This is a genomic window from Streptomyces sp. NPDC058534 (assembly GCF_042717365.1).
In the GTDB taxonomy this organism is placed as follows: domain Bacteria; phylum Actinomycetota; class Actinomycetes; order Streptomycetales; family Streptomycetaceae; genus Streptomyces.
Genome location: NZ_JBHXNW010000002.1, coordinates 127,212 through 174,477, shown reverse-complemented (window position 1 = coordinate 174,477; position 47,266 = coordinate 127,212). Strand labels below are relative to the sequence as shown.

At 73.2% G+C, this 47,266-nt stretch carries 40 protein-coding genes and 1 pseudogene (1 of these 41 running past the window's edge); 23 read left to right on the top strand and 18 right to left on the bottom strand.

The genetic code is table 11. From position 1 onward, the window contains the following. Positions 1–50: 50 nt before the first annotated feature. The gene (locus tag ACFWR9_RS01790; RefSeq protein ID WP_383833892.1) at positions 51–1,058 is read right to left on the bottom strand and encodes a multicopper oxidase domain-containing protein; all 1,008 of its coding nucleotides are present in this window, start codon (positions 1,056–1,058) and stop codon (positions 51–53) included. 199 nt (positions 1,059–1,257) lie between these two features. On the opposite strand from ACFWR9_RS01790, the gene ACFWR9_RS01785 reads away from it, so the two are divergent. After that, positions 1,258–3,735 (top strand): ThuA domain-containing protein, encoded by a 2,478-nt coding sequence (locus tag ACFWR9_RS01785; RefSeq protein ID WP_383833889.1) that lies wholly within the window; start codon positions 1,258–1,260, stop codon positions 3,733–3,735. A 14-nt stretch (positions 3,736–3,749) separates the two neighbouring features. Beyond that, positions 3,750–5,936, top strand: coding sequence for an OmpL47-type beta-barrel domain-containing protein (locus ACFWR9_RS01780; protein WP_383833886.1), 2,187 nt, complete (start codon positions 3,750–3,752; stop codon positions 5,934–5,936). Here the strand turns inward: ACFWR9_RS01780 and ligD are convergent. Continuing rightward, a complete protein-coding gene (gene ligD, locus ACFWR9_RS01775; protein ID WP_383833883.1) occupies positions 5,923–6,963 on the bottom strand; it encodes a non-homologous end-joining DNA ligase in 1,041 nt (346 codons plus the stop codon). The genes ACFWR9_RS01780 and ligD overlap by 14 nt on opposite strands. A gap of 74 nt (positions 6,964–7,037) precedes the next feature. Between ligD and ACFWR9_RS01770 the strand changes: the two genes are divergently transcribed. Further along, positions 7,038–8,105 (top strand): ATP-dependent DNA ligase, encoded by a 1,068-nt coding sequence (locus tag ACFWR9_RS01770; protein WP_383833880.1) that lies wholly within the window; start codon positions 7,038–7,040, stop codon positions 8,103–8,105. A gap of 34 nt (positions 8,106–8,139) precedes the next feature. Here ACFWR9_RS01770 and ACFWR9_RS01765 read toward each other — a convergent pair whose 3' ends face one another. Further along, positions 8,140–9,330 (bottom strand): zinc-dependent alcohol dehydrogenase, encoded by a 1,191-nt coding sequence (locus ACFWR9_RS01765; RefSeq protein WP_383833877.1) that lies wholly within the window; start codon positions 9,328–9,330, stop codon positions 8,140–8,142. Positions 9,331–9,530: 200 nt separating this feature from the next. On the opposite strand from ACFWR9_RS01765, the gene ACFWR9_RS01760 reads away from it, so the two are divergent. Further along, complete coding sequence (locus ACFWR9_RS01760; protein WP_383834002.1) at positions 9,531–10,538, top strand: DUF3048 domain-containing protein; 1,008 nt, start codon at positions 9,531–9,533, stop codon at positions 10,536–10,538. Positions 10,539–10,553: 15 nt separating this feature from the next. On the opposite strand, the gene ACFWR9_RS01755 is transcribed toward ACFWR9_RS01760, so the two are convergent. Then, the gene (locus ACFWR9_RS01755) at positions 10,554–11,015 is read right to left on the bottom strand and encodes a MarR family winged helix-turn-helix transcriptional regulator (RefSeq protein ID WP_383833874.1); all 462 of its coding nucleotides are present in this window, start codon (positions 11,013–11,015) and stop codon (positions 10,554–10,556) included. Between the two features lie 193 nt (positions 11,016–11,208). Between ACFWR9_RS01755 and ACFWR9_RS01750 the strand changes: the two genes are divergently transcribed. The 7 genes from ACFWR9_RS01750 (at position 11,209) to pcaD (ending at position 17,868) form a co-directional block, all read left to right on the top strand. After that, entirely contained in the window at positions 11,209–11,964 is a 756-nt protein-coding gene (locus tag ACFWR9_RS01750) for a CoA transferase subunit A (RefSeq protein ID WP_383833871.1), read from the top strand. Then, positions 11,964–12,608: a CoA transferase subunit B gene (locus ACFWR9_RS01745; RefSeq protein ID WP_383833868.1), complete on the top strand. Its 645-nt coding sequence runs from the start codon at positions 11,964–11,966 to the stop codon at positions 12,606–12,608. The genes ACFWR9_RS01750 and ACFWR9_RS01745 overlap by 1 nt, the downstream gene beginning before the upstream one ends. Next, entirely contained in the window at positions 12,605–13,807 is a 1,203-nt protein-coding gene (locus ACFWR9_RS01740; RefSeq protein WP_383833867.1) for a thiolase family protein, read from the top strand. Before ACFWR9_RS01745 ends, ACFWR9_RS01740 begins: the two co-directional genes overlap by 4 nt. Positions 13,808–14,022: 215 nt before the next feature. Continuing rightward, the gene (gene pcaH, locus ACFWR9_RS01735; protein ID WP_383833864.1) at positions 14,023–14,796 is read left to right on the top strand and encodes a protocatechuate 3,4-dioxygenase subunit beta; all 774 of its coding nucleotides are present in this window, start codon (positions 14,023–14,025) and stop codon (positions 14,794–14,796) included. A 5-nt stretch (positions 14,797–14,801) separates the two neighbouring features. After that, positions 14,802–15,407 (top strand): protocatechuate 3,4-dioxygenase subunit alpha, encoded by a 606-nt coding sequence (gene pcaG / locus ACFWR9_RS01730; protein WP_383833861.1) that lies wholly within the window; start codon positions 14,802–14,804, stop codon positions 15,405–15,407. After that, positions 15,404–16,750, top strand: coding sequence for a 3-carboxy-cis,cis-muconate cycloisomerase (gene pcaB, locus ACFWR9_RS01725; RefSeq protein WP_383833857.1), 1,347 nt, complete (start codon positions 15,404–15,406; stop codon positions 16,748–16,750). Before pcaG ends, pcaB begins: the two co-directional genes overlap by 4 nt. Before the next feature lie 2 nt (positions 16,751–16,752). Continuing rightward, positions 16,753–17,868, top strand: coding sequence for a 3-oxoadipate enol-lactonase (gene pcaD / locus ACFWR9_RS01720; protein WP_383833999.1), 1,116 nt, complete (start codon positions 16,753–16,755; stop codon positions 17,866–17,868). A gap of 22 nt (positions 17,869–17,890) precedes the next feature. Here pcaD and ACFWR9_RS01715 read toward each other — a convergent pair whose 3' ends face one another. Further along, positions 17,891–20,569, bottom strand: coding sequence for an ATP-binding protein (locus ACFWR9_RS01715; RefSeq protein WP_383833854.1), 2,679 nt, complete (start codon positions 20,567–20,569; stop codon positions 17,891–17,893). A gap of 277 nt (positions 20,570–20,846) precedes the next feature. Here ACFWR9_RS01715 and ACFWR9_RS01710 point away from each other — a divergent pair, with 277 nt between their 5' ends. Then, positions 20,847–21,863, top strand: a complete 1,017-nt coding sequence (locus ACFWR9_RS01710; RefSeq protein WP_383833851.1) for a DUF2510 domain-containing protein — start codon at positions 20,847–20,849, stop codon at positions 21,861–21,863. A gap of 162 nt (positions 21,864–22,025) precedes the next feature. Here the strand turns inward: ACFWR9_RS01710 and ACFWR9_RS01705 are convergent, their stop codons facing one another. After that, entirely contained in the window at positions 22,026–22,637 is a 612-nt protein-coding gene (locus tag ACFWR9_RS01705) for a TetR/AcrR family transcriptional regulator (RefSeq protein WP_383833848.1), read from the bottom strand. Between the two features lie 182 nt (positions 22,638–22,819). Here ACFWR9_RS01705 and ACFWR9_RS01700 point away from each other — a divergent pair, with 182 nt between their 5' ends. Further along, on the top strand, positions 22,820–23,353 hold the full coding sequence (locus tag ACFWR9_RS01700; RefSeq protein WP_383833846.1) for a phosphatase PAP2 family protein: 534 nt from the start codon (positions 22,820–22,822) through the stop codon (positions 23,351–23,353). Continuing rightward, positions 23,350–24,276 carry a hypothetical protein gene (locus ACFWR9_RS01695; protein WP_383833843.1) on the top strand — a complete coding sequence of 309 codons (927 nt, stop codon included), beginning with the start codon at positions 23,350–23,352 and terminating at the stop codon, positions 24,274–24,276. The genes ACFWR9_RS01700 and ACFWR9_RS01695 overlap by 4 nt, the downstream gene beginning before the upstream one ends. A 12-nt stretch (positions 24,277–24,288) precedes the next feature. Here ACFWR9_RS01695 and ACFWR9_RS01690 read toward each other — a convergent pair whose 3' ends face one another. Next, the gene (locus tag ACFWR9_RS01690; RefSeq protein WP_383833840.1) at positions 24,289–26,343 is read right to left on the bottom strand and encodes a phosphocholine-specific phospholipase C; all 2,055 of its coding nucleotides are present in this window, start codon (positions 26,341–26,343) and stop codon (positions 24,289–24,291) included. Positions 26,344–26,515: 172 nt separating this feature from the next. Between ACFWR9_RS01690 and ACFWR9_RS01685 the strand changes: the two genes are divergently transcribed. Continuing rightward, positions 26,516–27,811 carry an MFS transporter gene (locus ACFWR9_RS01685; RefSeq protein ID WP_383833837.1) on the top strand — a complete coding sequence of 432 codons (1,296 nt, stop codon included), beginning with the start codon at positions 26,516–26,518 and terminating at the stop codon, positions 27,809–27,811. A 35-nt stretch (positions 27,812–27,846) separates the two neighbouring features. On the opposite strand, the pseudogene ACFWR9_RS01680 reads toward ACFWR9_RS01685, so the two are convergent. After that, positions 27,847–28,422 (bottom strand): annotated as a pseudogene (locus ACFWR9_RS01680) (DNA-binding protein); the annotation flags it as partial. Positions 28,423–29,074: 652 nt separating this feature from the next. On the opposite strand from ACFWR9_RS01680, the gene ACFWR9_RS01675 reads away from it, so the two are divergent. Next, positions 29,075–29,680, top strand: a complete 606-nt coding sequence (locus tag ACFWR9_RS01675; RefSeq protein ID WP_383833834.1) for a LuxR C-terminal-related transcriptional regulator — start codon at positions 29,075–29,077, stop codon at positions 29,678–29,680. A gap of 46 nt (positions 29,681–29,726) precedes the next feature. Here the strand turns inward: ACFWR9_RS01675 and ACFWR9_RS01670 are convergent, their stop codons facing one another. From ACFWR9_RS01670 to lanKC, 4 genes are all read right to left on the bottom strand, one after another. Then, a complete protein-coding gene (locus ACFWR9_RS01670) occupies positions 29,727–31,562 on the bottom strand; it encodes an ATP-binding cassette domain-containing protein (RefSeq protein WP_383833831.1) in 1,836 nt (611 codons plus the stop codon). Further along, positions 31,559–33,370 (bottom strand): ABC transporter ATP-binding protein, encoded by a 1,812-nt coding sequence (locus tag ACFWR9_RS01665; RefSeq protein WP_383833828.1) that lies wholly within the window; start codon positions 33,368–33,370, stop codon positions 31,559–31,561. Before ACFWR9_RS01665 ends, ACFWR9_RS01670 begins: the two co-directional genes overlap by 4 nt. Before the next feature lie 168 nt (positions 33,371–33,538). After that, a complete protein-coding gene (locus ACFWR9_RS01660; RefSeq protein WP_161328993.1) occupies positions 33,539–33,670 on the bottom strand; it encodes a SapB/AmfS family lanthipeptide in 132 nt (43 codons plus the stop codon). A 35-nt stretch (positions 33,671–33,705) separates the two neighbouring features. Continuing rightward, on the bottom strand, positions 33,706–36,315 hold the full coding sequence (lanKC, locus tag ACFWR9_RS01655) for a class III lanthionine synthetase LanKC (protein WP_383833824.1): 2,610 nt from the start codon (positions 36,313–36,315) through the stop codon (positions 33,706–33,708). Positions 36,316–36,538: 223 nt separating this feature from the next. Between lanKC and ACFWR9_RS01650 the strand changes: the two genes are divergently transcribed. From ACFWR9_RS01650 to ACFWR9_RS01640, 3 genes are read left to right on the top strand one after another with little or no spacing between them, the layout of a single operon-like run. Further along, positions 36,539–37,609, top strand: a complete 1,071-nt coding sequence (locus ACFWR9_RS01650; RefSeq protein ID WP_383833821.1) for a Rieske 2Fe-2S domain-containing protein — start codon at positions 36,539–36,541, stop codon at positions 37,607–37,609. Then, the gene (locus ACFWR9_RS01645; protein ID WP_383833818.1) at positions 37,606–37,776 is read left to right on the top strand and encodes a hypothetical protein; all 171 of its coding nucleotides are present in this window, start codon (positions 37,606–37,608) and stop codon (positions 37,774–37,776) included. The genes ACFWR9_RS01650 and ACFWR9_RS01645 overlap by 4 nt, the downstream gene beginning before the upstream one ends. Then, entirely contained in the window at positions 37,773–38,711 is a 939-nt protein-coding gene (locus ACFWR9_RS01640; protein WP_383833815.1) for a PDR/VanB family oxidoreductase, read from the top strand. Before ACFWR9_RS01645 ends, ACFWR9_RS01640 begins: the two co-directional genes overlap by 4 nt. Here the strand turns inward: ACFWR9_RS01640 and ACFWR9_RS01635 are convergent. Next, positions 38,662–39,480, bottom strand: coding sequence for an IclR family transcriptional regulator C-terminal domain-containing protein (locus ACFWR9_RS01635; protein WP_383833812.1), 819 nt, complete (start codon positions 39,478–39,480; stop codon positions 38,662–38,664). The genes ACFWR9_RS01640 and ACFWR9_RS01635 overlap by 50 nt on opposite strands. Before the next feature lie 247 nt (positions 39,481–39,727). On the opposite strand from ACFWR9_RS01635, the gene ACFWR9_RS01630 reads away from it, so the two are divergent. Genes ACFWR9_RS01630 through ACFWR9_RS01615 form a run of 4 tightly spaced genes read left to right on the top strand, consistent with a single transcriptional unit; the run spans position 39,728 to position 43,072 of the window. Next, positions 39,728–40,699 carry an ABC transporter substrate-binding protein gene (locus tag ACFWR9_RS01630; RefSeq protein ID WP_383833809.1) on the top strand — a complete coding sequence of 324 codons (972 nt, stop codon included), beginning with the start codon at positions 39,728–39,730 and terminating at the stop codon, positions 40,697–40,699. After that, positions 40,696–41,469: an ABC transporter permease gene (locus tag ACFWR9_RS01625; protein WP_383833806.1), complete on the top strand. Its 774-nt coding sequence runs from the start codon at positions 40,696–40,698 to the stop codon at positions 41,467–41,469. Before ACFWR9_RS01630 ends, ACFWR9_RS01625 begins: the two co-directional genes overlap by 4 nt. Continuing rightward, a complete protein-coding gene (locus ACFWR9_RS01620) occupies positions 41,466–42,245 on the top strand; it encodes an ABC transporter permease (RefSeq protein ID WP_383833803.1) in 780 nt (259 codons plus the stop codon). Before ACFWR9_RS01625 ends, ACFWR9_RS01620 begins: the two co-directional genes overlap by 4 nt. 20 nt (positions 42,246–42,265) lie before the next feature. Then, a complete protein-coding gene (locus tag ACFWR9_RS01615) occupies positions 42,266–43,072 on the top strand; it encodes an ABC transporter ATP-binding protein (RefSeq protein WP_383833801.1) in 807 nt (268 codons plus the stop codon). Here the strand turns inward: ACFWR9_RS01615 and ACFWR9_RS01610 are convergent. The 5 genes in view from ACFWR9_RS01610 to ACFWR9_RS01590 are tightly spaced (at most 25 nt apart) and all read right to left on the bottom strand, a layout consistent with a single transcriptional unit that may run on beyond the window. Further along, a complete protein-coding gene (locus tag ACFWR9_RS01610) occupies positions 43,066–43,740 on the bottom strand; it encodes a GntR family transcriptional regulator (RefSeq protein WP_383833798.1) in 675 nt (224 codons plus the stop codon). The genes ACFWR9_RS01615 and ACFWR9_RS01610 overlap by 7 nt on opposite strands. Continuing rightward, on the bottom strand, positions 43,737–44,738 hold the full coding sequence (locus ACFWR9_RS01605; protein ID WP_383833795.1) for a proline racemase family protein: 1,002 nt from the start codon (positions 44,736–44,738) through the stop codon (positions 43,737–43,739). Before ACFWR9_RS01605 ends, ACFWR9_RS01610 begins: the two co-directional genes overlap by 4 nt. Positions 44,739–44,763: 25 nt before the next feature. Further along, the gene (locus ACFWR9_RS01600; RefSeq protein WP_383833792.1) at positions 44,764–45,654 is read right to left on the bottom strand and encodes a dihydrodipicolinate synthase family protein; all 891 of its coding nucleotides are present in this window, start codon (positions 45,652–45,654) and stop codon (positions 44,764–44,766) included. Then, positions 45,651–47,096 (bottom strand): NAD(P)/FAD-dependent oxidoreductase, encoded by a 1,446-nt coding sequence (locus ACFWR9_RS01595; protein ID WP_383833789.1) that lies wholly within the window; start codon positions 47,094–47,096, stop codon positions 45,651–45,653. The genes ACFWR9_RS01600 and ACFWR9_RS01595 overlap by 4 nt, the downstream gene beginning before the upstream one ends. Next, positions 47,086–47,266, bottom strand: the 3' portion of a protein-coding gene (locus ACFWR9_RS01590) for a (2Fe-2S)-binding protein (RefSeq protein ID WP_383833786.1). It continues 119 nt past the right edge of the window; 181 of the gene's 300 nt are visible here — the last part of the coding sequence; the start codon falls outside the window, past its right edge; it ends in the stop codon at positions 47,086–47,088. The genes ACFWR9_RS01595 and ACFWR9_RS01590 overlap by 11 nt, the downstream gene beginning before the upstream one ends.

Here is a 47,266-nt window from a genome sequence, read left to right as displayed (position 1 = left end):
ACAGGGATAGCCGCAGCCGCCGGACGGGAAGCGGGCGCTCGGGGCGGCCCTCAGTGCTGGTGCTCGGGCGCCTCCGCGGTCTGCTCACCGCCCCCCTGGGCGTGCTCGTTCGGTTCGTACCCCGGGATCGTGCCGTCGGTCTTCTTCACCAGCAACAGCCCCACCATCCCCATGTCGGAGTGGCTCTGCACGTGGCAGTGGTACATCCACGCGCCGGCGCCCACCCCCTCCCCCGCGATGATCTGGAAGCCGAAGGAGTCCGCCGGACCGGTGATCTTGTTGTCGATGACCTGGCTGGGGTCGTCGGGGCCGGTGAGCATGCCGGTGCGGTTGTCGGCCCAGCGGTGACCGTGCATGTGGAAGGTGTGGTAGTACTCGCCGTGCGTGATCATGACAATCTCGACGCGATCGCCCACGGTGGCCTCGAAGTTGGGACCGGTGTGGGGCTTCTGGTTGTTGATGAGCATGTCGTTGAAGACGATGGTGTGCGTGGCGTCCGGCAGCACGTCGCCCTTGCGGCGCACGATCACGGGCCCGTAGAGGCCGTTGCGGATGCCGCCCGTGCCGTGCTCGGTGCCGACCACGTGGTCGTGGTAGTGCCAGTAGCCCGCGCTGCCCGAGCGCCAGGTGCCGTCCGCGCGGCGGCCCGGTTTGTGGGTGCGCCAGGTGTAGGTGCGGGTGCCGCCGGGCTCGACGTCGCTCTTGTTCATCGCCGTGCCGTCGCTGGAGATCTCGTAGTCCAGACCGTGCACGTGGAGGCTGGCCCGCACGTCCATGGTGTTGGTGAACTCGATGTGCAGCGTGTCGCCCTCGTTGAGCTCGATCAGCGGTCCGGGGACGGACGCCTTGCCCTTCTCGAAGCCGTAGCCCATCTGACCGTCCGCCAGTTTCTCGGCGTACATCTTGATGTGTCTCACCTCGCCCCCGGCCGGCGCCGTCTTCGCGGTCACGCCCTTGGCCTCACCGGCGGCGCCCGCGGTCTCCGGAGCGATGGACAACGATGTCGCGACGGCCGCGCCGCCCAGCAGTACCCGTCGGTTGAAGCCTCGCCTGTCCATGCCGAACTCCCCACGCTGATACGGAATTTGCGGAGCCGTAGTACTGATTGGCTGTGATGAGCCTGTGGGACCGTACCGGTTGCCGCCGCGTTTATCCACACTCAGGACAAAGTTCGTTGGATCCCGGTCATACCTATTGGCGAACCACGCAAAGAGGTCTAGCTTCCTTGGCGCTGCTGCCGTGACCGAGGAGGTGCCCATGCCCTTGAGAGGGTTGAGCGCGAGAAGAAGAGGATGGGCGGCGTTCGCCACCGCCGGCTTCGTCGCCGCGGGACTGCTGTCTGGCCCGACCGCCAGCGCACGTCCGGCGCCGGATCCGTCCCTGACAACGATGTCGATCAAGTCGCCCCCGGGCGGCTCCAACGTACGTGTGCTGGTGTTCTACGGTTCCGCCGCGGCCGGTGACGAATCGCCGGTCGTGAACGCCGGGATCGCGGCCATCGAGCGGATCGGGCTGTCCGGCCCGCAGAAGGAGCGCTTCCAGGTCCAGGCCACGGACAACGCCGACGTCTTCACCAACGAGAAGAAGCTCGGCCGTTTCAACGCGATCGTGTTCCTGACCGGGGGCGGCGACGTCCTCGATCCGGCGCAGGAGGCGGGCCTGGAGGCGTACATGGAGGCCGGCGGCGGGTTCGTCGGCATCCACGACGCGGCCCGCGCGGAGCCGTACTCGGACTGGTTCACCGGTCTGGTCGGCGCCCGTCCGGCGGCCTCCAGCCCCACCAAGGTCCAGCGGGCCACCGTCGAGGTCGGCGACCGGCGTCATCCGGCCGCCAAGGACCTGCCGACGGAGTGGAAGCGGCCCGACGAGTGGCTCAACTGGCAGCAGAACCCGTCCGGTGACGTGCACACCGTCGCCCGGGTGCGCGAGTCGACGTACGCGCCCGGGGAGAGCGCCAACGGCTGGGACCACCCGGTCAGCTGGTGCCGCGACTACGACGGCGGCCGGTCCTTCTACACCGGCATGGGCGGCACGGTGTCGTCGTACGACGAGACGGAGTTCCGCTCGCACCTGCGCGGCGCCCTGCTGTGGACGTCGCGGCTGGCGCAGGCCGACTGCAAGGCCACCATCACCGGCAACTACGAGGCCGAGCGGCTGACCCAGCCCAACCAGCCGGGCCAGAACGACCAGATCGGCGAACCGCACGGCCTGGTCACCGCGCCCGATGGGCGGGTGTTCTACATCGGCCGCGGCGGCGCCGACTCCTCCCAGCCCGTGGTCACCGACTGGAACGACCCGAACATCGGCAAGGGCAAGGGCGAGATCCACGTCTGGGACCCGAAGACCAAGAAGGTCACCCTCGCCGGTGCCCTGACCATCTTCGGCAACAAGGGCGGCGGCGACGAGCTGATCAAGGTCGAGGAGGGCCTGCTCGGCATCGAGCTGGACCCGGAGTTCACCGAGAACGGCTGGGTCTACCTGCACTACACGCCGCACTCCGAGATCAACCGCGAGACCCACATGGCCGAGCGGCGCGTCTCGCGCTTCACCCTCGACCAGGCGACCAACAAGCTGGACCTGGGCAGCGAGAAGGTGCTGCTGAAGTGGCCGGTGCAGATCCACAGCTGCTGCCACGCGGGCGGCGGGCTGGCCTGGGACTCCAAGGGGAACCTGTACATCGCCACCGGTGACAACAACTCCAGTGGTTTCAGCGGCGGTTACTCCGGCAACAACCCGGAGCCCAACTTCAAGGGCGTGTCCTTCGCCGACGCGCGCCGCACCGCCGGCAACACCAACAACCTGAACGGCAAGATCCTGCGCATCCACCCGGAGCCGGACGGGACCTACACGCTCCCCGAGGGCAACCTCTTCACCGGCGAGGAGACCGCCGAGGGCGGTGGCAAGACGCGCGGCGAGATCTATGTGATGGGCGTCCGCAACCCGGCGCGCATCTCCGTCGACAAGGCGACCGACACCCTCTACGCCGGGTGGGTCGGACCGGACGCGGGCGCTCCCTCGCCGACGTGGGGCCCCGCGAAGTACGACACGTTCGCCGCGATCACCGAGGCGGGCAACCGGGGCTGGCCGTACTGCATGGGCAACAAGCAGCCGTACCGGGACCGGAACCTGCCGGACCCGTCGAAGCCGCTGGGCTGGTACGACTGCGACGCCCCGAAGAACGAGTCGCCGAACAACGACGGCCTGGTCAACCTGCCGCCGGTGACCGGCAACAACATCTGGTACTCGCCGCAGGGCGGTGGCCCCGACTTCCCGCGCGACGAGAACGGGATCCCGTCGTACGACCAGGACGAGGCCACCTACAAGCTGCCCTGGCTCAAGGGCGGCGGCCAGGCCGCGATGAACGGCCCGGTCTACCGCTACGACGCGGACAGCACCAGCGAGACCAAGTGGCCCGCGTACTGGGACGGCAAGTGGTTCGTCGGTGACTTCTACGACTCCGACCAGCCGCGCAACGCGGTGCTGATGGACCCGAAGACCCAGGGCGACGGCGGTCTGCCGGTGCACTCGGAGTCCCTGAAGAAGATCGTGCCGGTCGGCAGCGACGGCATCAAGAACCTGATGGGCTGGAAGTTCGGCCCGGACGGCGCGCTGTACGTCCTCGACTACGGCCGCGGCTTCTTCACCTCGGACGCCAAGTCGGCCCTGTGGCGGGTCACCTACGAGGGCGGCGGCCCGACGCCGGCCGCCGGACAACTGGCCAGGGGGACCGAGTGATACGCCAACGAAGAATGTGGGCCGCGCTGCTGGCCGGCCTGCTGATGATGCTCGGACTGCAGACGGCGTCCGCCCAGGACGGGCGGCCCGCGCCGCGCGCCGAGGCGGCCGACCAGGTGCTGACCTGGACCGCCGGCGACGACATCACCAAGTACACGTCCGCGCCGGAGACGGCGGTGGCCGGACCGGCCACGATCGTCTTCGAGAACAGTGAGGCGACCGGCAACACCACCGGTATGCCGCACACGCTGACGTTCGTCACCAGCGACCCGGAGTACAACAGCGACGTCCAGCTGAACATCCTCGCCAACCCGGGCGACGCCCAGGGCGGCAAGTACACCGCCGAGGTCACCCTGACCCCGGGCAAGTACAAGTACCACTGCACGATCCCCGGGCACGGCCAGATGACGGGCGTGCTCACCGTGACCGAGGGCGGCGGTGGCGACGACACCACCGCGCCCGCGACCTCGGCCGAGGTGGGCGGCACGCAGAACGCCGACGGGCAGTACGTCGGTTCGGCGAGCGTGACCGTCGCCGCCACCGACGAGGGCGGCTCCGGCGTCGACCGGGTCGAGTACGCGATCGGTGCCGACGGCGCCTGGCAGCCGTACACCACGCCGGTCGTCGTCGACCAGGTGGGCGACCACAAGGTGCGCTACCGGGCGTTCGACAAGGCGGGCAACGCGGCCGCCGAGAAGAGCGTCGACTTCACCGTGGTCGCCCCCGACACCGACGACACGGCCCCGCCGGAGACCTCGGCGACGGTCAGCGGCGAGAAGAACCCCGACGGCGCCTACATCGACATGGCGACGGTGACCGTCACCGCCTCCGACACCGGTTCCGGCGTCAACACCATCGAGTACGCCGTCGGCGACGGCGCCTGGCAGGCGTACACCGCGCCCGTCATGGTGCACGAGGTCGGCGAGCACACGGTCCGCTACCGGGCCACCGACAAGGCGGGCAACGTCGCCGCGGAGAAGAGCGTCGCCTTCACCGTGGTCGCCGCTCCCCCGCAGGACACCACGCCGCCGGTGACCGGCGCGACGGTGGACGGCACCAAGGACTCCGACGGCGCGTACGTCGGCAGCGCGAAGGTGACCGTCAACGCCACGGACGAGGGCGGCTCCGGCGTGGCCGGTGTGGAGTACTCGCTGGACGCCGGGCCCTACCTGGCGTACACCGACCCCGTGGTCGTCGACCGCGTCGGCCGGCACACCGTGGCGTACCGGGCGAGCGACAAGGCCGGCAACACCTCCGAGCCGGTGACCGTGAGCTTCACGGTGGTGGCGGGCCAGGTTCCGGGGCCGCCCTGCCCGGAGTTCGACGAGCGCCAGACGGTGATCGTCGGCACGGTGGACACCGGTGTGCCGAACCGGGTCACCAACAACCGGTGCCGGATCAACGAGATGATCGAGGACGAGAAGGAGTGGACGTCCCAGCAGCTCTTCCTCAAGCACGTGCGTGAGGTGCTGGACACGCTCCGGGACGAGGGGGTCGTCGACAACCGGGAGTTCAAGGCGATCAACAAGGCCGCCCGCCAGTCCGGGATCGGCAAGCCCGGCCAGACCGAGGGCTACCGCACCATCCTCGACGGCACCCAGGCGTCCTTCGCCAAGTGGCAGCAGGTGGGCGGCGGTTCGTTCGGGCTGAACGCGGACGGATCGATCACCTCCAGCACCACCACGCCCGGCATGGGCATGCTGTGGTTCCCCGAGCGCAAGTACGGCGACTTCTCGCTGAAGCTCCAGTGGCGGGACGACGCGGCGGGGACCGCCAACACCAACGGCGGCGTGTTCGTACGCTTCCCGCAGGTCCACGACCACCCGGAGGAGTCCCGGCCGGAGTGGGTCGCCATCAAGTACGGCCACGAGGTGCAGGTCTTCGACGGCCCGACCGGCGACATGTACAAGACCGGCTCGCTCTACGGCTTCGACCGGGTGGGTCTGGCCGGCGCGGGGGTGACGGAGAAGGGCACCTGGAACGACTACGAGATCCGCGTGGTCGACCAGCACTACTCCGTCTTCCGCAACGGCGTGCTGATCAACGAGTTCGACAACATCGGCGGCCAGGACTTCACCCCGCCGCGCTCGGACGACCCGGGCACGGACGGGCGGCGGTTCGCCTCCGGTTACGTCGGACTCCAGGTGCACGGCACGACGGACGTCGTCTCGTACCGGGACGTCCGGATCAAGGAGTTGTAGGCCCGTCCGGGCCAGGATCCTGCTTCCTGGCCCGGCTCGGCTGCACCCGGCTGGGCTCCCCCGGCATCTTCGGATACTCGGGCGGGTACGGCAGGTCGCCGAGCCCGTGGTCGTGCTCGTCCTTCGTCGCCAGTTCCAGCAGGGCGTCGAGGGAGTACCGCTGATCGTCCATGCCCGCGTGCACGTCGCCGAGTTCGGCGAAGCGCGCGGGCATGGTCGTGATGTCGAAGTCCTGCGGGTGCGCGACGCCCACCTCGTCCCAGTTCAGCGGCGCGGAGACCGGGGCGCCCGGGCGGGGGCGCACGGAGTAGGCGGAGGCGATGGTGCGGTCGCGGGCGGTCTGGTTGTAGTCGATGAAGATGCGCTCGCCGCGCTCCTCCTTCCACCACTTGATGGTCACCCGGTCCGGCATCCGCCGTTCCATCTCGCGGCCGACGGCGATGGCGGCGCGCCGCACCTGGGTGAAGGTCCAGCGCGGCTCGATCGGCACGAAGACGTGAATGCCGCGTCCGCCCGAGGTCTTGGGCCAGCCGCGCAGTCCGCCGAACTCCTCCAGTACCGTGCGCAGTTCGTGGGCGGCGCGGGCCGCGTCGTCGTAGTCGGTGCCGGGCTGCGGGTCGAGGTCGATGCGCAGTTCGTCGGGGTGGTCGACGTCGGCGCGCCGCACCGGCCAGGGGTGGAAGGTGAGGGTGCCGTACTGGGCGGCCCACAGGACCGCCGCCTCCTCGGTGGGGCACATCTCGTCGGCGCTGCGCCCGCTGGGGAAGGTGATGTGCGCGGTCGGGATCCAGTCGGGCATGCCCTTGGGTGCGCGCTTCTGGTAGAACCACTCGCCGCCGACCCCGTCCGGGTAGCGCTGGAGGGTGGTGGGGCGGTCGCGCAGGGCGCGCAGGATGCCGGGGGCCACCGCCTGGTAGTACCGGGCCACGTCGAGCTTGGTGTAGCCGCGCTCCGGGAAGAAGACCTTCCCCGGGCTGGACAGCCGCACGGTCCGACCACCCGCCTCCAGTTCCACCGCTTCCGCCATGCGAGCCACGGTAGGCGCACGGCCTTGGCTTCGCATATCAGGCGGGGACGACACCGCGCTCATACAGTCGGACCATGCGCCTTCCCGTCATGCCCCCCGTGAAGCCGATGCTCGCCAAGTCCGTGGCGAAGATTCCGCCGGGGATGCACTACGAGGCCAAGTGGGACGGGTTTCGGGCGATCGTGTTCCGGGACGGGGACGAGGTGGATCTGGGGAGTCGTACCGGTAAGCCGTTGACCAGGTACTTTCCGGAGCTGGTGGCGGCGGTGCGGGAGCGGTTGCCGGAGCGGTGTGTGGTGGACGGGGAGATCGTGATCGCGCGGGAGGGGCATCTGGACTTCGACGCGCTGACCGAGCGGATCCATCCGGCGGACTCCCGGGTGCGGATGCTGGCCGAGAGGACGCCGGCCTCGCTGGTCGCCTTCGACCTGCTGGCCCTGGACGACGAGTCGCTGCTCGACGTGGGGCTGGCCGACCGGCGGGCGCTGCTGGTGCGGGCGCTGTCCGGGGTGACGCCGCCCGTGCACGTGGCACCGGCGACGGACGACATCGAGGTGGCCCGGCAGTGGTTCGAGCGGTACGAGGGGGCGGGGCTCGACGGGGTCGTGGCCAAGCCGCTCGACCTGCGCTACCGGCAGGACGAGCGGGCCATGTACAAGATCAAGCACGAGCGGACGGCGGATGCGGTCGTCGCCGGGTACCGCCTGCACAAGAGCGGCCCCGTGGTCGGCTCGCTGCTGCTCGGCCTGTACGACGACCGGGGCGTCCTCCAGCACGTGGGGGTGAGCGCCGCCTTCACCATGAAGCGCCGCGCCGAGTTGGTGGAGGAGCTGGAGCCGCTGCGCATGGACGACGCTGGGGGCCATCCGTGGGCCGCCTGGGCGGAGGAGTCGGCGCACGAGGGGGCGCGGCTGCCGGGCGCCCCGAGCCGCTGGTCCGGCAAGAAGGACCTGTCCTGGGTGCCGCTCAGGCCGGAGCGGGTCGTCGAGGTGGCGTACGACCACATGGAGAACGGGGCGCGCTTCCGGCACACGGCCCGCTTCCGCCGCTGGCGCCCGGACCGGACGCCGGAGAGCTGCACCTACGCCCAGCTGGAGGAGCCGGTCCGCTACGACCTCGCGGAGATCCTCGGCGGACCGTGAGGGCTCCTCCCGGGACGCCCCGGGGCCCGGGCGCTCACGGCTTCATGAGCACCTTGACCGCGCCGTCCTGCTTCTTCTGGAACATCTCGTACGCGTGCGGCGCGTCCGCCAGCGGCACCCGGTGGGTGGCGAAGTCGTCGACGCCGAGCGGGTCCTCGTCGGTCAGGTGGGGGACGATCTCGTCGCTCCAGCGGCGTACGTTGGCCTGCCCCATGCGCAGCTGGATCTGCTTGTCGAACATGGTCAGCATCGGCATCGGGTCGGCCATGCCCCCGTACACGCCCGAGAGCGAGATGGTGCCGCCGCGGCGGACCAGGTCGATCGCGGTGTACAGGGCGGCGAGCCGGTCGACGCTGAACCGCTCCGCGAGCGGGCCGCCGATGGACCGGGGCATCAGCGCCGCGGTCTGCTGGACCAGCTTGGCCACGGCCCCGCCGTGCGCCTCGGTGCCGACCGCGTCGATCACGGCGTCGGGACCGCGGCCCCCGGTCTCCTGGTGCATCGCGGCGACCAGTTCCTTCTCGCTGTCGAAGGCACGCAGGTCGAAGGTCTCCACGCCCCGTTCGCGGGCGCGCCGCAACCGCTCCGGCACCAGGTCCACGCCGAACACCCGGCCGGCCCCCCTGAGCAGGGCGATCCGGCAGGCCATGTCGCCGATCGGGCCGAGGCCGAGCACGGCGATGCTGCCGCCCTTGGGTATGTCGGCGTAGGCGACCGCCTGCCAGGCGGTGGGCAGCACGTCGGAGAGGTAGACGAAGCGGTCGTCGGCCGGGCCCTCGGGCACCTTGATCGGGCCGAACTGGGCCTGTGGTACGCGCAGGTACTCGGCCTGGCCGCCGGGCACCGCGCCGTACAGCCGGGTGTAGCCGAACAGCGGGGCGCCCATGCCCTCGCCGGTGACCTGGGTGGTCTCGCACTGGGTCGGCAGGCCGCTGCCGCACATGTAGCAGTGCCCGCACGCGATCTGGAACGGCACCACGACCCGGTCGCCCGGCTTCAGGCCGGTCACCTCGGACCCGACCTCCTCGACGATGCCCATCGGCTCGTGGCCGAGGATGTCGCCCGGCGTCATGAACGGTGTGAGCACTTCGTAGAGGTGCAGGTCGGAGCCGCACAGCCCCGAGGAGGTGACACGGATGACCGCGTCGGTCGGTTCCTCGATCCGCGGGTCGGGCACCTCCTCCACCCGTACGTCCCGCTTGCCCTGCCATGTCACTGCCTTCATCGCCCGCGCTCCCTCCGTGGCCGTGCGCGTCGGTCCTGCGTGGCGGCCGGGTACCCGGGGCCCGCGCCGCTGAACCGGCCCCGGGTTTCGGCCGAACAGCGGATTGTCTGCCTCGCTCCGTGTGCCCTGTCAGATTCGATCAGGTATGGCACTAAATGCTGCAAGAGGCGCACAATCAATGACACGGGATGGGCGGACGGATGGTCGGGATGCAACGAGGGACGCACGAGCGCGGCTCGCAAGGAACACGCGGTGCACGCGGTGCGCGCGGTGCCGCGCTGGTGACCGTGGCAGCGGCCGTCGCCCTGGCCGCGGGCTGCACCGGGGGGTCGGGCAGCAAGGACGACGGACGGGCGCCGGAGCCGGAGCGGTCGCACGCCTCGGCACCGGCCGCCGGCCCGGTGCTCGCCGTGAAGGTCGACAACGCGCCCGAGGCCCGGCCGCAGACGGGCCTGGAGGCCGCGGACGTCGTCTACGCGGAGCCGGTGGAGGGCGGGCTGAGCCGCCTGATGGCGCTCTACGCGACCGAGCTGCCCGAGGAGGTGGGGCCGGTGCGCAGCGCCCGGGAGTCCGACCTGGAACTGCTGCGCCAGTTCGACCGGCCGACGCTGGCGTTCTCCGGCGCCCAGAGCAAGCTGCTGCCGCTCATCGAGAAGGCTCCGCTGCGCGCGGCCACGCCGGGCGAGGCCCCGGACGCCTACGTCCGCGACGACGACCGTCAGGCCCCGCACAACCTCTACCTGCGGCCCGGCGAGCTGCCGGCCGAGCCCGCGGGTGCCGGGGCGCTCACCACGGGCTTCACCTTCGGCGAGGCTCCCGAGGGCGGCCGGGCGGAGTCCTCCCGCACGGTGCGTTACCCCTCGACGAGCTTCACCTTCACCTGGTCCGGAAGCGAGGACCGGTGGCTGGTCTCCCTGGACGGCTCACCGGCCCGCACGGCCGACGGCGAACGCCTTGCGCCGGCCACGGTCGTCGTGCAGCACGTGACGGTGCGCGAGTCCGCCTTCCGCGACTTCCGCGGCAGCAACTCCCCCTACGTCGAGTCGGTGGGCTCGGGCCGTGCGGAGGTGCTGCGCGACGGCAGGGCGTACGACGCCACGTGGAAGCGCGGCACGGCAGCGGACGGCACGAGCTTCACCAACGGCGACGGCGCCGCGCTGAACTTCGCCGAGGGCCAGGTGTGGGTGATCTTCGCGGGCGGCTCCTGAGCCGTCGGCCCCGAGTCAGCCCGGCACCCCGGACGACTCCGGGTTGCGCAGCCCCTCGGCGGCGTCCGCGACCCGGCGGACCAGGTCGAAGAACGTGGTCCGCTCGTCGGCCGAGAGCGGGGCGAGGAACACCTGGTTCATGCGGGCGACCCGCACGCTCAGCCTGCGGTGGACGCGCAGCCCCTCGTCGGTCAGCCGGAGCAGGAAGCGGCGGCCGTCCTGCTGGTCCCGGACCTTGTCGAGCAGCCCGCGGCGGCCCAGCCGGCTGATCACCTCGGCGATGGTGGACCGGTCCAGGCCCACCCGCTCCCCCACCGTGCGCTGGTCCAGGCCGGGCTCGGCGACGAGGGCGTTCAGGACGGCGAACTGCGGTGAGGTGGTCTCCTCGGAGACCATCGTGTTCCACAGCAGGTAGTGCGCCTGCTGCAGCCGCCGGGCCAGGTGTCCGGGATGGGTGGTCAGATCGACCGCTGCCATGCGCTCTCCCGTAGTCACTTCGTAGGTGCACTGACGATACATCGGCCCGCCGCGAACCGCCTGACACCACGGCAAGCGATCTAACTCGCACTTTGCAGGGCCTTGACGCCTCGGCCGGTCGATGGCAGCGTGTCGAGCATCTCGCTGAAATACTCAGTGCCCTGATTAATTGGCGCGGAGATGGGGCTTCTCGATGGACAAGGTGGTGGCCACGGCCGGTGCGGCGGTGGCCGACGTACCCGACGGCGCGTCGCTCGCGGTGGGCGGCTTCGGGCTGAGCGGTGTGCCGAACATACTGATCCAGGCGCTGCACGAGCGCGGCACCGGCGGCCTGTCGGTGGTCTCCAACAACTGCGGGGCGATGGAGTCCGGGCTGGCGGTGCTGCTGGCCGCCGGCCGGATCGCCCGCGTGACGGGGTCCTACATCGGCGCCAACAAGGAGTTCGCGCGCCAGTACCTCGGCGGGGAGCTGGAGGTGGAGATGATCCCGCAGGGCACGCTGGCCGAGCGGCTGCGGGCCGGCGGGGCCGGGATCCCCGCGTTCTACACCCCGGCCGGCGTCGGCACCCAGGTGGCCGACGGCGGTCTGCCCTGGCGCTACGACGGCAACGGCGGGGTCGCGCTGGCCTCCCCGCCCAAGGAGGTCCGCGAGTTCGACGGGACCGAGTACGTACTGGAGCGCGGCATCCGTACCGACTTCGCGCTGGTACGTGCGGCCAGGGGCGACCGGCACGGGAACCTGGTGTTCGCCAAGTCGTCCCGGAACTTCAACCCGCTGGCCGCGATGGCCGGGCGGGTGACGATCGCGGAGGTGGAGGAGCTGGTGGAGCCCGGCGGGATCGACCCGGACGAAGTGCATCTGCCCGGCATCTTCGTGCAGCGCGTGGTGGCGCTGACGGCGGAGCAGGCGGCGGAGAAGAAGATCGAGCGGCGGACGGTGAGTTCCTGATGGCCTGGACGCGTGAGGAGATGGCCGCGCGGGCGGCGCGGGAACTGAAGGACGGCCAGTACGTCAACCTCGGCATCGGCCTGCCGACGCTGATCCCCAACCACCTCCCCGAGGGCGTCGAGGTCACCCTGGAGTCGGAGAACGGCATCCTCGGCACCGGCCGGTACCCGACCGAGTCCGAGGTGGACCCCGATCTGATCAACGCGGGCAAGGAGACGGTGACGGTGCTGCCGGGTGCCGCGTTCTTCGACTCCGCGCTGTCCTTCGGCATGATCCGGGGCGGGCACATCGACGTCGCCGTGCTGGGGGCGATGCAGGTGTCGGCGGGCGGGGACCTGGCCAACTGGGCCGTCCCGGGCAAGATGATCACCGGGATCGGCGGGGCGATGGACCTGGTCCACGGGGCCCGCACAGTGATCGTGGTGATGACGCACACCGCCAAGGACGGCTCACCCAAGATCCTCCAGGAGTGCGTGCTGCCCCTCACCGGGAAGGCGTGCGTGGACCGGATCATCACCGACCTCGGCGTCCTCGACGTCACGGCCGACGGCCTGGTCCTGGTCGAGACCGCGCCGGGCGTGAGCGTCGACGAGATCACCGCCAGGACCGATGCCGAGCTCGTCGTCGCGGAGGAAGCGAAGTGAAGGACGTCTACGTCGTCGACGCGGTCCGCACCCCGTTCGGCAAGTACAACGGCGGCCTGGCGGGCGTACGCCCGGACGACCTGGCCGCGCACGCGATCCGCGAACTCCTCGCCCGCACCCCCGCCCTGGACCCGTCCCGGATCGAGGACGTCTACGTCGGCAACGCCAACGGCGCCGGTGAGGAGAACCGCAACGTCGCCCGGATGGCCGCCCTCCTGGCCGGCCTGCCCACCACCGTCCCCGGTGTCACCGTGAACCGGCTGTGCGCCTCCGGGCTCGAAGCCGTGATCCAGGCCGCCCGCGCCATCGCCGTCGGCGACGCCTCGATCGCCCTCGCGGGCGGGGTGGAGTCGATGACCCGGGCGCCGTACGTCCTGCCCAAGTCGGAGCGGCCCTTCCCGGCCGGGCACACCGAGCTGTACTCGACCACCCTGGGCTGGCGCATGGTCAACCCGCGGATGGACCCGCAGTGGACCATCCCGCTCGGCGAGTCGGCCGAACTGATCGCCGACAAGCACGGGATCACGCGCGAGCGGCAGGACGAGTACGCGCTCGCCTCCCACCACAAGGCCGCCCGCGCCCAGGCGGACGGCCTGTTCGACGCCGAACTCGCGCCCGTCCCGGTGCCGCAGCGCAAGGGCGACCCCGTGGACTTCGCCGCCGACGAGTGCGTACGCCCGACCGCTTCACTGGAGGCGATGGCGAAGCTCAAGCCGTCGTTCCGGAGGACCGACGGCACGGTCACGGCCGGCAACGCCTCGCCGCTCAACGACGGCGCCGCGGCGCTCCTGCTGGTCGACGAGGAGGGCCTGAAGGTCACCGGCCGCGAACCGCTCGCCCGGATCTCCGCGACCGGCGTCTCGGCGACCGACCCGCAGTACTTCGGTCTCGCCCCCGTCGAAGCCGTGCACCGCGCCCTCGCCAAGGCCGGGCGGACCTTCGCCGACCTGGACGTCCTCGAACTCAACGAGGCCTTCGCCGCCCAGGTACTCGGCTGTGTCGCCGAGTGGCCGGAGTTCGACCCCGCGATCCTCAACCCCCAGGGCGGAGCCATCGCGCTGGGCCACCCGCTGGGCGCCTCCGGTGCCCGCCTCGCCGGGACCGTCGCCCACCAGCTGGCCCGCAAGGGGCGCGGCACCGGCGTCGCCACCCTCTGCATAGGCGTCGGCCAGGGCCTGGCCCTCGTCCTCGACCGCTAGGGGCTGTCGTTTGGATCATGCCGCAGACGCGGGGTCTGGCACGCACATCTGCCGCGTTGTCGTCGGTTGCCAGGGCTCCGCCCTGTCGCCCTCCTCCGCCTTGCAGCTGCACGCACCAGACCCCGCTCACCGGCGCTGATCAGTAACGTCACTTACCTGCGACCTGATCCAAACAACAGCCCCTAGCCAAGCCCCTGTCACCCACGGGAACCCCCATGACTCTCACCCAGCACGACATCGACGCGGAGATCGCGGCGGAGCACGCCGCGTACGAGAAGCGGGTCGCCGACGGCGCGCCCGTCGAGCACCACCCGCGCCGCGACTACGCCCCGTACCGCTCCTCGGTGCTGCGCCACCCGAAGCAGCCGCCGATCGCCATCGACGTCCGCCAGGACCCGGAGCTGGTGGAGCTGTCCTCCCCCGCCTTCGGGGAGCGGGACCTCACCGGGATCGACAACGACCTGACCCGGCAGCACACCGGGGAGCCGGTCGGCGAGCGCATCACCGTCTCCGGCCGGCTGCTCGACCGGGACGGCAGGCCCGTGCGCGGCCAGCTCGTCGAGATCTGGCAGGCGAACTCGGCGGGGCGGTACGCGCACCAGCGCGAGCAGCACGACGCGCCGCTGGACCCGAACTTCACCGGCGTGGGCCGCACGCTCTCCGACGACGACGGCTGCTACCGCTTCACCACCGTGCAGCCGGGCCCCTACCCGTGGCGCAACCACGTCAACGCCTGGCGTCCGGCGCACATCCATTTCTCGGTGTTCGGGTCGGCGTTCACGCAGCGGCTGGTGACGCAGATGTACTTCCCGAGCGACCCGCTGTTCCCGTACGACCCGATCCTGCAGTCCGTGACGGACGACGCCGCCCGGCAGCGGCTCGTCGCGACGTACGACCACAGCCTGTCCGTGCCCGAGTTCTCGCTCGGCTACCACTGGGACATCGTGCTCGACGGCCCGAACGCCACCTGGATCGAAGAAGGACGCTGACCCCCATGACGAAGATCGACACCAGCGAGCCCGGGCAGGTCCTGCCCACGCCGTCGCACACGGTCGGCCCGTTCTACGGGTACGCGCTGCCCTTCCCCGGCGGCGAGGACGTCGCGCCGGCCGGACATCCCGACACGGTCACCGTGCACGGGTACGTGTACGACGGGGAGGGCGCCCCGCTGCCGGACGCGCTCGTGGAGCTGTGGGGTCCTGACACCGAGGGCAGGACGCCGACCGCCGACGGCTCCATGCGGCGCGATCCCGCCTCCGGCGGCTTCCTCGGCCGCAACGGCGTGGAGTTCACCGGCTTCGGCCGGATCCAGACCGACGCGAACGGCCACTGGTACGCGCGGACACTGCGGCCCGGGGCACGCGGGCGGAACGCGCCCTACGTCAGCGTGTGCGTCTTCGCGCGCGGACTGCTCGTGCACCTGTACACCCGGATCTACCTGCCGGACGACGAGGCGCTGCTCGCCGCCGACCCGCTGCTGGCCCGGGTGCCGGCGGAGCGCCGCGACACGCTGGTCGCGGCGGACGAGGGCCGTGGGACGTACCGTTTCGACATCCGCCTTCAGGGCGAGGGCGAGACGGTCTTCCTGGAGTTCCAGTGACATCACCCGCGGATCCCGGCGACGCCGGCACGAGCCTGCTCGCCCCCGGGTGGGCGGGCTCGCCGGCCGCGTCGGCGACCGGCGACCGCGCGTATCTGCGGGCCCTGCTGGACGCGGAGTCGGCCCTGACCCGCGCCCAGGCCGCGCTGGGACTCGCGCCGGCAGGGGCGGCGGCCGCGGTGACGGAGGCCGCCGATGATCCGGCCCGGTTCGACGTGCGGTCGCTGGCCGAACGCGCCCGGAGCGGCGGAAACCCGGTCATCCCGCTGGTGGCCGACCTGACGGAGGCGGTCGGTGAGGAGTACGGGCCGTACGTGCACCGGGGGGCGACCAGCCAGGACATCATGGACACGGCGACGATGCTGGTCGCCGCCCACACCCTGGACCTGCTGCTCCCCGATCTCACGCGTACGGAACGGGCGCTGGCCCTGCTGGCCGCCGAGCACCGGGACACGGCGATGCCGGGCCGCACGCTCACCCAGCACGCCGTGCCGACGACCTTCGGGCTGAAGGCGGCCGGATGGCGCGCGCTGGTCCTTGACGCGCGGGACCGCGTCGCCGCCGTACGGGACACCCTGCCCGCTCAACTCGGGGGCGCGGCGGGCACCTTGGCCGCCTTCGGGGCGTACGGCGCGCCGGACCCCACCGCCCTGCCCGCGGCGTACGCCCGCGAACTGGGGCTGCGGGCACCCCTGTTGCCCTGGCACACGCTGCGCACCCCGGTCGCCGACCTGGCCGGCGCCCTCGCCTTCGTCGCCGGGGCGCTCGGGAAGATCGCCGCCGACGTGCTGACACTCTCCCGGACCGAGATCGGCGAGGTCGCCGAGGGCGGCGGCGGCGGTTCCTCGGCGATGCCGCACAAGGCCAACCCCGTACGGTCCACGCTGATCGCGGCGGCGGCCCGGCGCGCGCCGCAGCTCGCGGCGGTGCTGTACGGCTCGCTGACCGCCGAGGACGAGCGTCCGGCGGGCGCCTGGCACGCCGAGTGGGAGCCGCTGCGCGACCTGCTGCGGCTGGCCGGCGGCGCGGCCCGTGACGCCGCCGAGCTGACCGAGGGGCTCCGGGTGCGGCCGGACGTGATGAGGGCGCACCTCGGCGACACCCACGGGCTGATCGTGTCCGAGCGGCTCGCCGCCGAACTGACGCCGGTGCTCGGGCGGTCCCGCGCCAGGGCGCTGCTCACCGAACTGGCGGCGCGCACGTACGCCGAGGACCGGACCCTGCGTGAACTGCTCGCCGAGATGCCGGAGTTGCGGGGCCTGGACCTCGACGCGCTCACCGACCCCGCCCGTTACACCGGCTCCGCGGGAGCCCTGACCGACCGTGCTCTGGAGCGACGTTGACCATGCTCGACCACCTGACCGAAGGCCCTTCCTCCGCTCCCCCGTTGCTGCTCGGACCGTCGCTGGGCACCTCCTACGCCCTGTGGGACGCGGTGGCGCCCGAGCTGTCCACCGGGCACCGGGTGATCCGCTGGGACCTGCCCGGGCACGGCGGTTCGGCGGCGGCCCTCATCGGACCGGGCGCCACCGTCGGTGACCTCGCCGGGCTGGTGCTGGCCCTCGCCGACTCGCTCGGGGTGGAACGGTTCGCCTACGCCGGGGTGTCGCTGGGCGGGGCGGTGGGCCTGCACCTGGCCGTGCACCATCCGGAGCGGGTGTCGTCCCTGGCGGTCGTCTGCTCGTCGGCGCACTTCAACGGCGCGAAGCCGTGGGAGGAGCGGGCCGCGCAGGTGCGCGCGGAGGGGCTGGCGCGGCTCGCGGACGGCGCGGACGCGCGGTGGTTCACCCCCGGGTTCACCGTGCCGCGGCTGGTCCGGGACCACCGGGACGCCGACCCGGGTGCCTACGCCGCCTGCTGCGACGCGCTGGCCGCCTTCGACCTGCGGGACCGGCTCGGTGACATCACCGCGCCCACGCTGCTGATCGCCGGCCGTGAGGACCCGGCCACGCCGCCCGCGCATCTACGGGAGATCGCCGACGCGGTGCCGGGCGCGACGCTGACGGAGATCCCGGGCGCCTCGCACCTGGCGCCTGCCGAGCGTCCGGAGGCGGTGCTGACCGCCCTGCGGGCGCATCTCGACGGTGACGCCCGGCGGGGCATGGCGGTACGGCGCGAGGTGCTGGGCGACGCGCACGTGGACCGGGCGCAGTCCCGCCAGTCCCCGTTCACCGCCCGCTTCCAGGACTTCATCTCGCGCTACGCGTGGGGCGAGATCTGGACCGACGGGACACTGTCGCGCCGTGAGCGCAGCATGGTCACGCTCACCGCGCTGATCGCGCACGGCCACTACGAGGAGCTGGGCATGCATGTGCGGGCGGCGCGGCGCAACGGGCTGACGCCGGACGAGATCGGTGCGGTGCTGCTCCAGACGGCGGTGTACTGCGGGGTACCGGCGGCGAACTCGGCGTTCGCGACGGCCCAGCGGGTGCTGGCCGAGGAGGACGGCACCCCGGGGTGAGGCCCCCCGGGTGGGGCGGGCGTCAGCCCGCGTGTACCACCGCCAGTGCCTCGCGGGCCCGTGCCACCAGCCCGTCGGCGCCGCACGAGTCGGCCAGCGCCAGGCCCCGGTTCAGCTCGGCCGCCGAGCGGGCCGCGATGCCGTACTCCACGCGGGCGGCGGCGTGTTCGTACTGGCAGGGTGAGGCCTCCAGGTAGGTGACGGCCTGGGCGGCGAGCCGGACCGCGCGCTGGCCGGTCTCCAGCGCGGCGGCGCAGCGGAGGGCCTCTCCTATGGCGGTGTCCGTGCCGAAGCGCTCGGCCTGGCGGCGGGCGTCGGTGGCCAGCCGGGCGGCGCGGCCGGGGTCCTCGGTGGCGAGGGCGCGGGCCAGTTCGGTCGCCCAGGGCACCACCACCGGGTTGTGCCGGCCGCGGGCGGCGGCGGCCTTCTCGGCGGCCTCCAGCTCGTTGACGCCCTCCTCGGTGCGGCCGGTCGCCAGCAGCAGCCGGCCGCGCACGGAGCGGGGGTCGGGCAGCACGATCGTCGACGGGTAGGGCGGGGCGAAGCCGTACTGGTCGGCGAGGGTCCGGGCCTCGGCGACATGGCCGCGGGCCAGCAGGGTGTCGATCAGGTTGCAGATCGCCGACCAGTACAACGGCAGTCCGCGGCCGACGCGTTCGGCGATGCGCAGTGATTCGCGCAGCGACTTCTCGGCCTCCTTGAGGCGGCCCCGCCTGCGGTGCCCGAGGCCGACGTAGGCGTGCGCGAGGGAGAGGTGGCCGCCGCTCCAGCCGGCCGTCTCGTAGGCGCGCAGGGCCTCGGTGAACAGTGCCTCGGCGCGGTCGAGCCAGTCGGCGTAGGCGTAGGAGCTGGCCAGCATCATGGGCAGTTCCAGGCCCCACTCGGTGTCGGTCCAGCCGAGCCCGGGTGCGAGGCGGCCGTTGACCAGGGCCCGGTCGCACAGTTCGACGACCTCCTCGGCGCTCTCGCCGTGCGTCATGGCGTCGAAGCCGCGCAGGATGAGCAGGGCGCGCTCGGCGTTGTCGCGGCCGGTGCAGGTGGCGGCGAGTTCGGCGAGGCGCGCGGAGCGGCGGGGCGAGGACGTCTCACCCGCGTGGATGCCCTCCCACATGTACTGGACGGCCTGGAGCCGCAGCCGCGCGGACGGGTCCGGGTTGCGGGCGGCCTCCGCCTCGACGGTGCGGACGGCCTCCTCCAGCTGGTCGTTGTGGAGCAGGGCCTGGGAGAGCCGGAAGACGGCGTCGACGCGCTGCTCGCCGTCCAGGCCGGGCATGGCGAGCGCGGTCCGCAGGTGGCCGATGGTGGTGGCGGGCGCGGTGAGGAGGGTGGCGCAGCCCAGCTCGAAGAGGACACGCGCGTGGGCGTCGGGCAACGGCGGTTCCTGCAGCGCGCGTTCCAGGCAGCGGCGGGCCGCGTCCGGGGCTCCGACGGCAAGGTGTTCCCGGGCGGCTTCGCGCAGCTGCTCGACGACCTCCTGGTCGTCGTCGGGATACACCTGGAGCAGGTGGCGGGAGGCGGCCGCGGCGCCGAGGCCGGAGTCGGTGACCAGTTGGGCCGCTATGCCGTGCATCGCCGTGCGCAGCGCGTCGGGGATGGAGTTGTAGACGGCGGTGGCGATCAGCGGATGGACGAACTCCAGGCCGCCGCCGCCCGGTTGGCCGGGCACGGGGTCGGTCGCGGCGAGGATGCGGGCGTCGCACAGCAGCTCGGCGCAGCGGGCCGCGTCGGCGCGGTCGAGGGTGGCGAGGCGGGCCACCATGTCGACGGTGATGCCGCCGCCGAGGATCGCGGCGGCCCAGGCGAACCGGGTGGAGTCGACGCCGAGTTGTTCCAGGCGGGCGACGAGTCCGCCGCCCCGGGCGGAGCGGTTCAGGGCGCGCAGTTCGGCGGCCTCCGCCTCGACCGGCCGCACTTCGCTGTCCTGGACCTTGGCGAGGAGTTCGACGGTCTCGTAGGGGTTGCCGCCGGTGACGGCCCACACCTCGCGGCAGAACGCGGCGTCGGCGTGTGCTCCCAGCGTGGCGCGGGTCAGTCCGGCCGTCGCGTCGGGGGTGAGGGCGTTCAGCGGGGCGAGGGGCCGGCCCACGGCGGCGGCCTCGTCGAGGTGGCGGGCGCTGTCGCCGCTCACGTCGCCGGGGCGGCGGGCGAGGACGATCAGGACGGAGGTCTCGTCGAGCCGGCCGGCGAGCGCGGCGAGCCAGCGCAGGGTCTCCTGGTCGGCCCAGTGGGCGTCGTCGATCAGCAGCACCAGCGGCCACTCCCGGCGGGCGAGGCGGCGCACGGCGGCGACCAGGCCGTCGCACACGCCCTGCGGGTCGGCCTGCCGCTCACCGGGGTCCGCTATGCCGAGGGCGGGGCCGGCGATGTCGTACCAGTCGCCGAGGTACTCGCGGGCCTCCTCGGGAAGCATCGACACCAGCGCGGGCTGGAGGAGTTGGCGTACGACGTTGAAGGGGACGGGCCGCAGGGTCTCGCCGCCGCGTGCCGACCAGACGGTGCAGCCGAGCGCCTCGGCGATGCGGCGGGTCTCGGCGAGCAGCGCGCTCTTGCCCACCCCGGCCTCGCCGCGTGCCTCCAGCAGCAGGCCGGGGGACGAGCGGTCGGCGTAGAGGGTGTCGACCGCCCGCGTGATGGTGGCGACTTCCTCGTCGCGCTCCCAGAGGGAGGCCGAGGCGGCGACCGCCCGCCGTACCTCCGTCATCCCGCTACCTCCCCAAGTCGCCCGAACGGCGTACGAGCACTGAGCCTAGCCCTCCGGCCGGGCACGTGGTGCGTGGTCCGGCGAGCAGTTGCCGTGACGGGTGACATGCGGTAAAGCCCGGACGACGCGCCGGGCCCGTCAGCTGCGGTGGTGCCGGGCGGGCGGCGTCAACTCGTCGCTGCCGCGGGGCGGTGGCGGGTCGGCGGACGGGCCGGCCGCGGGAATCGCGGCCGGGGTCTCTCATCCGGCTTTCACCGACGCCTCATACGGTGGGCACATGACGCAGGTGACTCCTCCCGGGTGGTACCCGGACCCCGGACAGAAGCAGGACGGTCCCGCCACCGAACGCTGGTGGGACGGCAAGGCGTGGACGGACCAGGTCCGCCCCGCCGGGCAGGACGCCGCGTGGGCCCCTCCCGCGCAGCCGCCGGCGCCGGGTGCGGCGCCGGGGCAGTACCCCGTGCACCAGGGTTATCCGGGCATGCCCGTGCAGCCGCCCTCCGCGCGGCGACGCCGATTGCGTACCGGCATAGCCGTCGCGGCGGCGGTGGCGGTGCTGGCCGGCATCGGTGTCGGCGTGTACGCGCTGGCCGGTGACGGCTCGGACGGCGACAGCGCGGGATCCTCACAGCAGGAGCGGCGCGACCCCGGCGGCGAGGACGACCCCTTCGGCGACTCGCGCGGGGACGACGGCGGAGGTGACGGCGGGGGCGGCGAGTCGCCCGCGCCGGACTCGCCGGGCGAGTCGGAGCCGCCGACGATCGACAGCGGGTCGGTGCCGGACCGGCTGAGCGGGATCAGCCTGCCCATCCCGGACGGCTGGTCCGGGCAACAGGCGGAGGTCGGCGCGTCGGTCATGTCCGACGACAGCTACAAGTGCCCCGGCGACACCTCCAAGACCTGCACCAAGGGCGGCGCCTACTCGGCCCCGGCGATGGTGCTGCGCACCAAGGGCGACACCGCGGAGGAGGTCGCGAAGGCCGACATCGAGGCGAACGCCGAGGAGTCCTACGGCGGCAAGTCCTACGGCGGGATCACCTCGCACAAGGAACTGGCGTCCAAGGCGGTCACGGTCGCCGGGCAGAAGGGCTACCTGGTCCGCTGGCAGGCGGTCACCGCCAAGGGCGCCGACGGGTACGTCCAGTCGCTCGCCCTCCCCTCGCCCGCCGCACCCGAGCGCATCGTCGTGGTCCGCTTCGGCGTCGACGTCGGGGAGAAGCAGGCCGTGCTCGACGAGATCACCAAGGGCATCGAGGCGGGCGCCGCCGGGGGCGGCAACGGGCAGGACGTCTGACCGGACCCGACCGGACCCGGCGCCGGACGTCGGTCGGCCGGGCGGGGCGCCCCTCCGCTCAGAGGGCGCCCCGGCCCGGCCGGGGGTGCGCGCCGCCCCCGTCCCCACGGTGCGGCGCGGGCAGACCGCCGTCCAGTCATCCCGAGGACGGCGGCCTGGGTCTCAGGGGAGGCCGAGTGCCGGGAGCACGACGGCCTCCACGAACCGGACGAGGTACTCCGCGTCGGCGTACTCGCCCTCGACGACGGGCCGCATCCGCAGCACGCCGAACATCTGCGCCGGCACGTACTCCAGGGCCGGATGGTCCGCGTCGACCTCGCCGCGCTCGACCCCGCGCCGCAGGATCTCCCGCAGCGCGGCGATCTCCGGCTCCACCAGCGCCTCGCGCAGCGCGCGCTGGAGCTCCGGGTCCTGCATGACCGCGTGCCCGAGCGCCTGGAGGAGGGTGTCCTTGCCGGACCACTCCCCCGCGATGCGGGCCGCCTGGCGCAGGTCCTCGGCGAGCGACCCGCTGTCGATGCCGGCGAAGCGCACCCGCCGGTGCGAGCGCAGCGCGGCGGCCACGAACTGGGGCTTGGTCTTCCACTGCCGGTAGAGCGTGGACTTGCTGCACCTGGTGCTGGCGGCGATGCCCTCCATGGTGACGGCGTCGTACCCGCAGGCCCGGATCTGTTCGAGCACGGCGTCGAAGAACTCCTGCTCACGCTCGGGCGTGATCTTGGAGCGGCGCGAGGCGCCGACCGGTTCCGGTCGGTCCGCGGCCTGCGACGTCATGATCCCTGCTCCTCGTCCGGTGTGCCTCAAGTGTGTGTCGAGCGTCTATCGATACGCAAGTGTACCGGTACCCGAGCGTATCGGTACACTGTCGTATCGGAACGAGGTCGTATCGATGAGAACCGTCGTACGGCCCCGTACCCGTGAGCCACACGCACCACCGTCAGCGAAGGGGCCGGGGGATGAACGCCCGCAGCGAGCCCGCGGAAGCGGAGCCTCCACAGGCGGGGCCGGGCACGTCCGCGCGCCCGCCGCTCGTCCGTGAGCTGCTGCTCGTGACCGGGGGGCTCTACCTGCGACGGCCGGCGCACTACGTGTGGGCGCGCCGGGTGCCGGCCGCCGGGATGGTCGACACGGCCCGGGTGTACGGCCCCTCGGTGTACGGGCCGCCCGCCACGGACGAGCTGTCGAACCAGTTCGCGGCGATGCCGTCCCTGCACTTCGGCTGGGCGCTGATGGTGGCGGTCGGCCTGGTCGTCGCGACCCGGTCCCGGCTGCGGTGGCTGTGGCTGCTGCATCCGCTGCTGACCCTGCTGGTGATCGTGGGCACCGCGAACCACTACTGGCCGGATGTGGTCGCGGCCACGGCCCTGCTCGGCCTGGCGCTCGCGGTGCTTCGCCCGCCGCACCGGCCGCGGTGCTCCCTGCCGCTGCGCCGACCGCAGCCGCGGCGCCGGTCGGCGGCCGGGCACGAGCTGGTCGGGGCGGTCCGGTGAACGCCGCTCTCGTCGCCGTCCTGCTGTCCCTGGTCTCCGCGTGCGCCTACGCCGCCGCGGCCGTCGCCCAGGAACGGCTGGCCTCGCGCGGAGTCGGCGCGGGGGCGCTCCGGCTGCTGGCGTCCGGTGCCTGGTGGTGGTCGGTCGCGCTCAACGCGTCGGCCGCCCTGCTGCACGTGGTGGCCCTGCGGTACGGCCCCCTCACCGTGGTGCAGCCGCTCGGGGCGCTCACCCTGGTCGCGGCGGTGCCCCTCGGGGCGCGGCTGGCGGGCCGGCGGGTGAGCGCGGTCGAGTGGCGGGGCACCGGGCTGACGCTGCTGGGGCTGGGCGCGCTGCTGCTCACCGCGTCCGGGCCCGCGCCCGACGACTCCCTGAGCGGGTCCGAGGCGCTGGCGGTGTCCGGCGCGACGGCCGCGCTGATCGGCGTGCTGGCGTGGCCCGGCGCCCGGCCCGGGCTGCGGCACGCGACGGCGTCCGGCATCGCCTCCGGGGTGGCCTCGGCGCTCACCCAGACGGTCACGGTGGCCGTCGCGGAGCGCTCGGACCCGCTGCTCAGCGCGCAGGTGATCGGGGTGGCGGTGCTGGTGGCGGGCTTCGCGGCGGGCGGCCTGCTGCTGTCGCAGACGGCGTACCGGGGCGGTCTGGGCGCCCCGCTCGCCGTGGTGACGCTGGCCAATCCGGTGGCCGCCGCGGTCATCGGGCTCTCGCTGCTCGGGGAGCGGCTGCGGGGCGGCCCGGGCGGCGTACTGCTCGCACTGACCGGTGCGGCGCTGGCCGCCTGGGGCGTGGTCCAGCTGAGCCGGGCGACGCCGGTACAGCCCGACGACGCCCATGCCGTGCCCCCCGCGCCGGCCCCGGAGCCGGACGGGCTGAAGACGCTGGTGCCCCGGCAGCCGGGACCGGGGCACCTCACCCGGCTCTGAGACCGGCCCGGGTCAGTCGGTGACGAGCGCCGGGTCGCTCACCCCGGGGCGCCCGTTCTCCACGTGGCCGGCGAAGCGGCGTAGGAACGCCGGGTCGGACTCGGAGGTGACGGTCAGGTCGTACCAGCGGCGGCTCCCCGCCAGGTCGACGGTGTGGCGCACGGTGGTGCCGGGACGCACGGTGAGGGTCTTGCTCCGGCCGCCGTAGGCGTTCTCGACCCGGAGGCGGACCACTCCGGTGCCGCTGTTGGTGAGGGTCAGCCGGACGTCGTCGCCGGTGTGCCGGGCGGTGACCTCGGGTCCGGCGGCCTTGTTGGTGCCCTTGAAGGCGCGCAGGAAGCCGTTGGGGCCGTGCACGGTCAGGTCGTACGAGCCCTTCGAGTACGCCGAGTTCCAGGTGTCCGCGATGCTCTTGCCGGCCTCGGTGGTGTACGTCCAGGGGCCGTCGGTGCGGTTGCCGGCGGTGATGAGGAAGGCGGCACCGGACGCCGCGCCGGAGGCGAAGGTGAGCGTGAACTTCCCGGCCGCGGCGTCCACGGCGCCGTCCACGTGCGGGGCGTAGCGCAGCGGGCGGGTGGGGCGCCGGCCGCGCTCCTGCCGGGGCATGTCCGGGTCCGCGGGCGGCGTCGGACGGTAGTCGGGGTGGCGTTCGCGGTCCGGCGGCTCGTAGGCATCGGTGTCCGGCAGGGCGGCCGGACGGCTGTCCTTGCGGGAGAAGTCGAAGGCGCTGGTCAGGTCGCCGCAGATGGCGCGCCGCCACGGCGAGATCTGGGGCTCGCGCACGCCGAAGCGGCGTTCCATGAACCGGATGACCGAGGTGTGGTCGAAGGTCTCGGAGCAGACGTATCCGCCCTTGCTCCAGGGCGAGACGACCAGCATGGGCACGCGCGGGCCGAGCCCGTAGAAGCCCTCGCGGTGACTGGCGCTGCCCTTGAAGACGTCGAGGGAGACGCCGACGGTGGACAGGCCCTGCGCGGCGGACTTCGGCGGCAGCGGCGGCACGAGGTGGTCGAAGAAGCCGTCGTTCTCGTCGTAGGTGATGAACAGGGCGGTCTTCGCCCACACCGCCGGGTTGGCGGTGAGCGCGTCCAGGACCTGGGAGATGTACCAGGCACCGTAGTTCGACGGCCAGTTGGAGTGCTCGGAGAAGGCCTCGGGAGCGGCGATCCAGGAGATCTTCGGCAGCCGGTCCGCCGTGACATCGGCGCGGAGCCGGTCGAAGTACCCCTCGCCGCTCTTCGCGTCGGTGCCGGTGCGCGCCTTGTCGTACAGGGGGTCGCCGGGCTTGGCGTTGCGGTACTTGTTGAAGTACAGCAGCGAGTTGTCGCCGTAGTTGCCGCGGTAGGCGTCGTCGATCCAGCCCCAGTGGCCGGCCGCGTCCAGGCCGTCGCCGATGTCCTGGTAGATCTTCCAGGAGACCCCGGCCGCCTCAAGCCGCTCGGGGTACGTGGTCCAGTCGTAGCCCAGTTCGTCGTTGCCGAGGACCGGGCCGCCGCCCTTGCCGTCGTTGCCCGTGTGGCCCGACCACAGGTAGTAGCGGTTGGGGTCGGTGGAGCCGATGAAGGAGCAGTGGTAGGCGTCGCAGACGGTGAAGGTGTCGGCGAGCGCGTAGTGGAAGGGGATGTCCTCGCGGGTCAGGTACGCCATGGTCGTGGTGCCCTTGGCGGGCAGCCACCGGTCGTACTTCGCGTCGTGGTAGGCGTCCTGGCCGTCGGACCAGCCGTGCGGGAGCCCTTCGAGGAACTGCATGCCCAGGTCGTCGGCCTCCGGGCGGAACGGCAGCACCTCCTTGCCGTCGCTGCCCGGCTGATGCCACACCGACCTGCCGCTGTCCAGCGTCACCGGGTGCGGGTCGCCGAAGCCGCGGACACCGCGCAGCTTGCCGAAGTAGTGGTCGAACGAACGGTTCTCCTGCATCAGGACGACGATGTGTTCGACGTCCTCGATCGTCCCCGAGCGGTGGTTGGCCGGGAGCGCGGCGGCCCGCTCGATGCTCGCGGACAGCGCACTGAACGCGGAGGTAGCGCCCGCGAGTTGGAGGAACCTGCGGCGGTTGACGTCTGGCATGGGGGTGGGAGACCTCTCGCCTTGGGGGGTTCAACCGGCCGGGACGGTGCCGGATGATGACGGATTGCGCGCGAAAGGAGTGTTCCAGGGGCAGTAAACGTCAGGGAAGGGTCCGGTGGCGCCGGTGTGAAAGTCGTCGGTACGCGAGGTGTGCCGGGCCGGTCACCCGGGGATGGTCGCGATCATGACAGGCATGCACACGGAAGCACCCCCGGCCCGAAGGCCCGTCCGCCAGCTCCTCGCCGCCTCGGTGGGCAACGCCGTGGAGTGGTACGACTGGTACGCGTACACCTTCCTGGCCACCTACATCGCCGACCAGGTCTTCCCCGAGAGCGCGGACAACTCACTGGTGCCGCTGCTGTCGACGTTCGCGGTGTTCGCCGTGGGCTTCTTCATGCGGCCCGTGGGCGGGCTGCTGATGGGCGCGATCGCGGACCGGCGCGGCCGGCGCGCCGCGCTGACGGTCACCATCCTGCTGATGGGCGGCAGCAGCCTGCTGGTCGGCCTGACCCCGACCTACGCGGCGGCCGGTGTGCTGGCCCCGGTGGTGCTGGTGGTCGCACGGCTGCTCCAGGGGCTGTCGGTGGGCGGCGAGTTCGCGGCCTCGACGACCTTCCTGGTGGAGTCGGCGGGGCCGGGACGGCGCGGCCTGTTCTCCAGTTTCCAGTACGTCTCGACGACGGCCGGGCAGCTCGTCGCCTCCGGTGTCGCGACGGTGCTGGTGAACACGCTGAGCGAGGAGCGGATGAACGGCTGGGGCTGGCGCGTCCCCTTCGTCCTCGGGGCGGTGCTCAGTCTGGTCGGCTTCTGGATCCGGCAGGGCGCGCAGGAGACCCGCAGCGAGGAGCAGCGGAAGGGCACGCGTCCGGGCCTGTTCGAGGCGCTGCGGCGGCACCCGCGCGAGTCGCTGCTGATCTGCGGCATCACGGCGGGCGGCACCATCGCCTACTACACCTGGACGTCGTACCTGCCGACCTACGCCGAACTCAACACGGGCCTCGCCAAGTCGGACGCGCTGCTCGCGGGCACCATCTCGCTGGCCTTCTTCGCGCTGCTCCAGCCGCTCGGCGGCATGCTCTCCGACCGCTTCGGGCGCCGCCCGCTGCTGCTCTTCTTCGGCGTGGGGTTCGCCCTGCTGAGTGTGCCGCTGCTGCACTCCCTGCGGGACTCCTTCGCCGTCCTGCTGCTCGTGCAGTGCGCGGGCATGATCCTGCTGACCGGCTTCACCTCCATCAGCGCCGCGGTCAACGCCGAGATCTTCCCGCCCCGGGTGCGGGCGGCCGGCATCGGTTTCCCGTACTCGCTCACGGTCGCCCTGTTCGGCGGCACGGCACCCTACGTGGGCACGCTCTTCAAGGACCTGGGCCATTCCGGGCTGTTCCCCTGGTACGTCGCCGTCCTGTGCCTGCTGTCCTCGCTGGTGTACCTGCGGCTGCCGGAGACGGCGCACAAAGAGCTGGAGCGCTGACGCCGGTGGACGGCAGCGCCCCGCCACGGCGGAACTCAGCGCCAACGTGTGCGCGGTCGCGGCACCTCCGGTTCCTCCGGCCGCGGGCCCTGCCGGCCACGACCCGCCGCCACGCCTCGCGGTACACGTCGGCCACGGGCCGGGCGGGGACGACGACGCCCAGGACGGGCGACTCGCCGTCAAGCAGGTCGGTACAGCGGCAGCTTCCACCGCTCCAGCGGGAGGTGCGGGTTCGCGAGCCGGGTCCACCCGCCGGGGAGGAACAGCGAGCGTCCGGCCTTGGAGCGGCTGCCCTCCAGTACGAGGTCGGTGGCCGCGAGTTCGGCGCGGGCGGCCCGCAGCCGGGCGGTGCCGCCGCGCCGGACGCCCCAGCCGGTCCACCGCGCGGTGGTGCGGTCGGTGGGGTCCGGCATGGCGAGCAGCATCAGGTAGAGGACGGCGGCGTCCTCGCCGACGCCGTGCCGTGCGGCCACCTCGACGACCAGGCCGGGGACGGACCGGGCCGGGTCCTGCGGCCACCAGAGGCCGTCCGGGTCGCGTTCGCCGGCCACCGGGTTCCCGGGGTCGGCGAGCAGCTCGGCGAACGGGCCGTCGTGGACCAGACGCAGGGCAGCCCGTCCCGGCCGTCGGGCTGGTCCCCGGGCGCCTCCGCGACGGCCGCCGCGAGCAGGGCCGCCGCGGTGCCTTCGTCGACCTGGCGCAGTGCCGCGGGGCCTCTCCGCTGCCGGGAACACGGCACAGCGCGTCCGGCGACCCGAATCGGGGCGCCCCGCTGTGACGTTGGCGAAAGACCAGGGGCACCCACCGACAGTCCCCCGCGCCCACCGTCGGGCCGAGCGGTCAAGGGAAGACGTCCGGGCGGGGCGGTGGATTTCGCGCCAAATTGGGCGACGACGGTTTCCGGCCGATTCCGACTCTAGCGAACGCCCGTTCGATTCGGTCGTTTTCGCGGACAGGGCGGCCCCGTGGGGGCGGTGTGCCACCGTGGCCAGGATGCCAGGGCCGGCGGCGTGCGCACGGCGGCGGACCGCCGGACTCTTTACGGAGTGCGGCCGGGTGCGGATTGGTGTGTTCTCCGCCTTGTTCGCCCAGGCGGACGCCGCCGTTCCGCCCCTGACAGGGCGCCGACAACGGCGAATTGACTCGGGTGTGGTTCGCACGTGCGTACGCCCCGTGTTCCACCCGCACAGATCAGGGCAGATGGCCTCGTGGCGCGGGGACGCGTGGCTATCGGCCGTTCGAACGAGACGGCCGCGACAAGGGGTGGGGGAGATGGTTCGTACGGTCGTGGTGCACGACGAGGAACTGCTGCGGTCGGCGCTGGCACAACTGCTGAGATCCGACGACGCGCTGGAGGTCTCGGCCCTGTGTCCCGACACCGAGACACCGGACGCCGAGGCGTTACCGGCCGACGTGTGTGTCGTGGACGGCGAGTGCCTCCAGGGACCGGACGAGGTGCGGGGGAAGCGCCTGCGGGGCCGGTACGGAGACCGGCTCGTCGTCCTGGCGACCGCCAAGCGGCCGGGGGTGCTGCGCCGGGCGTTCGAAGGGGGTGCTCTCGGGCTGGTGGACAAGAACGCCCCGGCCCATCGGCTGATCACGGCGGTGCACACGGTCGCCAAGGGGGACCGCTTCCTGGACGAGACCCTCACCGTGGCGCTGCTGCAGGGCGCGGAGATGCCGCTGACCACCCGCGAACTGGGCGTGCTGTCCCTGGCCTCCCAGGGGGCGCCGATCGCCGAGATCGCCGCGCGGCTGCACCTGTCGCGGGGAACGGTCCGCAACTACATGGCCACGGCGATCCGGAAGGTGGGCGCCCGCAACCGGGTCGACGCGATACGCATCGTCCAGAGCGCCGGCTGGACGTGACGCTGCCGCACGGTCCGGTGACCGCGGCCCGCACGGACGTCGGCGGTCACGGCCGCCGCAGCGGCTCTCCACGCCAGTGGCCCGTCAGGTCGCGGTAGAGCGGCGAACGGTCCAGCACCTCCTCGTGCGTGCCGCACACCGCCGCCACGCCGTCCAGCACCAGCACCCGGTCGGCCCGGACCGCCGACGACAGACGGTGCGCCACCACCACCAGCGTGCCCGGCCGCCGGGCCAGGGCCTCCTCCGCGCGGGCCTCCGCGGCCGGGTCGAGATGGCAGGTGGCCTCGTCGAGCAGCAGCAGGGGGGAGGGTGACAGGTACGCGCGGGCCAGCGCGACGAGTTGCCGCTCCGCGTGGGTCAGTTCGGCGGGCCGCACCGGACCGTCGAGCCCGCCCAGGCGCTCGACCAGCGGCCGCAGCCCGAGTTCCCGGACGGCGGCGTCCAGCTCCGCCCGGCCCGCGTCCGGGCGGAAGTACGCGAGATTGTCGCCGACGGTGCCGGTGAAGACGTACGCCTCCTGCGGGACCAGCGCGCGCAGGGCGGCGAGTTCGGCGGCGGCGCGCCCGGTCACCGCCTGCCCGGCCACCCGGACCTGGCCGCCGCTCGGCGCGAGTGTCCCCGCGACGAGGCGGGTGAGGGTCGACTTGCCGATGCCGCTCGGTCCGACGACGGCGAGGTGTTCGCCCTGGGCGACGCGCAGGTCGAGCGAGTCGAGCACCGGCTCCGCGCGGACGCCGTAGGACAGGGTGACGGACCGCAGTTCCACCGCCGGGGCCGGCCGACGGGGTGCCGGGCGTCCGCCGAGGGCCGGTGGGCGGGGGTCGGTGCCGGCGGCGGACGGAGGCGTGGCCTCCGCCTCCGCCCCCGGCGTGGGGCCGAGGATCCGGTCGAGGACGACCAGCAGGCGCGCTCCCGCCGCGCCCAGGGCGGTCATCAGCGTGTGCAGGGCGGGCAGCAGGGACTGGACGAGGTAGGTGAACGCGCCCAGCAGCGCCCCGGCCGTCACGCCCCGCCCACGCAGCCAGGGCACCGCCACCAGCAGCGCCAGTACGGGCAGGTTGCCCGCGACGCCGAGCGCCGTCGTGCGCACCGCCGCCCAGCGAGCCAGGGTCCGGGCCGTCGCGGCGGCGTCGGCGACCAGTTCCGCGCCGCGCTGTTCCGTCTCGGGCCCGGTCCCGCAGGCGGTGAGGTCCCGCAGGGCGGCACGTGACCGGGTCGCGTGGTCGCCGAGCGCCTCGTCGGCGGCCAGGGCGCGGCGTTGGGCCGCCGCCATGGGCCGCAGCGTGGCCAGGAACAGCGCGAGACCGACCGCCAGTGGCGGCAGGACCACCAGGAGCAGCGCCGGATGCAGGGACAGCAGGCCGATCAGGGCTCCCGCGGCGGTGAAGACGAACGAGCGCAGGGTGAGGACGAGACCGGCGAAGCTGTCCCGGGCGATCTCGACCTGGTTGGTCAGCCGGGACACGGCCGCCCGGTCCGTTCCGCCGGGCCCGCCGAGGGCCGCCAGGGCCATGGACCGGTCGACCGCACGCCGCACCAGACCGTCCCGCAGCGGCTCCGTCAACCCGGCGAGCTGCGCGAACACTCCTCGCACGACCGGAGCGCCGGACAGTACGGCGACCAGGGCGACCGCGAGCCACAGCAGCCCCCGGCGCGTTTCACCGGCGAGAAAGCCCTCGTCGACGGCGTGGGCGACCGCGAAACCCACCAGGAACGCCTGCGCCGACTCCACCAGCGACCAGAGCCCGAGCCGCGCCAGCACGCCCTTGCGCCGGGCGAGGAAGCGGCGCGCCGGCGGCAGGACACGGCGCAGGGCGCCCGACCCGTCGTCGGCCGGTGCGTGCGTGCGGCGGTCCCCCGCGGATGCGGATCCGGACGTCACGGCCGTGCCTCCTCGGGCTCGGGCTCGGGCTCGGACGCGGGCTCGCGCTCGGGTCGGCGTACGGGCCCCACGCGCGGCTCCGCGGCCGTGGTGCCGGCGGCGCCGAAGACCGCCCGGTAGTCCTCCGTCCGCCACAGGTCGTGGTGCGTCCCGACGGCCCGCACGCCCCCCTCCTCCAGCCAGAGCACCAGATCCGCCCGGGCCGCCACCGACGGGCGGTGCGCGATCACGAGCCTGGTCCCGGGCCGCACCGAGCGGCGCAGTGCGAGGTTCACCTCGTGCTCCGTGGCGGTGTCCAGACTCGACGTCGCGTCGTCCATCACCAGGAGCCGCCCGGCCTGTGCGAACGCCCGTGCCAGGCCCAGACGTTGGTGCTCACCACCGGAGAGCGGCGCCCCCGCCAGCGGCGTGTCGTAACCGTGCGGCAACCGGCGTACGAAGCCGTCGGCACCCGCCGCCCGGGCCGCTTGCCGTACCTGTCCGGGGGACGGCTGCCGCGCCCCGGAGGCGACCGCTTCGGCGACCGTGCCGTCGCCCAGTGCCGGGCGTTCGAAGGCGAAGGCCACCTCGGTGCGCAACGCCTCGCGCGTCAGCCGGTCGAGGGGGACACCGTCCAGCAGCACCTGTCCCTCGTCGGGATCGATCAGCCGCCCCGCCACGGCCGCCAGAACGGTCTTGCCCGCCCCGCTGCGGCCGACCACCGCGACCGTGCTGCCGCCCGGCACCCGCACGTGGTCGGCGCGCAGCACCTCTCTGCCGTCGCGCACCACGCGCACACCGCGCAGTTCGAGTTCGCCCGTGCCGGTCGGGGGCAGGCGCCCCGTCCCGTGGGACAGCGCGGGCAGCCGTTCCAGCTCGAGGGTCCGCTTGCGTGCCTCGCGGCCCCGCACGATCGCGCCCAGGAGTGACGCGGCGCCGCCGACGCCGGCCGTGAGCTGTGCGTACCGGCCGGCGGCGAGCAGCTCCCCCACGCTCAGGTCCCCGGCGGCCAGGCGCAGTCCGCCGACCCCCGTGGCGACCAGGGTCAGCAGCGGCACCAGGACACCGCTCCTGCCCAGCGCCCGTCCGTGCAGGGCCCACATGTGCCGGCCCTGGGCGGCGAGTTCCGCCAACGGCGCCAGCACCCGGGCGCGTTCCCGGTCACCGGTCCCCGCGGCGCCGATCGTCGCCGTGCCCTCCAGGGCCTCCAGCAGTCCCGACGCGATCCTGGACTGGGTGCGCTGGTAGGCGGCCACCGAGGCGCCGGTGTCGCGGGCGAAGGTCCGCAGCACCAGTGCCAGGGCGGGCAGACCGGCGCACACGCACGCGGCCACCCACACGTCGACGAAGGCCAGCGCCACGAGGGCGCCCAGCGGGGTGACCAGCGAGGCCGCCAGGGCCGCCCGGGCCGCCGGGGCGCCGCCCGCGTCGGCGGCGTTGAGGGTCAGGCGGGTTCCGACGTCCCCCGGCGGATACGGCCGGACGCGGTCCGGTACGGCGCCCAGCAGACCGGTGAGGGCCCGGGAGCGGACGGACGCCGTCCATGCGGCGTTGCAGCCTCCGGTGAACAGCGCGGTCAGGCTGTCGAGGAGCAGTTCGCCCAGGAGCAGCCCGGCGCTCAGCGCGAGCCAGGGGCCGGCGTCGCCGTAGCCGTCGCGCAGCATCAAGTCGAGTGTGTGGCCGAGGACGACCGGCTGGGCCACCGCCGTCAGGGCCGCCGCGACCGAGCACAGCAGCACCAGTACCTCCGGCGTGCGCCCGGGATCCGCGGCGTCGCTCCCGTCCCGCGCCTCGGGCGCCCGCCGCGCCCGGGACCTGCTCGTTCGCACCAGCCACGACCTTCCGTCCGTCCCACCGTCCCGGGACACCGGTCGCGCACCCCGGGGGCCGTACCGCCTTGAGGTGCGCGGGCAGGCGTCGGCGCCCCGGGAGAGAACCCGGGGCGCCAGTGCCGGGCGACACGGCTCACCATGCCGCCGCGGCGGTCAACTCCGGCGTCAGTTACAGGTCGTGACGCTCAGGCTGCTGTCGCCGCAGAGCAGCAGGCTCGCGCGGCTGCCGCCGGTCTCGACGTCGCCCATGGCCTCTTCCTTGGGGGTCTCCATCGACTGCAGGTCAAACAGGTTCATGACATTTCCCTTCGTACGGCAACGGGTGTGCTTTTTCACGACCCCTGGTGGGGCCGAGTCGGAGGGCCGCTGCTCGTGCGCGGCGGCGGCAGGAACGGCAGGCCGATGGGCGCGTCGCCGAGGACGGAGGCGACGGCCAGCAGGCATCCGGCCGTTCCGGTGGAGAGGTCCATGGACAGCCGCATCATCTGCTCACCCGGGAAGGCGAGCCGGTCGCGGTAGGACATGGCGTGCCAGGACAGCGCGTCGAGCTGGCGCCGGAGGGCCTCGGGGCCGGTGCCGGGTGCCGTGGCCGTGGTGCGGCCGAGGTGGAGCACCATTCCGGCAACGCCCCGGTAGAGGCCCGGCTGGGCGTAGAACATGGCCTGGGCCGCGGCCACGATCTCGTTCCGCGCCCGCTCGAACTCCTCGTCCTCGCGGTGCGTCAGGTAGTCGTCGAGGACCATGCCGATGCCCACGCTGCCCGCGCCGAGGTAGGGCATGGTGCGCCAGCCCTCGTCGACCTGGAGCGCGCCGCCCGCGCCGCGGACGCATTGGGCGAGGTCCTGGCGCAGCGCGTCGCGGGCGAGGTCGAGCAGGGCGCCGTCCCGGGTGCGTTCGTAGAGCCGCAGGAAGAGCAGGGCGCGTCCCGAGGCGCCGTACAGCAGTCCGGCGCGGGTCCGGCCGGGCTTCTCCGCCGTGGCCCGCGCGCCGTCGGCCGCCAGGTCGGCGCAGCGCAGGGCAGCCGTGCGCAGCGCGCTCTCCCCGGTGGTGGCGGCGAGCGAGTCCAGGGCCAGGCCCAGGCCGGCGGTGCCGCTGTGCAGGTCGGGGGCCAGGTTGTCGAGGGGCTGGTCGAGGAGGAGTTCGGCGAGGTCGAGCGCGCGGTCGCGGTGGCCGAGGCGGTCGAGGGTCCAGGCGATTCCGGCGAGCCCGTCGTGGAAGCCGAGCGGCATGCCCGAGGGCGGTTGCTTGGTCCGCTCCAGCAGCCACTGCTCCCCGTCCTCGTCCCTGCCCGCCCCGGTCTCGGCCAGGGCGTACAGCACCCCCGCCGCTCCGTGGCCGAAGGCGAGTCCGCCGCCGGCGGTGGCGAACTGCGCGATGTCGCCGGGGTAGAGGCGGTCCGTGCGGGACGGCGTCGCGGAGGCGCGGACGGCCTCGGCCATCGAGTCCCGGCTGCGGGGCCAGTCGTCCGGGCGGACCGGCGCCACCGGCCCGGCCGCCCGGCGCGCCGCGGGGACGCCGTCGGCGCCGGCCGTGATCTCGTCGACCGCCGCGTCCAGGAAGGCCCGGTCCACCGGGAACTGTTCGGCCACGATGTCGGCGAGGTGGGCCGCCTTGCGCCGGTCGAGTGCCAGCAGGCTGGTGAGCGGGAGGAACAGCGCGAGCCGCAGGCAGGCCAGCGCGTACCGGTCCACGGCCACGCCCCGCCGGTCGGCGGGGGCCACGAACCCCGGGTTCGCCACGGTCTGCCGGCCCGGTTCGTCGACGTGGTGCGCGGCCTCGAAGTCCAGCAGGGCGACGCTGTCGTCCTCGCGGATCATGATGTTGAACAGATGCAGGTCGTTGAAGACCACGCCCCGGGCGTGCACGTCCTGGACGGCGCGTTCCACCCGCGCGTGGACGTCCAGGGCCCAGGCGGTGTACTCGGCCAGTCTTCGCTCGTCCGGGTCGGCCTCGATGAGCGGATGGCGGCGGGCGAAGAACGTGTTGAGCGGCTTGCCGTCGAGGTACTCCATGACGAGGAAGTGGTGTTCCCCGATCGTGAGGTGGTCGCGCACCTCGGGCGTGCAGCCGAGGCCCGACAGCAGTTCCAGCGCCCGGCGTTCGCGGTGCAGCCGGGTCACGGCGTCGGCCCCGTCGGCCGCGAGACCGGCGTGCGGACGGGCCTCCTTGAGGACGACCTGCTCGCCGGTGCGGCTGTCCCGGGCGAGGTAGACACCGCCGCCGTTGGAGAAGTGCAGCGCCGACTCGATGGTGTAGGGCAGCTCGGCCAGGGTCACCGCGGAGCGGGCGTCGAGGTGCGGGCGCAGGAAGGCGGGCGGGTTCACCCAGTCCGGCACCCGGAAGACCGGGCCGCGCAGGTCGGGCACCAGGACGCCGTCGGGCCCGGTCACCGCCGGCCGCAGCTCGCCGTCCGCGTCGTAGCAGTTGCGGCGGGTGAAGCCGCCGTACCGGACGTGCACGGGGCCGTCGCCGATCCGCAGGTCGCTCAGGATGTGCGGTCCGGGTTCGCCGGCCAGCAGGTCGGACAGCTCCCCCACGAGCCGTTCGAACGCCGCCTCGTCCGCCGGGTACACGGTGATGAACTTGCCGCTGCCGGCGCGGTCCGCGTACTTCGCGTTGCGCTGGTGCAGCAGGTAGCGGCTGGGCACGAACTTGAAGGCCGTGCCCCCGTCGACGCAGTGCCGCAGGACGCGCTCCAGCACGGACTCCGCGTTGTCGAGGCAGGCGGAGACGTGGATCTTCCACCCCTGGTCGGGCAGGTCGGTCTCGACCGGACGGAGGGCGAGCCAGTCCCCGCTCTCGTTGCGCTGCCACCCCGTCGGCAGCGGCGAGGAGGCCGCGGCGTACCGGGCGTGCCGGGTGCCGGTCCGCAGAGCCATGCGGTGCGGAGCGTCGTAGAAGGACGGATCCGCGTCGCAGTACACGGCGTAGCCCTTGTTCACGCCTTCTCCCTCCGCCGGTCGCTGACGGGGATGACGCTGTCACGCGGCGTACCGCCCCGGACAGTTACCGCTGTCATCACTCCGATGTGCGGAACGCACAGGTAACTTCGCGGGACGGGAGGGCGAGGGTCGGGGTTTCCGCCGGGCGGAAGTCTGCTTGCCGGTGCCGGGCCGCGTCGCCAGGGTGAGAGCCACACGACGTCGAGGACGACGGGAGCCGCCCATGCCGCACATGACCGCCTTCGCCAGGAACCAGTGGTACGTCGCCGCCTACCGCCACGAGGTGGGGCGGGAGTTGCTGGGACGCACGATTCTCGGTGAGTCCCTGGTCCTCTACCGCACGGAGGACGGCGCCCCGGTCGCCCTGCACGACCGCTGCGTGCACCGCCGCTTTCCGCTCTCCGAGGCGCCGACACGGCTGGACGGGGACAGGATCGTGTGCGGGTACCACGGCTTCACCTACGACCCGAGCGGCACCTGCGTGTACGTGCCGGGCCAGAAACGCGTCCCGCGCACCGCCCGCGTCGCCTCCTACCCGGTGGCCGAGCGGGACTCCCTGGTGTGGGTGTGGATCGGCGACCCCGCCGCGGCCGATCCGGAGGCGATACCGCGCGCCCGGCACCTGGACTCCCCCGGCTGGGTCACGGTCCGCGGCATGGAGCCGATCGACGCCGACTACGGACTGCTGGTCGACAACCTCCTCGACCTGTCGCACGAGACGTACCTGCACGGCGGCTACATCGGTACACCCGAGGTGGCTGAGACGCCGATCAGCACGGAGGTCGACGAGGGCGCCGGGATCGTCCGGGTGAGCCGGCACATGGACGACGCCGAATGCCCGCCGTTCTACGCGAAGTCCACCGGCGTGCGCGGCCGCATCGACCGCTGGCAGGACATCGAGTACCACGCGCCGTGCCTGTACCTGCTGCACAGCAGGGTCGCCCCGACCGGTGTACCGCCCGCGCCCGACGGCGGCGACCCGGACGGCTTCCACACGGAGATCACCTACGCCATCACGCCGTCCGCCGACGGAAAGGTGTACGACTTCTGGGCGGTCTCCCGGGACTGGGCGACGGACGACGCCGAGGTCACCGAGTTCCTGCGGAAGAACAACCACACGGTCGTCATGCAGGACGTGGACGCGCTCAACCTGCTCCAGCGCACGCTCGGCACCGAGCGCACCGGCTACCAGGAGCTGAGCATCAACATCGACACCGGCGGCCTCGCCGCCCGCCGCATCCTGGCCCGGCTGGCCGCCGAGGGCGGGCGGCCGGCGGAGCGGGCGGCCCGGTGAGCGCGCGCACCGGCGACGTGTACCGCGTCGACTGGCTGCCGGGCACCGACGTCCTGCACGGCACCTGTCACTGCGGCGCCGAGCACACAGCGGAGGATCCGGTCGCGATGTGGGAGTGGATGCTCGGGCACCCGCGAGGACACCATCCCGGGGGAAGCGGCTCATGACCTTGTACGAGGCCGAACTCGTCGTCGCCCACCGGGATGTGGCGGCGGACGGCGTGCTCGCCCTGACCGTGCGCCACCCCCTGGGCGAGGAGCTGCCGCGCTGGGAGCCGGGCGCGCATGTCGACGTCGTCCTCGCCCCGGGCCTGGAACGGCAGTACTCGCTGTGCGGCGACCCGGCCGACCGGGCGGTGTGGCGGATCGCGGTGCTGCGCGAGCGCGCCGGCCGGGGCGGATCGGCCTACGCGCACCAAGAGTTGAAGGTGGGCGACCGGGTCCGGGTACGCGGGCCCCGCAACCACTTCCGGCTGGAGCCCGCCCGCCGCTACCGCTTCGTCGCCGGAGGCATCGGCATCACCCCGATCCTGCCGATGCTGGCCGCCGCCGAGGAGGCGGGCGCCGAGTGGAGCCTGCTGTACGGCGGACGCACCCGGGACAGCATGGCGTTCACCGGTGAGCTGCGGCGGTACGGCGACCGGGTCACGCTCGTTCCCGAGGACGAGTCTGGCCGGCTGGACCTCGCCCCCGTGGTCGAGGACGTGCCCGGGGACACCCTCGTCTACTGCTGCGGGCCCGGTCCGCTGCTGGACGCGGTCGGGGCGCGCTGCCCGGCGGGGAGGCTGCGCGTGGAGCGGTTCTCCCCCGGGGAGGCGCAACCGGCCGGTCCGGACCCGGGGTTCGAGGTGGTGCTGGCCCGCAGCGGCCGCACGGTCGCCGTGCCACCGGACGTGTCGGTCCTGGACGCGGTGCGCGGAGCCGGCGTCGAGGTGCTGTTCTCCTGTACGGAGGGCACCTGTGGCACCTGTGAGACCGAGGTCGTGGCGGGCGAGCCCGAGCACCGGGACTCGGTGCTCACCGAGGAGGAGCGGGCGGCCGGGGAGACGATGCTCATCTGCGTGTCCCGGTGTCGTGGCCGGCGGCTCGTGCTGGACCTGTGATCCGCAGGTCGGCGTCGATCCGGGCGACGGCCGCCAGGAGGTGCGGCAGCAGGTCGCGGCGCACCGACTCCAGGGAGTTGCGGCCGGCGTGCACCGCGATGTTCACGCCGGCCAGCACCTCGCCGTCCCGGTCGCGCACCGGTGCGGCGACGGATCTGAGGCCGTCCTCCAGCTCCTGGTCGACCAGCGCGTAGCCCTGGCGGCGCACCCGGCGCAGTTCGGCGCGCAGGGCGTCCACGGAGGCGAGGGTGCGGGCGGTGTGCGGGCGCAGATCGGCGCGGGCCAGCCGGGTCTCGATCTCGGCGTCCGGCAGATCGGCGAGGATCACGCGGCCCACCGAGGTCAGGTGCGCCGGGAAGCGGGTGCCGACGGTGATCGACGCGGTCATGATGCGGCTGGTCGGCACCCGTGCGACGTACACGACGTCGTCGCCGTCCAGGACGCACAGCGAGGACGACTCCCTCACCTGCGCCACCAGTTGCTCCAGGTACGGCTCGGCGAGCTGCGCCAGGGTGAAGCCCGCCAGATAGGAGTAGCCCAGCTCCAGCACCCGCGGGGTGAGGCGGAAGCGCCGGCCGTCGGTGTGGACGTAGCCGAGGTCGGCCAGGGTGAGGAGGAAGCGCCGGGCGGCGGCGCGGGTCAGGTCGCAGCCGCGGGCGACCTCGCTCAGGGTCAGGGCGGGATGGTCGGCGTCGAAGGCCCGGATGACGGCCAGGCCGCGTTCGAAGGACTTCACGAAGTGCGGGGCGCGGGGCGCGTCTTCGGACATCTGGCCTCCGGCGAAGGCCGCACGGCGAGCCGCGCGGCGGGACGGGCTGCACGAACGACCGTACGCGCTGCGCACGCTATGAGTGCGCCTCGCGCACTGTCAACGAGCCGGGGTTGAATCCTCAACGGCCCATCGTGACAAGGCCATTGACCCGGGCTCCCCGGCGGCCCTACGTTCCCGCTGAGCACGTTCGTGCTGTCTGCGCACAGCCTGTCGGAGCACCCGGTCCGGTCCCACAGGAGGAGCCATGCGTCGTCTGTTCGTCGGCCTCACGGCCGTGTCCGTCCTGACCGCCGCGACGGCGTGCGGCTCGTCCGACGACTCCGGGGGCCCGGACGGGGCGGGCTCGTCCGGCGGCACCATCTCCGTCGAGGTGGGCCTCATCCCGATCGTCGATGTCGCGCCCCTGTACCTGGGGCAGAAGAAGGGCTTCTTCGAGGAGCGCGGGCTGAAGCTGTCGTTCTCCAGCGCGCAGGGCGGCGCGGCGATCGTGCCCGGCGTGGTCAGCGGGCAGCTCGACTTCGGATTCAGCAACATGACCTCCCTGATGATCGCCCAGTCGAACAAGGTGCCCGTGAAGGCGGTGGCGAACGGCATCGCCTCGACCGGCGTGGTGGGAGAGGACTTCGAGGCGCTGACCGTCAAGGGCGACAGCCCCGTCAAGTCGCCGAAGGACCTGGAGGGCAAGAAGGTCGCCATCAACACGCTGAAGAACATCAACGAGACCGCGGTACGGGCCTCGGTGCGCAAGGCGGGCGGCGACCCCGACAAGGTGGAGCTGGTCGAACTGGCCTTCGACCAGATGCCGGCCGCGCTCGATGCCGGGCGGATCGACGCGGCGATGGTGGTGGAACCGGCGCTGGCCACCGTCAAGAGCCAGGGCGGCCGGGAGATCGCCTCCCCCATGATCGACGTCGCGCCGAAGCTCACCGTCGCCATGTACTTCACCTCCACCAAGTACGCGCAGGAACACCCGAAGATGGTGCAGAAGTTCCAGGAGGCCACCGCCGAGTCCCTCGCCTACGCCGACGCCCACCCGGACGAGGTGCGCGAGATCGTCACCACGTACACCAAGATCCCGGCGGACGTGCTGGCGAAGGTGACCCTGCCGAAGTGGCCGGCCGAACCGAACCGCGCCGCCATCGAGGAACTGGCGAGGCTCGGCGAGGCGGACGGCCTGTTCGAGCAGACGCCGGACCTGGACAAGCTGCTGCCGTGAGGGGCGGCGACGCCGTACTCGGTGCGGCAGGGCTCGCGGCCTTCCTCGCCCTGGGCGAGGCGGTGCCGCGGCTCGGCCTGGTCAAGAAGGACTACTTCCCGCCCACCAGCCGCATCGCCGGCGCGCTCGGCACCGAGGTCGCGGACGGCGCCTTCTGGACGGCGCTCGGCGACACCCTCACCGGCTGGGCGCTGGGCCTCGCGATCGCGGCCGTCGCCGGGATCGTCACCGGCGTGGTCCTCTCCGTGGTGCCGTACCTGCGCGAGGCCACGGCGTCCACGATCGAGTTCCTGCGCCCGATCCCGTCGGTCGCGCTGATCCCGCTGGCGGTGCTGCTGTACGGCACCGGACTGCGGTCGGTGCTGCTCCTGGTCGTGTACGCCGCCTTCTGGCAGGTGCTGATCCAGGTCCTGTACGGCGTCCGGGACGTGGACCCGGTCGCCGAGGAGACGGCACGGTCCTACGGTCTGGGCACCTGGGCGCGGATCCGGCACGTGCTGTGGCCGACCGCGCTGCCGTACGTGATGACCGGGGTGCGGCTGGCGGCGGCCGTCGCGCTGATCCTCGCCATCACCGCCGAACTCGTCATCGGCGCGCCGGGGCTCGGCGCCCGGATCGCCGTCGCGCAGACCTCGCAGGCGGTGCCCGAGATGTACGCGCTGATCGTCGTGGCCGGTCTGCTCGGGCTGCTGATCAACGTGGGGGCCCGGTCGGTGGAGCGGCGGGCGCTGGCCTGGCACCAGTCGGTGCGCGGGGAGGTGGCGGTGTGAGGCGGGTGCTGTCCCGGCTGGTGTTCGCGCTCGCGCTGCCGCTGGTCCTTGTGGCCGTCTGGTGGGTGTCCTCGGCCGGCAGCGAGGACGTGTACTGGCCGCCGCTGCGCACCATCCTGGAGTCCTTCCCGGAGGTGTGGACGGGCGAGCGCTGGCGCGGTGACGTGCTGCCCAGCGTCCTCAGGCTCGCGGCGGGTTACGCGCTCGCGGCCGTCGTGGGCGTGGCGGCCGGCACCCTGATCGGCTCCCACCGGCGGGTGCGGGCGGTGTGCGAGCCGGTGCTGGAGTTCCTTCGCGCGGTGCCGCCGCCGGTGCTGGTGCCGGTGATCATGCTGTTCGCGGGCATCGGCGACACCATGAAGATCGTCGTCATCGCGGCCGGCTGTGTCTGGCCGGTGCTGCTCAACACGGTGGAGGGCGTCCGGGCGGTCGACGCGGTGATGGCGGAGACCGCCCGGTGCTACGGCATCACGGGCGTCGCGCGGTTGCGGCACGTGGTGCTGCGTGCGGCGAGTCCGCAGATCTTCGCGGGTCTGCGGCAGGCGCTGTCGATCGGCATCATCCTGATGGTGATCAGCGAGATGTTCGCCGCGAGCAACGGGCTCGGCTTCACCATCGTGCAGTTCCAGCGGTCCTTCGCGATCCCCGGCATGTGGACCGGCATCCTGCTGCTCGGTCTGCTCGGCTTCGTGCTCTCGGTCCTCTTCCAGCTGGTCGAACGGCGGGCGCTCGGCTGGTACCACGGCCTGCGCGCCGCCGCCCGGCGGTCCCGGTGACGTCTCCGAAAGGGCGGTCCATGCTCGACGTACGCGGCCTGAGGAAGGTGTACGAGGGATCGGGGCGGCGCGTCGAGGCGGTGCGCGACCTGACCTTCAGCGTGGCGGCGGGGGAACTGGTCTGTCTGGTCGGCCCGTCGGGCTGCGGCAAGACGACGCTGCTGAAGTGTGTGGGCGGGCTGCTCGAACCGACGGCCGGGGAGGTGTTCCTGGCGGGCCGGAGGGTGAACGGCCCGCCGCCCGGCATGGCGTTCGTCTTCCAGGAGTACGGGCACAGCCTCTTCCCGTGGATGCGGGTCGGCGAGAACGTCGAACTTCCCCTGAGACAGAAGGACCTGGGCAGGGCGCGGCGCCGGGAACTGGTCGCGGACGCGCTGGCCTCGGTCGGCCTCGCGGACGCCGCCGGGGCCTACCCCTGGCAGCTGTCCGGCGGCATGCAGCAGCGGGTGGCCATCGCGCGGGCGCTGGCGTACGAACCCGGGGTGCTGCTGATGGACGAGCCGTTCGCGGCGGTCGACGCCCAGACCCGCGCCGACCTGGAGGACCTGGTGCGGCGGCTGTGGCGGGAGCGCGGGATCACCGTGCTGTTTGTCACCCACGACATCGACGAGGCCGTCTACCTGGGCGAACGGGTGGTGGTGCTGTCCGCCTCCCCCACGGTCGTACGCGAGCAGGTCGAGGTCGGCCTGCCGGCCGAGCGGGACCAGGTGCACACCCGGGTGTCCCCGCGCTTCGCCGAGCTGCGCACCCATGTGTACGAGCAGATCCAGGCGGCGAAACGGGGGACGCCCGGTCCCGCGAAGACCGACGCGCCGCCGTCTCACTGACCGGGGGCCGCCCACAGCCCCCGTACGTGTCCCAGGTGCCGCGTCATCACCGCGCGCACGGCCTCCTCGTCGCGGGCGAGCAGCGCGTCGAGGATCTCCAGGTGCTCCTCCGCCGACGCCTGGAGGCGCCCCTGCTCCACCAGCGCCGTCAGCCCGTACAGCCGGGACCGCCGGCGCAGGTCCCGTACGACCTCCACCAGGTGGGCGTTGCCCGCGAGTTCCAGCAGGCCCAGGTGGAAGCGCAGGTCCGCGTCGACGTACGCGATGAGGTCGCCGGCCAGTGCGGAGGTGACGATCTCCTCGGCGACGGGGCGCAGGGCTTGGAGCGCGACGGTGTCGGCGGTGGTGGCGAGCCCGGTGGTGGTCGGGATCTCGATCAGCGAGCGGATGTGGGTGTACTCGTCGAGCTGCCGTTCGGAGACGGCGGTGACCCGGAACCCCTTGTTGGGCACGGTGTCGACCAGGCCCTCCCTGACCAGGTCGAGCATCGCCTCCCGGACGGGGGTGGCGGAGACGCCGAAGCGGGCGGCGAGGCCGGGCGCCGAGTAGACCTCGCCGGGGCGCAGTTCGCCCGCGATCAGGGCGGCGCGCAGCGCCTCGACGACCCGCTCGCGGTGGCTGGGCTTGCGGCTGCCGAGGACGGGCAGCGCGGGACCGGTGGCGTTCACAGCACGAACCCCGCCGGGAAGGGGTCCTCGGGGTCCAGCAGGTACTGGGCGGTGCCGGTGATCCAGGCGCGGCCGGTGAAGCTGGGCAGGACGGCCGGGTGCCCGGCGACCTCGGTCGTGCCCAGCAGCCGGCCGGTGAACCGGGTGCCGATGAAGGACTCGTTCACGAACTCGGTGTGCGGCGGGAGTTCGCCCCGGGCGTGCAGCTGGGCCATGCGGGCGCTGGTGCCGGTGCCGCAGGGTGAGCGGTCGAACCAGCCGGGGTGGATCACCATGGCGTGCCGGGAGTGGCGGGCGGTGGAGTCGGGTGCGGTCACCTGGACATGGTGGCAGCCGTGGATGGACGGGTCGTCGGGGTGTACGGGTTCGCCCTCGGCGTTGATCGCCGCCATCAGGGACAGACCGGCGGCGAGGATGTCGTCCTTGCGGGACCGGTCGAAGGGCAGCCCGAGCCGCTCCAACGGCAGGATCGCGTAGAAGTTCCCGCCGTAGGCGAGGTCGTACGTCACCGTCCGGCCGTCGGGCAGGGTCACCTCGCGGTCGAGGCCGACGGCGAAGGACGGCACGTTCCGCAGGGTCACCGCCCTGGCCGCGCCGCCCTCCACGGCGACCTCCGCTACGACGACCCCGGCGGGGGTGTCGAGGCGGATGGTGGTGACGGGTTCGACGACCTCGACCATGCCGGTCTCCACCAGGACGGTCGCCACGCCGATCGTGCCGTGGCCGCACATGGGGAGGTAGCCGGAGACCTCGATGTAGACGACGCCCCAGTCGCAGTCGCTCCGGGTGGGAGGCTGAAGGATCGCGCCGCTCATGGCGGCGTGGCCGCGCGGCTCGTTCATCAGCAACCGCTTGACGTCGTCCCGGTGTTCGCGGAAGTACAGCCGCCGTTCGTTCATGGTCGCGCCGGGGATGGTGCCGATGCCGCCGGTGATCACCCGGGTGGGCATGCCCTCGGTGTGCGAGTCGACGGCGTGCAGGACGAGCTTGCTGCGCATGGTGCTCCCCTTCCTGACGCTTCCGCTACGCCAGTCCGGCCGCGAGGGCCTTCTCGGTGGCGGCGCGGACGGCGGCCTCCTGCGCGGGCAGCAGCGGCACGCGGGGTGGCCGGCAGGGGCCGCCGCGCCGTCCGGCCAGGTCCATGGAGACCTTGATGGCCTGGACGAACTCGACCTTCGAGTCCCAGCGCAGCAGTGGATGCAGCTCCCGGTACAGCCGGTCGGCCGTGGCCAGGTCGCCGGCGACGGCCGCGCGGTACAGCTCGACGCAGGCGGCGGGCAGGGCGTTGGGGTATCCGGCGATCCAGCCCTTCGCCCCGGCGATCGCCAGCTCCAGCAGGACGTCGTCGGCGCCGGCCAAGAGGTCGAGGTCGGGGGCGAGTTCGGCGATGCGGTAGGCCCGGCGGACGTCGCCGGAGAACTCCTTCACGCCCTGGACGTGTCCCTCGCCGTGCAGTCGGGCCAGCAGCTCGGGCACGAGGTCGACCTTGGTGTCGATGGGGTTGTTGTAGGCGACGACCGGCAGCCCGGTCCGTGCGACCTCGGCATAGTGGGCGAGGACGGAACGCTCGTCGGCGCGGTAGGCGTTGGGCGGCAGCAGCATCACCGCCCCGCAGCCCGCCTCGCCCGCCTGCTCGGCCCAGCAGCGGGCCTCGGCGGACCCGTAGGCGGCGACGCCGGGCATGACGCGCTGCCCGCCGACGGCGGCGACGGCGGTCTCCACGACCCGGGTGCGCTCCTCGGGGGTGAGCACCTGGTACTCGCCGAGGGAGCCGTTGGGCACGACGCCGTCGCAGCCGTTGGCGACGAGCCAGGCGCAGTGCTCGGCGTAGGCGTCGTGGTCGACGGAGAGGTCGTCGTGCAGCGGGAGCGCGGTGGCGACGAGGACGCCGCGCCAGGGACGGTGGTCGGTCATGAGGGTCCTCTCTCGGGCTGTTCGGGGTCTTCTTCTCGCGGTTCGGGGTCTTCTTCTCGCGGTTCGGGTTCTTCTTCTCGCTGTTCGGGCTCCGGCCGGGCGAGGACGCCCAGTGGTACGGGGCGGGCGAAGGTGCGTCGGGAGGGGGCGGGTTCGCACCCGAGGAGGCCGGCGACGGCGGCGCCGCACATCCGGCCCTGGCACCAGCCCATCCCGGCCCGGGTCAGCAGCTTCACGGTGCGGACGTCGCCCGCGCCCAGCTCGCCGACGGCCTCGCGGACGGCACCGGCGGTGACCTCCTCGCAGCGGCAGACGAGGGTGTCGTCGGTGATCTGCCCGGTCCAGGCGGCGGTCGGGGTGAAGGCGGCGGCGAGGGCGGCCGCGGACCGCAGCAGCCGCGTCCGGGTCCTGGCGGCCGGTGCCCATCCGGCAGGGTCGGGCTCGGTGCCGCGCAGCCGGGCGGCGATCGAGCGTCCGGCGATGTGGCCCTCGGCGAGGGCGAGCTGGGCGCCGCCGACACCGGTGGCCTCCCCCGCCGCCCACACGCCGGGGACACTGGTGCGCTGCTCGGCGTCGACGGCCACCGTCGGTCCGTCGGTGCGGCAGCCGAGCCCGTCGGCGAGGTCGGTGTGCGGGAGCATGCCGTGGCCGACGGCCAGGGTGTCGCAGGGCAGGTACCGTCCGGTGCCGCGCCGCACGCGTCCGTCGGTGTCGAGGGCGGCGACGGTGACACCGGTGAGGCGGTCGTCGCCGTGGGCGCGGACGACGGTGTGCCGGGTGCGGGGGCGGACGCGGTGACGCAGGAGCCGGGCCGCGTATCCGGCGGCCTCGGGGAACTTGCCGGCCAGGGCACGGGCCTGCCGGGCGACGTGCCGCGGGTCGGCCGACTCCACGAGCGCCGCCACCCGCACCCCGGCCGCCGCGAGACCGGTGGACACGGGCAGCAGCAGCGGCCCGGTGCCGGCGACGACGGCGGTCCGGCCGGGCACCACGAGGCCGCCCTTGAGCATGGCCTGGGCGCCGCCGGCCGTGACGACACCGGGCAGTGTCCAGCCGGGGAAGGGCAGGACGTGTTCGTAGCCGCCGGTGGCGAGCAGCACCGCGTCGGCGTGCACGGCGGCCGGCTCCTCCTGCTCGGGGCCGAGCAGCGCGTGCACGGTGAAGGCACCGGAGCGCGCCTCCACGTACCAGACATGATGCTCCGTCAGGACGCGTACGCCGCTGGCGGCGAGCCCGTCCCGGAGTCGCTCCCAGGTGCGCCACTGGTGGTGCAGCGCCCATGGCCGACCGGCGTCCAGTTCGGCGGCGGGCTGCCGGAAGTACTGCCCGCCCGGCCGGTCCGCGCCGTCCAGGACGGTGACCCGTACCCCTCGCGCGTCCGCCGCCAGCGCCGCCGCGAGCCCGGCCGGACCGGCCCCGACGACCACGAGTTCAGTCCGCATGGCCCGTACCCTCCTGGGTGCGGATCACGTCTCCGGGCCGCACCGGCACCAGGCAGGCCCGCTGGTTCGGGCGGTCGTTGACGGTGACCAGGCAGTCGAAGCACACCCCGATCCCGCAGAACACCCCGCGCGGGCGGCCCGATCCCCGTGTGGTGCGCCAGGAGGTGATG

What these genes read in the sequence shown, in the direction of transcription:
- ACFWR9_RS01790 (WP_383833892.1), bottom strand. Translation starts at nt 1,058, where the DNA reads ATGGACAGGCGAGGCTTCAACCGACGGGTACTGCTGGGCGGCGCGGCC.
- ACFWR9_RS01785 (WP_383833889.1), top strand. Translation starts at nt 1,258, where the DNA reads ATGCCCTTGAGAGGGTTGAGCGCGAGAAGAAGAGGATGGGCGGCGTTC.
- ACFWR9_RS01780 (WP_383833886.1), top strand. Translation starts at nt 3,750, where the DNA reads ATGTGGGCCGCGCTGCTGGCCGGCCTGCTGATGATGCTCGGACTGCAG.
- ligD (WP_383833883.1), bottom strand. Translation starts at nt 6,963, where the DNA reads ATGGCGGAAGCGGTGGAACTGGAGGCGGGTGGTCGGACCGTGCGGCTG.
- ACFWR9_RS01770 (WP_383833880.1), top strand. Translation starts at nt 7,038, where the DNA reads ATGCGCCTTCCCGTCATGCCCCCCGTGAAGCCGATGCTCGCCAAGTCC.
- ACFWR9_RS01765 (WP_383833877.1), bottom strand. Translation starts at nt 9,330, where the DNA reads ATGAAGGCAGTGACATGGCAGGGCAAGCGGGACGTACGGGTGGAGGAG.
- ACFWR9_RS01760 (WP_383834002.1), top strand. Translation starts at nt 9,531, where the DNA reads ATGGTCGGGATGCAACGAGGGACGCACGAGCGCGGCTCGCAAGGAACA.
- ACFWR9_RS01755 (WP_383833874.1), bottom strand. Translation starts at nt 11,015, where the DNA reads ATGGCAGCGGTCGATCTGACCACCCATCCCGGACACCTGGCCCGGCGG.
- ACFWR9_RS01750 (WP_383833871.1), top strand. Translation starts at nt 11,209, where the DNA reads ATGGACAAGGTGGTGGCCACGGCCGGTGCGGCGGTGGCCGACGTACCC.
- ACFWR9_RS01745 (WP_383833868.1), top strand. Translation starts at nt 11,964, where the DNA reads ATGGCCTGGACGCGTGAGGAGATGGCCGCGCGGGCGGCGCGGGAACTG.
- pcaH (WP_383833864.1), top strand. Translation starts at nt 14,023, where the DNA reads ATGACTCTCACCCAGCACGACATCGACGCGGAGATCGCGGCGGAGCAC.
- pcaG (WP_383833861.1), top strand. Translation starts at nt 14,802, where the DNA reads ATGACGAAGATCGACACCAGCGAGCCCGGGCAGGTCCTGCCCACGCCG.
- pcaD (WP_383833999.1), top strand. Translation starts at nt 16,753, where the DNA reads ATGCTCGACCACCTGACCGAAGGCCCTTCCTCCGCTCCCCCGTTGCTG.
- ACFWR9_RS01715 (WP_383833854.1), bottom strand. Translation starts at nt 20,569, where the DNA reads ATGACGGAGGTACGGCGGGCGGTCGCCGCCTCGGCCTCCCTCTGGGAG.
- ACFWR9_RS01710 (WP_383833851.1), top strand. Translation starts at nt 20,847, where the DNA reads ATGACGCAGGTGACTCCTCCCGGGTGGTACCCGGACCCCGGACAGAAG.
- ACFWR9_RS01705 (WP_383833848.1), bottom strand. Translation starts at nt 22,637, where the DNA reads ATGACGTCGCAGGCCGCGGACCGACCGGAACCGGTCGGCGCCTCGCGC.
- ACFWR9_RS01700 (WP_383833846.1), top strand. Translation starts at nt 22,820, where the DNA reads ATGAACGCCCGCAGCGAGCCCGCGGAAGCGGAGCCTCCACAGGCGGGG.
- ACFWR9_RS01690 (WP_383833840.1), bottom strand. Translation starts at nt 26,343, where the DNA reads ATGCCAGACGTCAACCGCCGCAGGTTCCTCCAACTCGCGGGCGCTACC.
- ACFWR9_RS01685 (WP_383833837.1), top strand. Translation starts at nt 26,516, where the DNA reads ATGGTCGCGATCATGACAGGCATGCACACGGAAGCACCCCCGGCCCGA.
- ACFWR9_RS01660 (WP_161328993.1), bottom strand. Translation starts at nt 33,670, where the DNA reads ATGAACCTGTTTGACCTGCAGTCGATGGAGACCCCCAAGGAAGAGGCC.
- ACFWR9_RS01650 (WP_383833821.1), top strand. Translation starts at nt 36,539, where the DNA reads ATGCCGCACATGACCGCCTTCGCCAGGAACCAGTGGTACGTCGCCGCC.
- ACFWR9_RS01640 (WP_383833815.1), top strand. Translation starts at nt 37,773, where the DNA reads ATGACCTTGTACGAGGCCGAACTCGTCGTCGCCCACCGGGATGTGGCG.
- ACFWR9_RS01635 (WP_383833812.1), bottom strand. Translation starts at nt 39,480, where the DNA reads ATGTCCGAAGACGCGCCCCGCGCCCCGCACTTCGTGAAGTCCTTCGAA.
- ACFWR9_RS01630 (WP_383833809.1), top strand. Translation starts at nt 39,728, where the DNA reads ATGCGTCGTCTGTTCGTCGGCCTCACGGCCGTGTCCGTCCTGACCGCC.
- ACFWR9_RS01615 (WP_383833801.1), top strand. Translation starts at nt 42,266, where the DNA reads ATGCTCGACGTACGCGGCCTGAGGAAGGTGTACGAGGGATCGGGGCGG.
- ACFWR9_RS01605 (WP_383833795.1), bottom strand. Translation starts at nt 44,738, where the DNA reads ATGCGCAGCAAGCTCGTCCTGCACGCCGTCGACTCGCACACCGAGGGC.
- ACFWR9_RS01600 (WP_383833792.1), bottom strand. Translation starts at nt 45,654, where the DNA reads ATGACCGACCACCGTCCCTGGCGCGGCGTCCTCGTCGCCACCGCGCTC.
- ACFWR9_RS01595 (WP_383833789.1), bottom strand. Translation starts at nt 47,096, where the DNA reads ATGCGGACTGAACTCGTGGTCGTCGGGGCCGGTCCGGCCGGGCTCGCG.